This is a genomic window from Alteromonas sp. LOR (assembly GCF_000753865.1).
Lineage (GTDB): Bacteria > Pseudomonadota > Gammaproteobacteria > Enterobacterales > Alteromonadaceae > Alteromonas.
Genome location: NZ_JQFW01000022.1, coordinates 89,181 through 144,730, shown reverse-complemented (window position 1 = coordinate 144,730; position 55,550 = coordinate 89,181). Strand labels below are relative to the sequence as shown.

Genomic DNA, 55,550 nt, shown 5'->3' with positions numbered 1-55,550 from the left:
GTTAACTTAGTGGCTGATTGAGAAATGTCATATAACAAAAAAATTAAGCACGCCCGCTGTGCGGGCTGGGACGCAAACTCGCAGGGCGGCTTCGCCCTTATGCCCTACGTGCCTGCGCCCCTTATTTAAAAGTTGTGCATCAAAGTGAAATTATGAACCGTACCCCTATTCTTTCCGACCCATTTAATAGGCAATATATTTATAAGGGTGTAGTGTTTCATTGGTCACTGGCTACTGGTTTCGTTTATCTAATTTGCTTAGCTATCAGCAAAGCCAGCCCCATTAGCATTGTGTTGCTTATTCCATCTAGTGTCGTTCTTTTTTTATGCATCAATGGTATTACTAACGACTTTGAGTTTAAAACCCTTTACAAAAAGCTGGGCTGGTATAGGACATACACTATTGTTACTTTCTTATTAGGAGTGTTATTTGGTATTTCATGCGTTTTTGAGGCTAGCGCAGAATTCGCGGTCATTATCGCTTTTCCTGTTTTCGCCAATGGATTATTTTTGTGGCCGTTGGTAACAACTAATACATATGTAAAAAACTACACTAGGTTGTTTGGGGTTTTTGATGCATAACAACCCAATCAACACACTCACTTCGTTCGCTGGGACGCATACACGCGGGGCGGCTGCGCCATTATGCCCCACATGTCTGCGCCTGTTATTGGAAAGTTAGCTCTAGGCGGAATAATGAATTTTGATGATGTTATTAAAAATATGTTTGCTGAGAGACTTTTCGACCCTCTTGCATGGTTTGCACATTCTAGAGCTCTTGTAGGTAGCGCTCGAATTTCTAAAGAACAGGCCGATAAATTAATATCGCCACTTGAAAAAAGTGAATTGGAAAATGTTTGCTCATTGCTCTATGGGCTAGCACTAGAAAATTTATTTAAAGCTGTTTGGGTATACCAGAAATTCGGAAGTCTGTCATACGAAAGCCCTTTACCTAACCCAGAATTTCCGAATCAAATTAAAACCCATGACTTGTTAAAACTAGCTAAATTAGTTGACTCCGAACTTGCAACTAAATACGAAATGTCTTTGAAACTATTAACCGAAGCGACAACATGGGCAGGTCGTTACCCATGCTCGATAAAAGGAGACGAAGGCACGATTATAAGAATGCCGTCAATTCACAACCATGCAGAGGAAATGTATGCCAAACATCGAAAGATTTTTACAATTTCGAGCTAACAACACGCTTAAGCCGTTCGCTGCCGCTCACTGGAGAGCTCCCCCTATAAAGTAGACACCTAACCAAATATCAGGTAGGTGCAAAATGGCGAAAATAGTCAGTGCAGAACGAGTCGTTGAATATTCACTGGAATTTAAAATTCGAGTGGTTAAGTTAACGCTAGGATTGGACGTCAAAGCGAAGGATATTGCGGACATCCTAGGGCTACATCCGATAATGATTTATCGTTGGCGACAAGAGTACAAAGCAGGTAAATTTGAAGAAAAGCCGACGAGAAGAATTTCAATGACTAAAGAGACTTCTGATAACAACAAAGAGCTCAGTAAAGACAAAGAAATTGAGAAGCTCAAAAAAGCCCTAGCGGACGCTCAGAAGGAAAACAACTTCCTAAAAAAGTGGGAGGGGTATCTGAAGGAACAAAGTCAGAAAAATTCTCGTTCATAAACGAACGACGTGATGAATTTAGCATCAGATACCTTTGCACTCAATTGCAAGTCTCAACGAGCGGCTTTTATAAATGGTTTCATAAAGGGCTTAGCCGTCGCCAAGCGCTGAATACTGAGTTAACGAAAGAAATCCATCGTCTTTACATCCTTCATAAAGGAAATTACGGCAGTCCTCGCATTCATAAGCATCTGCAGGCACAAGGCTGGCAAGTTAACCGCAAAAGGATTGAGCGAATAATGCGCGAATAATGCGCGAACAAAAACTAGTCGGTAAAGCCGCTAAAATATATCGACGCCACCCTCTGCCAGAAAACACCTGCAACAAGGTAGGCAACCTTATCTTGAATCACGTAATCCCACGCCGCCCAAATCAACAATGGTGTGGCGATGTAAGCTATTTAAAACTCAATGGACAGTTTATATACCTGGCAGTTGTTCTCGATATGTACTCCCGAAAAGTCATCGGTTGGTCGCTCGATGGGCAAAGGAACTGAATATGCGTGTCACGACTATCAGAATCATCTAAAGAAGTGTGGGATAAAGCCAAGCATGAACCGGCAAGGAAAGATGACAGACAATATCTACGTTGAGACGTTCTTTAGGACATTTAAGACCGAAGCATACCACGGCGAGAGGTTTAAAGATGAAAGCCACTTACGGAAAACCACGCAATGGTATCTTGAGGAGTATTACAATAATCAGCGAATACACTCATCGTTGAACTTTAAAACACCACAGCAATATGAAAGTATGTAACTTAACAATTAAAACGAGTGTCCACTTTTGTGGGGGAACTCTCCTGGGACACAAACGCAATGCGAGCTTCGCTTATTTTCGCATTACGTTTGTGCCCCTTAGCTCAAAGTTATACGCCAGAGATTGATACCTGATGCTTTTATTACACGGAACAGCTGAGTTTACAGAAGAAAATGGACGTTTCGAAAAGGGAAAACGGTATGCATTTAATATGTTTTCCAGAGATGAGAATTTAAAAGAAATAATCGAGGATGTTGCGCTTTATCTTGGCGATTTGGGCTGGAATGAAATTGACGTTAAAAAAACTGGAAAAGTGGCTAGTGATGCAGAAATCACAAAACCTTTGCTTCAGCAAGCCTTTAACTATGCTAAAGAGAACAGATTTAGCGTTATTACTTACCAAGATCCGGTAGATGAAGAATTGAAGCTTTAGGTATGGCGTATAACAAAAAAATTAAGTTCGCCCGCTTCGCGGGCTGGGACGCATACACGCAGGGCGGCTTCGCCATTATGCCCTACGTGCCAGCGCCTCTTATTTAAAAGTTATAAACCCTAAGGGAATTATTCCGATTCATTTAAGAAGGACTGTATTTGAAAGTTAACGAAACCGTACGACATTACTTGGGTATGTTCTTAGGCTTTGGATTGTTTTTTCTGCTTGCGTTTGGAGGTTGGGAGCTTTCGGAGCATTCCGAGTGGTTTGGAAATCTATGGGCATCTGAACTTAATCGATGGTTACTTCTCCTTAGCGGAGTTGTTTTGATACCTATGTTACTCCTAAAGACCTATTCTTTTTTTTGGGGTAAAGGAAAGCTAATTAGAACGTTTAAACAGAAGGCAAGATCTAAAATATCCAACTGTAGAGATAATGATATTGTGCGTATTCAAGGGAATCTTGTTTCTTTGGCTCAGCCACTAATTGCCCCATTGACTCAACGAGAATGTTCAGCTTACACGTTCAAATTTTCAGAAAAGGTGCAAAGAGTTAATGCTAAGTCTAGGACAGAGGAAGCGTGGCAAACTTCAAAATATGTAGAAACTTCGAAACCCTTCTTAATAAAGTGTGAAGATGCTCTGGCTCTAATCCGCACAGATGAGGCTAAGGTAATTGTACACTTAGATAAAGTGCATGATGAGAGTACTTACATGAAAGATAGGGGTGGGTTTCTGACAACAGAGGAAAACGAAAACCGTGTGTTGGCGTTACAGTCTATAGGCACTGAGCCAAAGCGGTTTATTGGAGTCTATGCTGAAGATTTAAAATTTGAAGAAGGGGTTTTGCAACCCAACGAGCAAGTTACGGCTTTAGGCCAAGGAAGATGGATTAAAACTTGTGATGACCGTGAATTAAATCACTTGTACGACGAAGGCATTGAAAATGTTTTTGAATTGAAATCGAGTGAGGCCCAACAACTGATAGTTAGCGATGCTAAATATTTGTTAGATGATGTAAAAGCTCAGTATGATTTTCAAAAAAATAAATAGAGATCGGGTTTATAACAGACTACTCAAGGCTCTCGCTTCGCTCGCTGGGACGCTACCACATGGGCTGCGTCACTTCGCTCCTAATTTTAGCCGATGTGTTATCGCCCCTTAGTGGGATGTTAGATTTCTCGCTAAAAGGATGTTTAATTTTTATGGAGAAAAATAAGTACAGTAAAGTAGCAGTGGTTGCTCTAGTTATTTCGAGTATTTTAAGTGCGTCTTTACTGGGGACTACGGTTCTCATTTTTGCAGACCATGAAAACATCGAACCGCTTGTCTTATTAATGGCGTTCTTCATTCCGATTGGGGTATTAGTAAATTTATTTATCGCCTTTAAGATTTATAGAGGGAGTTTAAAGTCAATAAAGGTAGCATTTTGGATATATATTTTACAGATTGTTAGTTTTGAGACGTTGAATTTCTCGTTTTACTTAAGCCTAGGGTTTACGCTTCTCATATCTTGGTCGATTGGTAGCGTGACTATAACATTGAATTTGTTCGCAATATTTATGTCAGTTTTACTCTACAAGGTAATGAATAATGTTGACGAAATCTAACAAAAGTTTTGAAGACGGATGTGCCGGAAGAGCGCCGTCCCACTGCTTAAAACGGTGTTAGGCACTTAAAAGGAGTTTTTAAATTGGTCGACTATTCAAAATACTCAACAGATGATCTTTTGGACGTCCAAAAAAATATTGACCCAGAATCACAAAATTATCCGGCGTTCCTGAAAGAGTTAGACCTAAGGCAACAGGAAATAGCGCAGTTTAGTGCTAAAAATGAAGCCAAAGAATATGATCTAGATAAGCTAAAAGTAACAACGGTAGGTTACTTTCAAATTGGCGCGGCAATAGTATTGAGTCTTCTGATTATATATAGCGGAATTTTTGGACAAGGTGTCACTGTTCTTACTGTCTCAATTGCCATTCCTCTAATTGTGTTAAATGCGATTGCTGGTATAACGGCAATCAAACTTTTAACGAAATGGTATTGGCTTTCTATACTAAATCAGATTCTTCAAGTCGTTAGTTTAAATCTTGGTTCTTTCTATATAAATTATGCTGGGCTTGGTTATATCAACATCGTCCTAAGTTGGGGACAGGAATTTTCACTAGGATTCGATGCTCAGTTTTCTCCTGGTTTTAATTTTTACAAATTCACGGAAACGCTACCACTTCAGACTTTTGGCATAGATATTATGGCAATAATATTCATTTTGGCATTTATCAGACTAAAGGACGTTGAAGCACGTGCCTAACAAAACGCTCAAGTCGTGTGCCAAAGAGCGGGCACACTGGGACACAAACATGGCGCGCCTTCGGCTATTATGCCCCACATGTCTGCGCCCCTTATTGGAAAGTTATGTGTATTAGGAAAGTTGTGAGTATGACTCGATTTTGGGATATTCAATTAGTTTTAGATAGTACGTACACCGAAGAAGAACAAAAAACTGTAATTGTAAATTCTAGATCTATGGTTCATTTCATTGAAAGGCTCTTATATCCACTTAACTTTCGTAGTGAATTTTCAAGACTAGTTATAAATTGCTCTAAATCTCCAATAGAAACTGAGTATAGGCAGGCAAAAGACCCTGCAATTGCCTATGTTAATATCTCACTAGATTTAGGATGTTTCATTCACTCAGATGATGAAAAATATTTAGCTTTCGAGAATATTCTAAAACATGGTTTTGAGGTTGCTGAAAAATATACTGAGTTACCTAAAACAGAAGTGTTTTATGCCATAGAAAAGTTTAAATCCGTTGGTTTCAAAAGCGAATGGGTTCATATTGAAAAAACTTGGAAGCGAAAAGAAGTCACTTGCATAATTGAGTGTCATCATCAATTGAATACTTTTCAACTAACGCAAAAAATTTATAAATGTGGCACATTGGTTCAAGACTCAATCATTGCTGAATCTATGCCTAGGGAGTGGCTGTTTAATCAGCTACTGGGTAAAGTGGTGCTTAAAGAAGGAGTTAAACTTATTTATTCAGTTAAATCTAAGGTTTTATCTACTTTCGATCTTGATACCAATAAATTGGAAATATTTGGTTCAGTGTAAAATACACATAACAAGTCACTCAAAAGGACAATTAACAGTTGGTTTTTGCTCCTTCGTCACATATTTTAACCAACTTTTATTTGCCTCTTAGTAGGCGTTATAAGCACTTTAAAAATTTCAGCCAGAAACGGAGTTTTAGATTTTGAAAATTGTTTTTTTAGTACTTACAGCCTTCTTTTCAATCGGAATTAATGCGTCGAGTTTCGTAAGCATGAAAATTCCCCAATCAACAAATATGGTAGAGACACCAAATATAATTGTAGCGTTGCCGCCATCCTATAAGTCAGATACAACAAAAAAATATCCGGTTTTATTTGTTCTAGATGGTGAAACCAATGGTGAGCTGGTTAATGGAATGCTGCAAAGGCTACATTTATCTAAAGGCTCAAATGAACACATTATTGTCGGCGTTACTAGCAGTAACCGTTTGAGAGATTTTGCGCCCACAGTCAACAGAGGTCCAAGAGGGCCTGTTGGAGAAGGCGGTGGTGGTGATAAATTTTTGGATTTTTTAGAGACTGAGCTTATTCCAGAAATAAATAAAAGATACCGAACTAATGACCATAATGTGATTGCAGGGCATTCAATTGCGGGTCTTTTGGTTATTCATAGCTTCCAATCTCGTCCTAATTTATTTCAGGGGCATTTAGCATTCAGTCCTGCTGTGTGGTGGGGAGAGCGAGAAACATCTCAAGCTACAAAAAAATATGTCACCACAGCCAAACATATTCAAAATTATCTTTATATGGGTATAGGTAGTGAAAGTGGCGAGATGCGACAAGTTTATGACTCCCTAGCTCAAACAATTTTAAGAAATCGTAATATTGATTTTAATGTGCGATTTGATGAGTTTGAACATGAGGGTCATGACTTTACTATGGCGGCCGGACTCTATAATTCCCTTAAAGGATTATTTCAGCACCAACAAAAGCTCGGCATATAAAAAGCGGTTAAATCTAGACAAAATTGAGTTGGCTTTTCGCTGCTTCTTCGTTAATTTTAGCCAACCAAGTTTGACCAATTAGCTAAGGCCACTGTGTGGCCTGCAACAAACTCGCTGGCTGGGCGTGTGCCCCGTATTTATAGCCAGCAAATTTTTGCCGGTGCTTTGGGGTATTATATGCGCGGCTGTTTTCATTAGAGAGAAATAAATGGAAGAAATACAAGTTACATGGATATGGGCGATTAAAATTTGGTGGAGTTGGTGTTGGAGAGCGCTAGCTTGGACAATTCCTTCAGCTTTTCTGTTTGGTTTTTTGGGTGGCATAGTGATTGCAGTTATGGGCATTGATTCAAGTGGGATGCTCGCCTGGTCTCAATTAATTGGCATTTGCATAGGCACCTTCTTCGGCATATTTACACTCAAAACTGTTCTCAGTAAAAAGTTTAACGGGTACAGGTTGGCGATAATCAAAACAGCCACCGATAAAGAATAGTGCATCAGCAAGCCCAAAAGTGTTTATTGCACAAGCAGCTTTTTGTGTATTGGCACTGTTCATTATTCATTCTAGGGTCTTTGCTTTTAGTTTCTTTAGCAAGCCTATTGTTAAACGGGGTATTAAATAACGCGTGTTTAACAAGTCACTAAAAGCTTTGGCTTCTTTCGCTGAGGCGCATACATACGGGGCAGCTTGGCTACTATGCCCTACCCGTTATCGTCCTTTATTTGAAAGTTATTTACCAATATAGGCAGTAACCGATGAAACTGATTACCTATTTATTCTTAGGTACTGTTGCTTGTTATAGTTCGTTTGCAATATCTGACATGTATAAAGATGTTGCGAAAAACCACCAAGGTTTTGGGCTTAGCGAAGACAAAATAGGGAGTGCGAAGCTCCAGGGTGAATGTCTGGTACAGCTCAAAGAGCTTACATTTAAAAGAAAAGATAAATTTGACCCTATATCAGAGTGGATAAACTATAGATCTGTTTCTCTGCTTGAACAATACTCGCCATGTGAGGTACTCATAATGCTAGAAGTAGCTAATAAAAAGATTCGTGGAGCAAGCGAGTAAAATTTAAAGTTAAAATTTTTAAGGAAGAAAATATGAAGAAGTTTCTAGTAATTGTTTTCATAGGGTTATTAACTGGTTGCGCATCAATTAATTACTCGGATATTGAAAATAGCGAAGCGACAGTCAGCAACATAAAAGTTGTGGAACTTGGTGAGGTTGGAACTGATGAACATCAGCTTGATGTGAAATTCGATTACAGCATAACTAATTATCACGATACTTTTAAGCTATACACGTGCTCAGTTTTGTTTGCAAATTCTCAAGATGAATTGGTCACTACATCCAAAAAAAGAAATCCTTGCGATATAGACGCTAAAAATGGCTCGATATCAGTCAAGTGGGACACTCCTTTATCAACGAGTGCGGGCTATTCAAAACAAGCTCTGAGTAAGTTGGTTTTTCCTCTTAAATTTTATGTAGCGATACATCAAAAGAAATCCAAAAATACAAACCATATTATTGGTAAAAGCGACGCGCTTTTTTTAAGCCCAAAAAACATAACTACCCAATAGACTTACTCACCTCGTTCGATGGGTTGCATAAAGTGGGCTGTCTTGCATTACAGCCCTCTCCCCTGCGCCAGGGATCTAAGGGGAATATGCCGAGAGGGATTTTAAATGGAATTTGAAATTTGGTACGCCGCGATTGGAATCGCAATTATACTCAATACAGTTGTTTCTATATTTCTTGGCCGTCGTGATGATTTAGAAACCTTTCAGAAAAGTGCTCAGATATTTTTTGTTTGGTTAGTCCCGTTTTTCGGAGCTATTGGGTTATGGTTGTTAAACCGCAGTCAGGATGCGCCAGTAAGAGCACACAAAAGTTTTGGAGGCGGCCCGCAAGATAGCAGTGGCGGCGGTTCCTCGGGTGACTAGTTGTATATAGTAATCACACTAACGCTCGCTGCACTCGATATTATAAATTACGTATTTTGTCCGTTAGGCGCCTGTAATTTGCTGTTAAAGGAATTCAACATATGTTGAGCAATGAAGCATCCATTCAAAAAAGCTTGTTAGTCTTTAGTCATTTATTCGTAGGCGCTTTTCTTATCGGGCTAGGAATAGTTCGAGATAATCTCGGTGCACAAGGGATATGGTTTATCCTTTTAGCTCTTGCTTTACATTTTAAAATGAAAGTAGCTTGGGTTGGAATGCTCGCTACAGCTGTGTTCAGCGCTCTCATATGCCTAAATCTAATTATTTCATTGCTCCCTCCATCTTTAAATGCTGGTTTGCACTTTAGCGCTAACAACAGCCAACTTTTTCAAATAGGCTCGATAACACACTTATCATTGGCTATTCTATGGGCTGCGTATTTTGCACTGCAGTTTTACTTTTTAAACCAGCCAAGCACTAAGGCTTATTTTGTACGCACAAAGCAACAGATAAACACAGGAAGTTAATATGAGTGTAAAAGCTCGCAAAATTTTGGAAGCTTTGGAATCGTCCGGTAAAGAGGGTCGAGGAATAATTACACTCTCCTTAGAAACTGGCTATAGCCAATCAGATCTACGAAGCTTTTTTAAGAACAATAAACAGTTCTGCGTTCCATTAAACGGACAAACCAAATATAAATTATGTCAATTCACAGAAGAACGAGGTTCAGTTGATGAGATGGTGGCGGAGATTGAACGGAAGAAAGTGGAGGCGCGAGTATCTAGATCGTTTAGCTGCGGTTTGTTTGCTGGATTGTTTATAGCGAGTATTGATAGCTTTATTGGTCTGTTGTTCTGACTACAGCCCATAACGAGCGCATTGACTCGCAGAGCGGCTTAGCCATTATCACTCCTAATGAAAAGCCCGCTAGTTTTTACACCGTTGGAATCTTCTGGCAAATAAGGGCGAGTAGTCATTACATTCATTAAGCAAGCTGATATGGTGTTATTAGCGTGGCCATTTTTTGTATAAACAGGGAAATAATATGACTAATAAAAGTAAAGTTGTTCTTATTCCAGCAGTGGTGAGCGTTGCTTTCATGTTGTCTTTTTGGATTTCGAATGTGAGAGAATCTCAAAGCATATTAGGTGCTAGCTCAGACATAGCAAGTGGCCTAGCACTTGGTCTTGGTATAGGGTTAGCCATAGCGTTACTATCAACGCTTAAAAAACCAGCCTCTTCTAATTAGGTGCCACAGTTAGCCTAAAAAATTTTGATGGGTTTATCAGAAAAGGGATTTTCGACAATGCGTTTACTCGTTTTACTTTTTTTCATTCCATTTTTATCTTCTGCAGCAACAAACGAATCATTGCAATCTCAGCTTATTGAAATGGCAGAGTTGGATCAGTTGCTTCGCAACCAATTGGGAGAAGCCGGTTGGGATAAAGCCCCTAAAGAGCTTCGGGCTCAGTTATCAAAGGTAGATCAAGACAATACGGAGGCACTCAAAGCAATATTGAGCGACCGCCAGTGGTTTACAGAAAAAGAAGTCGGAAGAGACGGTATAAGCGCTGCATTTCTTATTATTCAGCACTCCCCTGATGAACAGTTTCAAGAAAGAATGCTTCCTATATTAAAAAATTCGTACTTAAATAACGAGGGCGTATCGGGGCAAGAAGTCGCGCTATTAACCGATCGAGTTTTAATCCACATGGACAAAGCGCAAATCTATGGCACGCAAGCAGAGATAAAAAACGGCGAAGTTACGTTTATGCCTATTTCTGACAACGATTTAGTGGATAAAAGAAGGGCCGAAATGGGTATGCGACCGTTGGAGTATTATAAAAAGCTCTTAGAAAAAATGTATGGCATAAAAGACCATCCAGAAATAGACTTGAACTAGAGCGCTATCAACATTTCCATGTACTCGTGGAAAGGCTAACCCGGCTTAACACTTTGTATGTGTTCGTTATACTAAACAGATGATTTTAAATAAGAAGGATTTTTGATTATGAAACTAGGAACAAAACTTGGTCTTTCATTCAGCGTTTTGGGTTGTGCGGTCGGCGCTTACCTTGGGCTCTCCCCTGTTTTTGCAGAGTTACAGTCTGGTGCCCTATCTGGTCAAGAAGCTGGGTTAATATTCAGTTTTGTGGGCGTCTTGATTGGCACTACATTAGCAACGGCGAGTATTCTAGCTTCGAAAAAGCAAGCCGTATAATACCTATCAATGTTTTTGTGGCTCTCGTTAGCACGTTCCCTCGAATAGGGTGCAGTAGTATGCCACCCTCTTTAGCCCTTATTCGAGCAAAGGGTTTTTGCGCCAATAAATGTGAAGTTCTATTTTTTTAAAGGGAAATTTGAACATGGATGCTACATTTGGAATGTTTCGCAGGACTTGTCTATATACTGCTAGTCGTGTTGTGGCTGCCTGTTCCCATCTTCATTTTTCTTATTTCTAAGCGTATAAAAGAAATGCGAGATATGGCCCGTGAATCGAACTTAGCGGTCAAAGAATTAAACGCAAATATAAAGTACCTTAAACGAACAGGTAATGAAGCGTAAATTCACTGTCGTGCCCTGCTTACCTGCTTTAGAAGTTTGAGAGGATTAAAGTACTTGATGAATATCTCATTTGTGCACACTGCAGATTTAAAGCGAGCTGCTAGTATCACTTTTGACAACATGCGAGTTTATTACCAGCAATTCGCCCCAGAGTGGGACGTGTCGAAAGTGTTTGAGGCGACATTAGAACTTGAAAACTATGACATCCTATTTCAGCAACAGGTTGTTGGCGTTATGCGATTGCAATTCAATGATGACTGTTGTGTTTTACGAGATTTACAGATTATTGAATCGGCAAAAAACAAAGGTATTGGCAGCGCATCGTTAAATGAGGCTAAAAGGCGCGCGCTAAATGCAAATTTAAAACACCCTCATACTTAGGGTGTTTAAAAGTAGCCCAGCGGTTGCTCTTTATAAAAGAAATGGTTTTGTTATACAAAGTGAAGATGAACGCTTTTTTAATATGGTCGCGAAAATATCTTAGCAACACGCTATAGTGGCTTGTAGGTTTACCCTCTCCCGTTAATTGGGAGATAAAAACACGGATTGCAAAATGGGGTTTAAAGTTAACTTTTTTGCTAGGCCCATTGACTCTAATTACCGGCTTGCTTGGGAGTCATTTTTAATCGAATTATCTTTGTTTGTAATCTGCACCATGATGGCCGTTTATGGTTGGAATAACGGTTCACTACTAATGTCAGTGCCAGCAGCGGTTGTGGCAGTATCATGTTTTGGGCTGGTGATTTATTCACTCTTCAATTTTTTTGCAATTAGCCAAGCAAGCAAATAATGTAGCGCCGTGCGCTCATAAAATGGAAACGCATTTAGCAGCATTATAAAAATGCCATGCACTTACAGGGAATTCATGATAAAAAATATTCTTTTACTACTCGTTTTTGTTCTAGCAGGCTGCACTTCCACAACGTTGCCACCCACAACTGCCACTTACCCCCTTACCGACTCAATGAAAATTATCGAAGCCGCTGCTAACGCTGCTCCCAGAGGTGTAGTTGGAGAGTATACGCTTCGAATTGTCGCAGCAGGCAGTCAAGGTTACTTTGTTTATCTTAATACAGAGGCCGATTATCGCGACCAGCGCGCCGTAACGGTAGCCCTGCCCCCACGAGTTATTGAGCAACTCACGGCTTATTATAAGATGCCTCCGCAAGAATTCTTTATCGGCAAAAAAATAGTGGTGAGAGGAAAAGCGAAGCGAGTAAAGATAGCGTTTTTGTCACAAGGTAAGCGCACAGATAAATACTATTACCAAACACATATAAGGGTAATGGATATAGCGCAGTTAAAAGTTGTTGATGAACCTGTTTAATAAAAGAAAAAATAATGGAAGTAGTATGTCTAATTTGAAAAAAACTGGAACCTGGTTACTGTTAGTTATTGCTGCGGTGGCATTTATTGCTGCCGTGTTTGTACTTGGTTCCACACTCGGTAGTCTATATGCCGCAGGCTCAATCGAACTATCATTTGCTCAGGTTGGTGTACTTTGCGGTGGGATTGTAGCCATATCAGTTTTAGTTCGCTGCATTAAACAGCTAAGAAATGATGCCGAATGTACGGAAATGTTAAGAAATGAAATGCCCTAGAACGCACACCACTTTAAAGAAAGTCAGTGTAGGCAAAGTCCCCGTTTATTACAGTGAAGCATGCGGCGGCGTGTTATTAGAAAATAATACCCTGAGTCACTTTGAAAACCCTCAAGATAGAAGAGCCAATGTTTTGGCTGAGCATTTAAGCCAATTTCATTGTGAGTTGGCGTCGAAGGACAAGCGCATACGATGCCCTAAGTGCCCTGATACAGTGATGCTGCAGCGATTTTATAGCCCTTTGCATGTAGTGGAAATTGACGAATGTCCAGGTTGCGGTGCTATTTGGTTAGATACCGGCGAACTCGGAAAAATTCAGTCGCTAATGCTGAATGAAAAGGAACGTGCCTTGCTACGCAACGAGCTGATGAAGAAGCATGAACGAATAGAAATAAAAGGCATGCCTCACCAACACGATAATTGGAGTCGCCGCAGCGATAAAGTAGATGCTTTTTTTGATTTAGCATCCTATATATCGAATAGTTGGTAGGCTTTAATGGGACGCGCGTGATTAAAGGACACTAAATGCTGACTAGTTTACTTAAACGCTTTACTTCACAAGCAACGCTTTATTAGAAACGACCCATATTTGCCTACGAGCTCCTACTCGACATTCATAGCCCAATAAATAATTTTTTCTGTGTAATAAATTCTTCAGCTTGAAGACTACTTAGTTTGAAAGACGAATATCACGGCTTATATCATCAACTTTGAGCTAATTTTAAGGACATAAAAAGAATGGAATATATCAACACAGTTTTGGAAAGCGGCAACTACGCATTTATAGGGTTTGTAATTCTTGGCGTAATTGTATTGTGGTTTCTCCCAGCTATGCTAGCCCTTATTTTTAATAGAAAACACTTTAAATATATAGTGCTAGCATGCATTCCTGCCGGCTTTTCTGTTATTGCATGGGTAGGTGTTTTAATTTGGGCAACTACAGGAAAAGTGTTTTCCAAACACGCCCATCAAATAAAAAATGAAGCTTAGGCAGTACTGAAAAAGAGGTGGTGATGTCGACACGTGCGAAACTAAAATGTTGCGGCAATTGAGCTCGGCTTTATTCTATGTATAAGGCCTATTTCATTTTATTTACATTCACCAAAATATAACTCAGTATATAAATTTACCTAATCGTCGTATTGGTTTAGATAGTGTCGTGGCAGCCACTTAGCTTCGCACTTTAGCCAGTGTAAAAAGCGAAGAGGCCCCGATTCACCTTAGTAACCAATTTGTTTTTCGCTACTAACAGGATGACCGTATGCTGAGTCAATTTTCTAAAAATATAGCTGATAGCGTACAGGCTGAGATAGCTATGGCCGCCACACAGGAAGCAAATGGCAATGTGTCCGCCTCTTTTCGTCATCTTGAAACTGCGCATGTATTAGGACAAGAATCTACATGGTGGCATGTGAAAGCTCATATTCTCATGTTTGGCTGGGCGTTTCGGCAGAAAGATGTAAAAGAGTGTTTAGGGCAAGTTTTTCGCATTCTCGGAGCTGCAACCAAAACAGCTATAGGTTTAGTGCCCGCAGGAAATACCGGTGGCTCGAACATTAGCCCATTTAAAACGCTACCAGTTAAAGCAGAGATTCAGCACGCTATTTTAAAAGCCAAGGGAAATGGCCAACCGTGATCACTTCATGATTTCTGTAGCTCCTCCTACCTTTCGTGTGCCTGACCACAATATCAACTAAACGAGTAATTCAATGGAAAACAATAGCGCGTTAGATCTAGTGTCACTTGCCAATGAACTTGAAGCATTTATTCAAGTTTGCGTACCGGATAGTAAAACAGTCAATAAATACGGCGGCACCCTATTTACCTTGAAGCCAGATGAAAAAGAAGGTCAGTTTTGCGGTGTTTTTATTTATTCGGCCCATGTACAGCTGTCATTCAGTAATGGCCCTCAACTGGTAGATGAACGCAATATGTTATGTGGCACTGGAAAATATAGGCGACATATTAATTTTAAACGTGTAGATGAAATTGACTACCCCTACATTGAATCGCTTTTATGCCAGGCATCCGCATTTTAAGGTCAATACCAAAGTCGTAAGTGTGCTGCCACTCAATGTTATGATACTGTTAACAGGATATTAAATATAACATTTTTGAGTGAGCACACATGACTGTAGATATACATTTGCCAAGCATTATGAAAGTGGGTGGAGGCGCTATTTCACAGCTTCAGGATATGCTTGCTACCTTGGGTGTAAAACGGCCGTGTATTATTGCCGACCCAATCATGGTGACCCTAGGCAAAGTGGAAAATATTACGTCATCGCTTTCAGCTTATGCCAACGACATCCAAGTTTTTAGTGATGTAATGCCCGAGCCCGACGATAGGTCTATCGATGGTGCGGTAGCCCTAGTTAAACAGCAGCAGTGTGATGGCTTAATTGCACTTGGTGGTGGTAGCGCAATTGATAGTGCTAAGGCCATTGCACTTTTGGCAACCCACGGCGGGCACATGAGAGACTACAAAGTACCCCGTGTAGTTTCAGAGCAAAGTATTCCAATTGTCGCCATTCCAACCACAGCAGGTACAGGGTCTGAGTGTACGCGAGTAACGGTGATCAGCGACTCACAATCTGCGGAAAAAATGCTGTGTATGGGCCCGGGGTTAATGCCTAAAGCGGCCATTCTTGACTATGAACTTACGCTGTCAGTACCTTATCGGGTAGCGGCAGATACGGGGTTAGATGCCCTTACTCACGCAATTGAAGCTTATGTGAGTAGAAAATCCAACCCGTTTAGCGATCAACAGGCCATTGCCGCTATGCGATTGATAGCCCCACATCTTATTGCAGCATGCAAAAATCCTGATGATATTAAAGCCAAAGAGGCCATGATGCTGGGCGCAAGCTTGGCTGGCTTAGCTTTCTCTAACGCGTCAGTTGCATTGGTACATGGTATGAGCAGGCCGCTTGGCGTGCATTTTCATGTACCCCACGGCATGAGTAACGCAATGCTTCTGCCTCTGGTTACAGCGTATTCGCTTTCGGGAAGTCCATCTAAGTATGCTGAGGTTGCCCACCACTTAGGTTTAACTGGCGAGCCAGGTAACACTGGTACTCACGAAGATGCACATGAAAAGCTCATCGACTTTTTGCACCATTTAAATCGTGAGCTTGACGTTCCTACCATGTCTTCATTTGGCATCGAAAAAGCGCCCTACGACAACATAATCGAATTGATGGCGTCACAAGCACTGGCTTCCGGCTCACCGGCTAATAATCCCAAAGTGCCTGAGCCTGAAGAATTAGAGCAGCTTTACCGCGATGCGTATGCCTAGCACGTGTCGATAGCAACAATAGTTGTAACAGCAGGCAGTGAGGTTAGTTTTTTGCTGCCCTAATTCCCTGCATAAGCAGTCTATCTAGTGCGTTGGCGAAATTTTGCTTATCGCGTTGAGAAAACGCTTTTGGCCCGCCCGTGTGCTCACCGCTAGAACGCATGGTATCCATGAAATCGCGCATTGTCAGCGCAGCCCGTATTGATGATTTATCAAATTCATCACCGCGGGTGTTCACTGCACTGGCGCCTTTAGCCAGTATGTCCGCTGCCAGTGGAATATCGTTGGTAATCGCTAAATCACCCGCTTCAATTTTTTCTACAATATAGTCATCTGCCGCATCAAAACCCGAGGGAACTACGGTGAGTGTGATGTGCTTGTCGGGTGGAACCGACATTGAGTGGTTGGCAACTAAAGATAAAGGCAGCCCAGTGCGTCGGGCTGCCTTAAATAAGATTTCTTTAATTGCACCGGGACACGCGTCTGCGTCTACCCATATATGCATTGTGTCACCTTTATACGCTTTTTAAGCGCTTATACGTAATTCATATCCTTACGCAAGCATACCACCATCAACTGTTACTGTCGTGCCTGTGGTGTAGGTAGACGCATCGGAAACAAGGTATAACACGGTGCCAGCCATTTCGTCAGGATCGGCGACTCTGCCAAGCGGGATCACTTTAAGCGCGTGCTTTAAAATTTGATCGTTAGACGTCAGCGCAGAAGCAAATTTGGTATCGGTTAACCCTGGTAATAATGCATTAACGCGAATATTTAAGTTGCCGCATTCTTTCGCGAATGATTTAGTCATACTTATTACTGCTGCTTTGGTAATAGAGTAAATACCTTGCATGTCACCTGGGGTTACACCATTTACCGAGGCCGTATTTAATATTACACCACCGCCCTGCTCTTTCATCATTTTGCCCGCTTCAATAGACATGAAGAAGTAGCCGCGAATGTTGACGTCTACGGTTTTGTTGTAAGCGCCAAGGTCGGTGTCTAGAATATGGCCGAAATACGGGTTTGCTGCCGCATTATTCACCAAAATATCGAGCTTTCCGAAGTCTTGCTTAATAGTGGCAAATGTTTCAGTAATTTGCTCCATTTCGCCCACATGACAGGCCAATGCTGTTGCTTTACCGCCAGCATCGCGAATAGATGAAGCTACCGCCTCGCAGCCGTCTATCTTGCGGCTTGAAACAATAACGTGAGCGCCATACTGAGCTAGCAAACGTGCAATAGACTCACCAATACCACGGCTTGCGCCTGTTACTAGTGCTACTTTTCCTGTTAAATCGAATAAATCTTTCATTGTTATAATCCTTATTCTGTGTTCTTTGCTGTATTTATTTCTGTGTTGCCTTTTAGGCTAACATACCGCCATCAAGTACTACTGATTGGCCTGTCATAAACGACGATTCATCGCTACATAACCATGCAATTGCATTGGCAATTTCTTCTGGTTTACCCAAGCGCTTCATTGGATTAGCGCCCACTAAGCCTTTTTGACCGCGTTCATCGAGTTTAGACAGTACGCCTTGAACCATAGGAGTATCGACAAAGCTTGGGCATACTGCATTAATGCGAATGTTAGCTCGGGCATACTCTACAGCTGCCGACTTGGTAAGGCCGATAACACCGTGCTTCGACGCGCTATAGGCACTGATCATAGGCGCAGAGCGAAGGCCAGCAACAGAGGCTATGTTAATAATATGGCCGCCGCCGGTTGCAGTCATATGCTTAAGGGCATTTTTCATGCAATACCAGACGCCGGCGAGGTTAACCTGAATGTTTTTCATAAACATGTCATCGTCTACCTCGGTGAGAGGCGCAGGGAAGTGATCGATACCGGCATTGTTAATCACCACGTCTACTTTTTCGTGCTGTGAATACGCCGTTTCAAACATGGCTTTAACTTGCTCGGGGTCGGTGACGTCTACCGCAACTGCGTAGGCTTTACCGCCAGCCTGGCATAGCGCTTCAGCAAGGGCTTTGGCATTGTCTAGATTTAAATCTGCTACCCCAACCAGTGCCCCTCGCTCACACAACACTTTTGCAGATGCCGCGCCAATTCCCGAGCCGCCGCCTGTAATAAGAATATGCTTACCTTGTACATTTGCCGCTACGTTCATTCACTGTGCTCCACTTTTAATACCAGCTTTCCAAAGTTCTCGCCCTTAAACAGCATCATTAGCGTTTCAGGAAAGTTTTCTAACCCTACTTCAATATGCTCTTTCGCTTTCAGCTTTCCTTCACCAATCCAGGTTGCCATGTCTTTTGCTGCTGTTGGGTATTCTTTTACGTTATCGAATACCACAATGCCTTCCATGCGCGCTCTGTTGACAAGAAGAGACAAGTAATTAGAAGGGCCTTTCACTGGCGTAGTATTGTTGTACTGACTAATAGCGCCGCAAATCACAATTCGGGCTCTAATATTGATGCGAGTAAGCACGACATCGAGTATGTCGCCACCCACGTTGTCAAAATAAACGTCAATGCCCTTAGGGCATGCTGCTTTTAATGCTTTTGGTAAATCATCATTTTTGTAATCAACAGCAGCGTCGAACCCTAGCTCATTGATTAGGTAATCGCATTTGTCTTTACCGCCTGCAATACCAACAACTCGACAACCTTTTATTTTGGCTATTTGACCAACCACAGTGCCCACGGCACCGGCAGCGCCTGAAACGACTACCGTTTCTCCTGCTTCAGGAAGCCCAGTTTTCAATAAACCAAAATAGGCTGTCATGCCCGGCATTCCCAGTACGCCAAGGTAGCGTTCCAGTGGCGCTAAATTAGGGTCTACCTTATGAACGCCCTCATCGCTTACTACCGCGTACTCTTGCACACCAAAGTGTCCGTATACATGATCGCCAACGGCAAACTGAGGGGACTGTGAATCTATGACTTCCCCCACAGTGCCCGCACGCATAACGTCGCCAAGCTGAACAGGTTCAATATAGCTTTTTCCATCGTTCATCCAACCACGCATTGCGGGGTCTAGCGAAATGTACTTAATTTTTACCGCTATCTGGCCTTTTTCTAAGGCAGGTAGAGTTACTGTTGCGAGTTGCCAATTCTCAAGTGTTGGCTCTCCAACTGGACGTTTTGCCAGTTGCCATTGCTTATATTCCATTCTCAATTCCTTGTTAGCTGCATTGCCTGCATTTGCGGCCCTTATCAAAAAGGGCCGACATAGCCACGCACTTAAAAATAGGCTGCTTTTACGCTATCGCACGTTGTGTCTTGAGACGATAATACTTCGATGTCTCTTTGCACTAGCGGTAATTCCCAACTTAAAAAGTATTCCGCAGCGGCAAGCTTGCCTTCATAAAAATCTACGTCTTGGCCTTTGGCACCTTGAGTTAACGCCTGCTCTGCCACATTGGCCTGGCGCAACCATATCCAGCTAACTACACAACTAGAAAACACATTAAGGAAACAGCTTGCGTTAGTGAGTAGTATCGACTGTTTGTCTGAACGTAAGTCGCCAGCCGCTTGTTGGATTAACTCGCCTAGCTTATCGAGATAAGGCTTAAGTTTTTTAGCAATGGCCTGAGCACGGGGTGTTTCCGCTCGCTTCATATCAGCAGTAACGCGAGCAAGAAGCACTTGAAGGCCTTTACCGTCGTGTTGCCATAGCTTTCTGCCAAGCAGGTCGAGAGCTTGAATGCCGTTGGTTCCCTCATGAATAGGGTTTAAACGGTTATCACGCCAGCACTGCTCTACTGGATATTCGCGGGTGTACCCTGCTCCACCTAATACTTGTATGGCCAAGTCATTGGCTTTCGGGCCGAATTCTGACGGCCAAGCTTTAAATACAGGAGTCAGCAAATCGAGTAGTTGAGAAAGCTCGGTACGCTTGGCTTCATCTTGTTCTGTTTCTAGCTCGTCTATCAGCATACTTCCGTATAAGCAAAGAGACATACCGCCTTCGCAATACGACTTTTGCGCTAGCAACATACGGCGAACATCACCATGATTAATGATTGGCGTTGGATCATCCTCAGGCGCCAAATTGGGAGCAGAACGGCCTTGGGTTCTGTCTTTTGCATAATCGAGAGAGTAACGATATCCGCGATAGCCAATCATGGCAGCACCATAACCAACCCCAATTCGCGCTTCGTTCATCATCATGAACATATAGCGCAAGCCTTGATGAGGTTCGCCAATTAGATAGCCGTGACAATCATCGTTATCACCAAAAGTAAGCGCCGTAGAGGTAGTGCCGCGATAACCCATTTTATGGATTAGGCCAGCGAGTGACACATCGTTTCGATCGCTTGGGTTGCCTTCTGCGTCTAATCGGAACTTAGGCACAGCAATAAGCGATATGCCTTTAACGCCAGCAGGGCCACCAGGAATTTTTGCCAGAACAAGGTGAACAATATTGTCTGAAAGTTCGTGCTCACCGCCTGAAATATAAATTTTACTGCCTTTTACCCGATAGCTACCGTCTTCTTGAGGCTTCGCTGTGGTGCGAATGTCTGCAAGTGCAGAGCCTGCATGTGGCTCTGTCAACGCCATCGTGCCGGTAAAATCACCGGTGAGCATTTTCAGTAAAAACGCATTTTTGATCTCGTCTGAGGCAAAGTGCTTAATTACGTTCGCAGCTGCCGCAGTTAAGAAGGGGTACGACGTGGTTGATGGGTTTGCCGCAAGGAAATACCCAGCACACGCATTCATTACGGTTACAGGTAGCTGCATACCGCCGTCTTCATAATCAAAATGTCCGGCAATAAAACCCGATTCTCTGTAGGTATCAAAGGCCACTTTGACATCGTCAATCATGGTTACTTTTTTACCGTCAAACGTAGGCTCGTTTTTATCTGCAATGGCATTGTGAGGAAGGAAAAGCTCTTCAGCCATTTTTTCTGCCATATCGACAACGGCATTAAATGTCTCTACGTTATGATCTTCAAATCGTGTTTTTGAGCAAAGCGCTTCTGTGTCTAGCACTTCATATAATTGGAATTGCATTTCTCTGCGGGGAATAATTTGATCGGCCATGTTCGTCTCCACGAATAATTGTTAACGCATTGTGTCATATTCGTTATCGTGCCATTATTGTCATTAATGACACAATAATGGTCAAAACAGCCATCAATCACTTAAACTAATTAAATATCATAAGTCGCATTATCTTCATGAATGAGTTGTATGAATAACGCCCCGTTTACCGTCACCGTTTTTGGTTTTAATCACGCCCTCGCCTCGGCGATTACCGGGGCACTTGATGTATTCGCCTTTGCGGGAATTAGTTGGCAGCGAATTCACAATCTACCCACCTCACAGAAGTTCAAAGTTCAGCTTGCTAGCGCTCATGGACTGCCTTTTCATTGTTCAAATCAGCTTACTCTCACTCCAAATATTGCCATTGAAGATGTAAGTCATACCGATATATTGCTTATCCCCACTATAGGCGGCGATATTGACGCTGTGCTCACTGAGAATCAGTCACAGCTGGTGCATATTAAACGCTTACACAAAGTAGGCGCTGATATAGCGGCAAACTGCACTGGCACCTTCTTATTAGCAGAGACTGGCTTGTTAGACGAGAAAGTAGCAACCACCCATTGGGGCTATGCCGATAAGTTTACACAGCGATATCACAACGTAGATTTACAACCTGAGAAAATGGTGACGGAGCAGGATAATATTTATTGTGCGGGTGGCGGTATGGCGTGGATAGATTTAGCTATTTTGCTTATAGAGCGTTACTGCGGCCATCAGATTGCCAGTGACACCGCAAAATCCCACGTGCTCGATTTCTCTAGAACCAATCAAACCGCTTATGCAAGCAGTCGGCAACGCCGTTTTCATTCTGATGAAGATATTATGGCGGTACAGTCATTTATAGAAGAGCATCTCGCCGACACTATTTCTGTGAGTGCGTTAGCAACTACCCATAACATGACCGAGCGCACATTAACTAGGCGTTTCAAGCTTGCCTGCGGCACAACGCCTGGGCAATATCTTCAATCGTTGAGAATAGAGCAGGCTCGAAAGCTATTAGAAACCACCGCAATTTCTTTAGAGAAGATTATTAATGCCGTGGGTTACGAAGATTTAAGCTCTTTTACCCGTTTATTTAAAAAAATAACGGGCCTTTCACCATCCCAGTACAGAGCGAAGTTCAAGCGTAATTAGCCGATATAATCATTTCGACTGATATTCAAATTAAGGGTAATTTCGCTAAAAACTGCAGCATTTTCTTATAAATTTAGGTAAACTCGCGCCCGTTGCGCAAATCCAAAAAATAACAAGCGCACGACACTACAAAGAAACTGACACAATCATCTTGGTGAAAACATGAGTTCATATAAAATCGCGACATTGGCGTTAGCTATCAGCGCCGCTTTTAGCACGTCGGCACTAGCTCAAGAAGCTACAACGACTGAAAAGAAAGAATCAGCCCTTGAAAAGATTACTGTAACCGCGCAAAAGCGAACGCAGTCTATTCAGGAAGTTCCTATTTCTGTTGCTACATTAAGCGGCGAGAAGTTCGAAAGCATTTTCTCAGGCGGTGAAGATATTCTTGCACTAGCTGTTCGCGTTCCGGGTCTTTACGCTGAATCATCAAATGGTCGCGTAGCACCACGTTTTTACATTCGTGGTTTAGGTAACACCGACTTCGACCTTGCCGCTTCACAACCTGTTTCTATTATCATGGACGAAGTGGTAATGGAAAACGTGGTTCTAAAAAGCTTCCCACTGTTTGACGTTCAACAAGTAGAAGTACTTCGCGGTCCACAAGGCACACTGTTCGGTCGTAATACCACTGCAGGTATTATCAAATTTGACACCGTTAAGCCTACTCAGGATCTTGAAGGTTATGCCAAAGCTGGCTTCGGCTCTTTTGGTACAATGAACTTTGAAGGCGCAATCAGCGGTGGTTTAACTGACGATCTTTCTGCTCGTTTATCTGTTTTATCGCAAGATCGCGATGACTACATTGATAACGCATTCACAGGCGAAGACGATGCAATTGGTGGCTATGACGAAAAAGCATACCGTTTACAACTTCTTTGGGAACCTTCTGCAGACTTCTCAGCACTACTAAACGTGCATGGTCGCGACCTTGAAGGTACAGCGTCTATTTTCCGTGCGAACGTTTTCGACAAAGGCAGCAACGACCTAAACGGTAACTACGACCGTGAAACTGTATTCTATGACGGTGACCTTGAAGGCGACGGTATCGACAACAACCCACAAGCATACGAAGGTTTTGGTACATCACTAAAACTTGAATATGACATGGACGACGTTACTTTCACGTCAATCTCAGCACTAGAAACGGCTGACGGTTCGAGCCTTGGTGATGTTGACGGCGGCTTTAACAACGCAGACGGCACATCTGGCCCAGGGTTTATTCCATTCTCTGCAGTGACTAAAGATGAGCTGAACGACCTTGAGCAATACACTCAAGAGTTCCGTATCTCTAGTAACACTACAGACGCTATGAACTGGCAACTAGGTGCATTCTATTACGATGCATCATTTAACGTTACCAGTATCGACGGCTTCTTCGGCGCAACCACAGTTTTCCACGAAAACCAAACTTGGGCGGTATTTGGTCAAAGCTCTTACCAAGTAAACGAAAAGCTAAACGTAACAGCCGGCGTACGTTACACGCACGACTCTAAGAGCCTTGTTGTAGGTGATCAAAACGTAAACGGCTTTGCGTTAGTGATTGGCGCTGCAAGCGTTCAAGACTATGACGACGTGAATGTAAGTGACGGTCAAGCGAGCTACGAATTAAGTGCAAACTACCGTATTACTGACGACATGTCTGTATTTGCACGTTATGCAAACGGTTTCAGAGCGCAAACTATTCAAGCTCGTGACGTAGCATTTGAAGCCTCACCTTCTGTAGCTGATTCAGAAACCATTAATTCATTTGAAATTGGTTTCAAATCTGACCTGCTTGATGACTCTGTACGCTTAAACGCTGCTGCTTTCTACTACACGGTTGACGATATGCAGTTCTCTGCAATCGGTGGTGGCAATAACTTCACTGCACTGGTAAACGCAGACCAGGGCGAAGCGTATGGTTTTGAGGTTGACGCGCAATGGTTAGCCACTGATGAGCTTAGCTTTACAGCAGGTTACAGCTACAACCACACAGAAATACAAGATGATTCTCTGACTATTTCGCCGTGTGGTACTAATGCAGATTCAGGGTTTACTGGTAATTGTACAGTAACCGACCCACGCCCTGACGGTTTTGTTGCGTCTATCGACGGCAACCCTTTCCCACAGGCACCTGAGTCAATCTTCAACTTTACAGCTCGCTACACCATTCCTATGGGCGACGACGGTGAGTTCTTCGTATTTACCGATTGGGCATTCCAAGGCGAAACCAACATCTTCTTATACGAATCCGTTGAGTTTACTACCGACAATAACTTTGAAGGTGGCTTGCGCGTAGGTTACGAAAACTTCGCTCATAACTACACAGTAGCCCTATTTGGTCGCAACATTACTGACGAAGATAACGTTAAAGGCGCTATCGACTTCAATAACCTGACCGGTATTGTTAACCAGCCTCGCATCTGGGGTGTAGAGTTTAAATACACATATTACTAAGCCATTTATTAACAAATAGCTTTTGTAATAAATAGCTTTTTATAATAAGTAGAAACGGTAGCCAATTGGCTACCGTTTTTTTATGCGGGTTACAAACACTGCGCGGTTCTATCTGCGTAAGTTCTCCAATTATGCCGCTAACTGAACGTCTTGCTTACCACGTCTTACTAACTGTTCTAACTTTCTGCATACTTTCACCCAACGCGCCACACGTTGATAGTAAACCTGTTCTATGAGGTTACCTTTTTCGTCAAATAAAAAACTAGCCAGCTTTCCTTTGTGTGAAGGCAAGTAGAAGTGGTGAACATTAAAACACTTCGATAACGGCGCATGCGCTACTTTTTGGTACATGCAAAAAGGTAAGTTGTTTGCTCTTTCGTCACCGCCAGTCAGTCGCACCCGACGTTGAAATTCATCTGCACCAGGACTCACTAAAATGCCATATTTAGTAATTAACGTATCTACTGACTTAATACCTGTTTGCATATCGTCTCTCCTGCCAAAGCTTAATCATTATCGGAACACGCTTTCTACATAGTTTTTCTACTTAGTCGCAGAAGTAAGAAAGGGTGAAACCATTTTGACTCGAATCATTTTAAACCACACTGTACATATACAGTATATGTATATTCGTACGAAATGCAAACAAAAAAAAGCCGCTCATATGAGCGGCTTTCAAATGTAGAGTAAAATTTGTGAATTTTAGTTGATCATTAAGGCATAAAAACCTAGTGCAAAGCAGCCTCTAGAAAGGCCCATTGGTCGGCATAGCCCTGAATACGCATCCATGTGGGTGTGCCAGCGCCATGACCTGCTCTGGTCTCAACTTTTAGCAGTACGGGGTTATCACATCCCTGATCAGCTTGAAGCTGAGCAGCAAATTTATAACTGTGCCAAGGTACAACCCTATCGTCGTGATCGCCTGTGGTTACCATAGTCGCGGGGTAACAGGTGCCCGCTTTTGTGTTATGTAACGGCGAATAAGCATAAAGCGCTTCAAACTGCTCTTTGTCTTCACTCAATCCATAGTCTGAAGACCATGCCCGGGCATTGGCGCTTGGCGTATGGTAGCGCAGCATGTCTAACACGCCCACTGCCGGTAAAGCCGCCGCAAATAGATCGGGTCGTTGAGTGATAACAGCTCCAACCAACAAGCCTCCGTTTGAACCGCCCTGCACCGCGAGTTTTTCACTTGATGTGTAGCCCTTATCAATCAGAAAATTTGCCCCTGATATAAAGTCATCAAACACATTCTGCTTGTTTAATTTAGTGCCAGCTTGGTGCCATTGCTCGCCGTATTCACCACCACCACGAATATTTGCGATAGCGAGCACGTTACCCTGCTCTACCCACACCATGCGAGAAATAGAGTAGCTAGGCAGTAAAGAAATATTAAAACCGCCATACCCGTACAATAATGTTTTGTTATTGCCGTCTAGTTCTATGCCTTTTTTATGCACAATAAACATAGGTACTTGGGTGCCATCTTTGCTGGTATAGAATACTTGCTTGGTCACGTAGTTGTCGTAATTGACGCCAGTATCAATGGTTTTAAAAACAGAGCTTGTTCCGGTGTCTAAATCGTATTTAAAAACCTGCCCAGGGTTTGTAAAACCGGTCAGCTTATAAAATGTCGAGTTTGCATTTTTACTGCCATTAAAGCCGGATACATTCCCAATATCTGAAAACGCCAACTCCTCTAGCTTATTGCCTTTGGTGTCAAACACAACGACGTTTGCTTTCACGTCTTTTAAATAACGCACGAACAGTTTACCGCCAAGCAGAGATACACCGCGAAGCGTTGCATCACGGCTTTGTATGATGGTGGTTCTATCACTGACGACTTTGCCCGTTGATGATGTATCGCTTGCCGGGCTATCGGTTAGAGAAACTTGAATTACCTTACCGGTAGGTGCGTTTTCAGTCGATGAGAAAAAGAGCATGTTGCCTTCTTCACCGATAAGCTCGTACCTGCCATCCCATTTATCAAAAATTGGCACCAGAGGCCTTTCTTCGGTAAGGGATTTCGCATAGACACCGTTTGACTGATAGCCTTCGAATACAGAAATAAGCAGCGTTTTGCCATCTTGAATTACCTCAGGATATGGGTTCCATGTTGGTTTATCATCAAACTTAAATACAAGCTTGTCTTCGCCTTGCTCGGTGCCTAATTGATGAAAGTAAATTGAAACGGTTTGGCTATCGTCATACTCACCGTTTTCATCTTGTGGATAGCGAGAGTAGTAAAAACCCGTTTCGTCAGGCAACCAGGCGATATTAGTGAACTTCACACCGCTTACGATATCGTTCATGTCTTGCTTTGTACTCACATCACGTACGTGCACTGTTTTCCAATCGCTGCCGCCGTCAGACAGTGTATAGGCAAGATAACCTGCTTGAGGGCTCACCTCAGTAGAGGCCATAGACACGGTGCCATCGTCACTTAGCGTGTTGGGGTCGATAAGTACGTCGAAGTTTCCTTCTCCTTTCCCTTCGCCTTCTGCATCGCTGGACACATACATGACATACTGATTCTGTAGCCCGTTGTTGTAAGTATAAAACACCTTCGAATTAACTATATAAGGTGTCGAGTACTTCTCGTAATCCCAAAGCGCAGTTAGGCGCTCTGTATAGCGTTCGTGAGATGGAAGCGCACTTAACAGCGGTTTAGCTAACGCATTTTGTGCATCAACCCACGCTTTCACCTCAGGTGTATCCTGCGCTTCTAACCATCGGTAAGGGTCGTTTACTTTCACCCCGTGATAATTATCTACTTGAGCAACCGTTTTTGTCGTTGGGTAAGCCCCCGATGTAACAGACAGCGCAGGCATTGAGGTAGAGGTGCCCGTTTCTTGCGTGCTGGCTTCTTGTGGGCTTAGGCTAGAGATGTCTGCACTTTCTTTTGAGGCCGAATCAGATTGGTACGCCGAATTACAGGCAACCACCGCACCGGCCGCTAGCACCACAGCAAATGAACGCATTGATTTAATTTTCAAATTACTCTCCTTTAAAAACACGGCTGTTATGAGATCAGCCTGCACTTTCAATTTCAGAATGACTGTTGGCCGCGTTTTTCCTACCCTTAAAAATCATTCTTATGTCGTTAAGAATTAAGTACAGCGCAGGAACAAGAAGCAGTGTAATCACAGTAGCAAACAAAATACCGAACGCCAGTGAAATGGCCATTGGTATTACAATTTGCGCCTGTAAGCTGCGTTCAAATACGATAGGCATCAAGCCCATAAAGGTAGTCAGTGAAGTCAAGATAATGGCCCTAAAGCGCTGCGTACCCGCACTTATGGCGGCATCCATTAACGACAGTCCCTCTTTACGTGCCCGGTTAACAAAATCAACCATAATGAGGCTATCGTTTACCACAACACCCGACAGCGCAATAATTCCGCAGATGGACAGCACACTTACCGCCATACCAAGCACCAAGTGACCAATAATGGCACCCACCACGCCAAACGGTATCACCGACATAATAATAAGCGGCTGACTGTAAGAGCGAAGCGGAATCGCCAACAGGGCATAAATGGCAAACAGAGCAAACAGCAGTCCTTGCATCAGGCTGAAAATAGCGTCGGCTTGTTCTTTCGAATTACCCTGTAGCTTAAATTCAACGTTGGGATAGCGAGCAAGTAAGTCTGGCATGATGTTATCTACAACATCATACGTCACCTCAGACGGGTCCATTAAGGCCTTATCCACTACACCTGTAATGGTAACCGAGCGTTTACCGTCAACGCGAATGATAGAGTCGAAGCCTTGACCTAAATTGAAGGTCGCAACTTGCTCAAAAGGGATCTCTTGGCCGTTTGGCGCTCTCACGCGCATATTTTCAAGGTGCTCAATAGAGCTGCGTTCAGATTTTGGATAGCGCACCATCACTTTAATTTCTTCATCGTCACGCTGAATACGCTGTACCTGCGCGCCGTAAAAACCAAAGCGAACTTGTTGCCCTAACTGCTGCAGCGTAATGCCAAGAGCATCCGCTTGTGGCTTAAGCGCCAGCTGAATTTCATCGCTACCACCAGAGAACGTATCGTTAATGTCGGTAACGCCTTCGTAGGTATCAAGAACTTCTTTTATTTCATCCGTAATGGCGCGAAGCGCATTAATATCGCTAGAACTAAATTCAAAGCTGAGGTCTGCACCACCGCCTGGCCCACCTGGCGAGCTAATGCTAAAGGTTTTCACACCGGGAATTTCTGGTACTTCTTCCCGCCAGCGATCTTGAATATCAAAGTCTGACAGTGTGCGAGTTTCCCCTTTGGTGAGCTCTGCAAAGATTTCACCACCCAAGTTGCCGTTGTCGAAGGTCATGGCGTGTTTAATAACGTTAGTGCCCGTTTCTTCTTCAATCTTTTTGTCCATTCTACTCATGGCATCTCGAAGGGTATCGAGCACGCGGTCGCGCTGAGCAATGGACGAGCCAGGCTCTAATTCAAAGCTTGCCGACATAAAGTCGCTTGGAATACTGGGGAAAAATACAAACCGCACAATCCCGCCGCCAAATAAACCAACCGTTAAAATAAGCATGGCTAGGAAAGTGGCTACGGTGGTATAGCGGTTTCTCACGGCCTTAGCCAAAAATGGGGCATAGGTATTGTGAATAAACTTCTTAATGCCTTCGCTGAAGAAGTCTCTAAAACGCTGAAATTTGTTTGCTTTTGCCGGGTCGTATGGCTTCAGCTTCATGTGCACTAAATGCGCAGGTAATATCAGCTTTGACTCTATTAGAGAGAAGACAAGACAAACAATAACCACCATTCCAATGGTTTTCCAAATAATGCCGAAGGGCCCAGATACCATTAGCATTGGCGAGAATGCGGCAATGGTTGTTAACACACCAAAGGTGGCGGGCATTGCTACCTTTTTAACCCCAGCGATAACATTTTCTGCACTGTGGCCTTTTGCGTCTATTTCGGAATACGCAGACTCCCCCATAATAATGGCGTCATCTACCACAATCCCCAGAACTAATATAAAAGCAAATAAGCTAAGCATATTAATAGACACGCCAATCATGTCTAAAGGCATCACTAACAAGGTACCTAAGAAGCAAACAGGCAGGCCAATAATGACCCAAAACGCCAGCTTAATTTTGAGAAACAAAGACAACACCAAGAAAACTAACAAGGCACCGAAAAACATGTTTTCTAGCATCATGTTGAGTCTGTCAGCGAGATAAAACGAGCTGTCTCCCCATGTGTCTGCTGTAATGTGCGCTGGGAACGTCTCTTTTTCTTTGTCGATGTATTGGTTAACTTGCTCGGATATTTCTAAGGCATTTTGATCGCCCACAGCGCGAACACGCAAACTTACCGCAGGCTTTCCATCAAATAAGGCGTACTGGTTATTCTCAATAAAGCCATCGTTAATGTAGGCCACATCGCCTAAGGTTACTCGCGTACCGTTGCTGTTTGACACTAAAATAATTTGTGAAAAATCCCAACCGGTATACGCTTGACCTTTTGTTCTTAATAAAATGTCGCCATTTTCAGTTCTAATCGAGCCGCCGGGTAAGTCGATACTTGACTGACTAAGACGCGCCACAACATCGGCAAAGGTGAGGTTATATTTTTGCAGGTCAGATTCAGAGAGCTCGATTGAAATTTCATAATCGCGAGCACCCACCACCTGAACACTCGATATGCCGGGCAGGTTTGCAATATCATCGCGAAGGTCTTTTGCAAACTCTTTTAACTCGCGCTCGCTAGCATCGCCATACACCGATACCCAGATAACGTCTTGCTGAATCTTTTGTCGATATATAACCGGCTTTTCTGTATCCGCAGGAAAGCTGGGGATTGCATCAACCTGTACCTTAATTTCATCGAGCAAAGACTTAACGTCGTAGCCCTCTTCAACTTGAATACTGACGGTTCCCATGCCCTCAACTGCTGTAGCGTTAAGCTGCTTAATTCCCTCAAGCTCTTTTACGGCCTCTTCTATTTTAAGCAGTACGCCCTCTTCCACTTCTTGTGGCGCTGCGCCCAAATAAGGAACTCGAACATTGACTACATCAATTTCGAAACTTGGAAACACTTGTTTTTGAATTGAAAATGCACCAAATAAGCCACCAACGACTAATAGCCACATCAATAAGTTAGCGGCTACATTGTTGCGTGCAAACCAAGCAATCAACCCGCTATGTGTATCTATACGACTCATTCGCTGCCACCTTCTAAGGTATCAGTACTAATTTTCTCTTTATCTGAATTTTTATCAGTGCCTTTATCTAGCTCAGCTTCTTCGGCTAACACTATTTCATCGCCTGGTAGTCGAACTTTCATTCCGTTATAAGGGTTAGGAACTGCACTTGTCACTATCAGAGTGCCTTCGTTTATACCGCCGCTAATAAACACGTCTTCAGCCGTGGTGCGTGTTACATCAACAGGAACAATTTCAAGTTCGCGATTTTCATTCACAGTCAGTACGGTATTATCTAAACGAAGAATATTGCGAGGAAGTACTATTAAGCTTTCGTCTCTGCCCGATGTAATCTCGGCCTCAACAAATTGTCCAAATCGAAGTGGAGAGTCTTGCTCGTCATTAATTTGATAAGGCAACGTCACTTCAACTACAGCAAAAACTACACGGCTTCCGGTATCCAAAATACCTTCAGAGCGAACTAGGCGCCCAGTCCAACTGCGTTTTGCACCGCCCACCGTGGCCCGCAAAGTAACCTCTGCACCGTCTGATGACTGGTCGGCAATGTTGATAAACCTTAGGTCGCCATCGGTAATAGGCAGTCTTACCTCAGCCGTATCAGTTGAATACACCATACCGATTGGCGTTCCCATTGCTACGAACTGACCTAAATCGATATTTCGCTCAACTACAATACCGTTGTAAGGCGCTTTTATTTTTGTGCGCTCCAAGTTACGTCTTGCACGCTCTAATTTTGCCTCGGAGGCTTTTACATTCGCTTGTTCTTTGGCGAGTTGCGGCTTGCGCAACCCCAACTCGGGAGGCGTTGAGTTGCGTACTGAACGCCATTCTTGTTCAGCAACTTTTCCTCTCGCAATTTCTTCTTGTAGCGCAGCCTGCGCTTGCGCAAGTTCAGCCTCAGCAAGCTTCATATCGGTCATGTAATCTTCTTGCTCTAGCACAGCAAGCACATCGCCTTTTTTAAACGTTCCCCCTACTACAAAATCGTCAGATAGAGAGACGACTTGTCCACTTACCTGAGCACTCAATGCAGTTTGATGTTTTGGGACAACATTACCCTGTGAACTGACGACAAAACTAATAGACTCGGGTGACACCTTTTGCGCGTCTACCAAAAAGGCCGGTATCTCAACGGGAACCTGTTCGGGTGGTTTTTTAGCGCTGATCATGATTGCTGCTGCAACGAATGCAACAACAATAATAATAAGTGGTATACCACTCTTCTTTAGACCGGAGTTCTTCATTTTCTATCCCTAGGAACGTGTTGCGAAGGCCTGTTAAATAAGACCTGATATTTTATTATTGTATGTAACCAGTGTACTGATTTTTCTTTTCTGTTGCTTTACATAGATTGTTAGATTTTATGTATTTTTTTTGAAAACCGCATCGCTACATAAAGCACGGGTAATATAAGGAATTATTGGACTAATAAAAAGTCTGATTGAAAAACTTTCGATAATCGGTGATTATTTATGCGCTCAAGTGAAAAAGAGCGTTAGAAAAGACACTTTTTTCTAAAAATAATATTTTCGCTACGTTGAAGAGAAACACATTATGAGTCTTAAGAAGCAATACCTTAAATCTAAACCAGTGTGCAAAGTGACATTTCGACTGAATGCGGAAGCAGCAGGAGAAGCGCAAAACGCAGAGCTTTGCGGCGACTTTACTGGCTGGGACGAAAAGCCCCTGTCGATGAAAAAGCTAAAAAGCGGTGACTTCACCCTAACAGTTAACCTAGAAAAAGATGCCGAATATCAATTCCGCTACCTTTTAGACGGTAAAACTTGGGAAAATGACTGGGAAGCCGATGCATATAGAACATCACCAGTTAGTTTTGAAGAGAACTCCGTAGTTCGCGTATAAGCCACTTGCAAGCCACACTAAAATAATTACAGATTCCCTACAGAAAGGGCTGCAGAAGCAGCCCTTTTTTATTGCGTGTTATCGCTCTTATTCAAACAGGTATTCAGTCAGCTGTTATACAAACATGCTGCTAATACTTGATTAAATAGCGCCTTCCAATTCTGGAAGTACTTCAAACAAGTCACCCACCAAGCCGTAATCTGCAACTTGGAAAATAGGCGCTTCTTCGTCTTTGTTGATAGCGACGATAACTTTAGAGTCTTTCATACCAGCAAGATGCTGAATAGCACCAGAAATGCCCACTGCAATATAAAGCTGAGGAGCAACAATCTTTCCTGTTTGACCCACTTGCATGTCGTTGGGCACAAAACCGGCATCAACGGCTGCACGAGATGCACCCATAGCTGCGCCTAATTTGTCAGCAATACCTTCAAGAAGCTTGAAGTTCTCGCCGTTTTGCATACCGCGACCGCCAGAAATAACCACATCGGCAGCAGTAAGCTCAGGACGCTCTGACTCTGTAAGCTCTTCAGATACAAAATCAGATTTTTCGTTTGCTTTTACTACGTCGATAGCAGCAACTTCAGCGCTGTTGCCTGTTTGAGCAGCATCGAAAGACGCAGCTCGCACAGTAATCACTTTCGTTGCGTCGCTTGATTGTACAGTCGCTATCGCATTACCCGCGTAGATAGGTCGAATAAACGTATCTTCGCTTTCCACGCCAATGATATCGGAAATTTGAGCTACATCGAGAAGTGCCGCAACGCGAGGCATGAAGTTCTTGCCCGTAGTTGTTGCTGCTGCAATGACGTGAGAATAATCGCCCGCTAGTTCAAGTACTAGGTCTGCAACATTCTCAGCTAGCTGATATTTATAAACTGCGTTGTCTGCAAGCAATACCTTAGTAACGCCGTCTACTTGCGCAGCTGCATCAGCAACCGCCTGACAGCCTTCACCAGCAACCAATACATGAATGTCGCCACCCATTTGCTTTGCAGCATGCACTAGTTTATTAGTTTCGGTTTTTAGGCTCGCATTGTCGTGTTCTGCGTATACAAGTACTGTCATGAGATCACCTTCGCTTCATTTTTAAGTTTATCTACTAACTCAGCAACGTCTGCTACCTTGATACCACCCTCGCGCTGTGGCGGTGGCGTTACTTTAAGCACTTTCACGTGAGACTCTAGCGCTACACCAAAATCTGCCGCTGCTTTAACATCTAAAGGCTTGCGTTTAGCCTTCATGATATTAGGAAGTGATGCATAACGAGGTTCGTTTAAACGAAGGTCTGTGGTTACTACCGCAGGAAGAGAAAGCGCAATAGTTTGAAGGCCGCCGTCTACTTCACGTGTAACGTGTACTTTTTCACCGTCGATGGCCACTTCAGAAGCGAACGTGCCTTGAGGCATTCCCGTTAATGCTGCTAGCATTTGACCCGTCTGATTATTATCAGAGTCGATGCTTTGCTTGCCAAGAATAACCAGCTGTGGCGCTTCTTCTTCAACAACTTTTGCTAAAAGCTTAGCAACTTGTAAAGAATCTAGGTTTTGATCGGTATCAATCTGAATGCCGCGATCAGCACCTAATGCCAATGCCGTGCGAATTTGCTCTTGGCAGCTTTTATCGCCAATTGAAACAACAACGATTTCAGTGGCAATGCCCTTTTCTTTTAATCTTACTGCTTCTTCAACAGCAATTTCACAAAACGGGTTGATGGCCATTTTTGCATTAGTAAGGTCGACGCCAGATTCATCGGCTTTCACTCTTACCTTAACGTTGTAGTCGATCGCGCGTTTGACCGGTACGAGTATTTTCATATTTACCTCAATTATAGAGTTCGTCGGTGTCTACTACGTTTCACTAATAATTAACTATTAAAAATTAAAAACGTATTACTTCACCACGCTTTTTGAAACTTTAATAAAGCACTTTACGTTAAAAAAAAACCGTGGAACGTCCGTTTTTACAAGGCTAGCTCGAAAAAGGCGTTAACACCACGTTTACCAGCGCATAAAATGCGTTGTCAGTTAACGTTAACGTAAACTGCTATGCAATGTACTTACTGTTGACGTAAACGTCAACCTGGATTACCTTGCAGGTCGACATTTAATTTACATGTTTTTGACACATTGCATTATTTGTTTCATCAATAGTGCATTATAAAAATACGAACATAAGGAGCCTCCCGTGGAACGAGAATCGATGGAGTTTGACGTAGTCATCGTCGGTGCCGGCCCAGCTGGACTATCAACTGCTTGTAAGCTCATGCAGCTTGCAAATGAAAATGACCAAGAATTAATGGTTTGCGTAGTCGAAAAAGGCTCCGAAGTAGGTGCACATATCCTTTCGGGTGCTGTTTTTGAGCCTCGAGCCATGAATGAACTCTTCCCCGATTGGAAAGAGAAAGGCGCGCCGCTTAACACGCCTGTTACTGAAGATCACATTTACCTGCTAAACGATGAGAATTCGGCCAAGAAGCTGCCAAACGGTATTACCCCAAAAACCATGCACAATGAAGGTAACTATATTGTCTCTATGGGTAATGTTTGCCGCTGGCTTGCAGAACAAGCTGAACAGTTGGGTGTTGAAGTATTCCCTGGCTTTTCTGCCGCAGAAACAATTTACAATGAAGACGGTAGCGTTGGCGGTGTAGTAACTGGCGACATGGGCGTTGGTGAAAATGGCGAGCATAAAGACGGCTACATGCCGGGTATGGAGCTTCGCGCAAAATACACGATATTTGCAGAGGGTTGTAGAGGCCATCTTGGTAAAGAACTTATTTCTCACTTCAACCTAGATAAAGACAGTTCGCCACAACATTATGCCATCGGCTTTAAAGAAATCTGGGATATCGACCCAGCCAAACACCAGCCAGGTTTAGTGGTGCACAGCGCGGGATGGCCATTAGATGAAGCCACTGGCGGCAGTTATATGTATCACGCCGAAGATAACCAAGTGTTTGTGGGCTTAATTGTTGACCTTAATTATGAGAACCCTTACTTAAGCCCGTTTGATGAGTTCCAACGTCTAAAACATCACTCGGTATTTAAGCAATACCTTGAAGGCGGTAAGCGGGTTTCTTACGGCGCTCGCGCCATTGCTAAGGGTGGATTTAACTCACTGCCTAAAATGACGTTCCCTGGCGGTCTATTAGTAGGTTGTAACGCTGGTACGCTGAACTTTGCGAAAATTAAGGGCAACCATACGGCCATGAAATCTGGCATGCTGGCTGCTGAGAGTATATTTGAAGCAATAAAAGAAAATAATGAAGCACCGGTTAAAGAATTAACCAGTTTCACAGACAAATTTAAATCGTCTTGGGTATACGATGAATTATTCCGTTCGCGTAACTTTGGCCCGGCAATTCATAAATTGGGTAATTTCTGGGGCGGTGCATTTAACACCTTAGAACAAAATTTCTTTAAAGGTAATTTACCCTTTACCATGAAAGACGAGCATAAGGATTATGCGCAGCTTAACGAAGCGGATAAATCACAAGAAATCAGTTATCCCAAACCAGACGGAGTCTTGAGCTTCGATAAACTATCTTCTGTGTTTTTATCCAATACAAACCATGAAGAAGATCAACCCTGTCATTTGCAATTGAAAGATCCTTCTATTCCAATTCAGATAAACTTACCGAAATTTGCAGAGCCTGCTCAACGTTACTGCCCTGCTGGTGTTTATGAAATTATTGAAGATGAAGGTGAAAAGCGTTTTCAGATTAATGCACAAAACTGCGTACACTGTAAAACCTGCGATATCAAAGACCCAAGCCAGAACATTAAATGGGTAGTGCCTGAAGGTACTGGCGGTCCTAATTATCCGAATATGTAAATGTTGAGTCGATTTGTGTAAAGGTTTGCTTTTTAGCGACTGAATTACGCTATATATCGTATTAAATTAAAAAGTGGGCTCTGCCCGCTTTTTTTTTGCCCGTTTATTAATTATTATCATTATGAATTTACACCCAACGTACTAAGGTTAATTAATGAGTGATTTTTTAGATATTTTAACCCATGGAAGACGTTTACAAGGTGCAGTAAAGGAATTAAGCATTGAAGAACTGGAAGATGTTCAAGAGAAATTAGCAAATATTGTTGATAAGCGAAAAGAAAAAGCGCTAGAGCAAGAAAAAGAAATACAGGAAAAACGGGAAAAACTGGCCGCCATTAAACAACAAATGGAAGAAGCAGGTTTAAATTTTGAAGACCTACAGGCTTTAAGTAGCGAAACAAGCAAGAAAACAGGTAAAAAACGCCCTGTTAAATATAAGCTTGTAGACGAAAAAGGCGTTGAGCATCCTTGGACCGGTATTGGCAGAATGCCACGGGTTTATAAAGACGCCCTTGATAGTGGTAAATCGTTGGATAGCTTTTCAACTAATTAAGGCACGCCTTAATACATACTGTTATTAATTACATTTATATAGGTCTGCATTGCAGGCCTCTTTTTTTCATCAATTTATTTGGCGACTACGTGGATATAAATTACAAAATATCTCAATGCGATAATTCATCGTCATGGCTTTTTTTAATTCATGGATTATTTGGAAGCGCTGATAATTTAGCAATAATTAAACGGCATTTTGAAAAACAATACAATATTGTAAGCATCGACCTTCCCGACCACGGTGAGTCGAAATGGACAAATGGATTTGACGTCACTAACGCAGCCAGCGCCATTAACGATATTGTCGAAGCACTTTCCCTTTCGAGTGTAGCGCTACTAGGTCATTCCTTAGGTGGCAAAGTCGCAATGCAGTTTGCACTTAACTACCCAGAGAAAGTGAGTCATCTTGTTGTGGCTGATATTGCGCCAGTTGCATACAATCACAGGCATTACAGCATATTTAATGGTTTAAATGCGGTTCCACTAGATGACATACAGGGCAGAAAAGACGCTGAATCGGCAATGTCTGAGTTTATTGAGGAACCTGGTGTACGACAGTTCTTACTTAAAAGCTTGTACAAAACGGACGAAGGTAAATGGTCTTGGCGATTTAATTTAGCAGGACTGATAGAGAGCTACCCTCACATAGTAGATTGGCAACAAACGTCTAAACAATTTAACGGGCCTACCCTATTTATAAAAGGGGGCAATTCCGATTATATAACCGCGGAGCATAAAGCCGCTATCGGTACCTATTTCCCGAATGCGAAGGCGCATATTATTGAAGGTGTCGGGCACTGGCTGCACGCGGAAAAGCCTGCGGTTTTTAATGCAATTGTAGAGAGAATGTTACAAAAAAATTGATTTTTTGTATTGATAAAACAATCTCTTATTAAATTTGCGATGACAGCGAATACTATTACATATTTTTGAATGTTTTGGTCTCTTACACATTCGCATATTGTGATATCATTCGCGCAGATTTTGTAGATTACTGATATTGAATTAACGAAACCATGCTTGCAGAAAACTATGAACTAATAGAGTCCATTATGCTATATGGCGGCCTTGCAATACTTTTTGCATTGATGGGCTTTGCTGTGCACGATGTATTGCGTAAGAACGATGTTCCTCTCATTGGTAAAGTAGTGACCTACGGCGTGCTTGGCTTAGGTGCGGTGGGGTTTCTAGCTAAGGGACTCATCGAATGGTTCTGGCTTAATTCAGGCGTTTAAACAGACAGAAATGATTAATAGAGGTTAGTTATGGCGAGCGTTGGCCTATTTTTCGGCAGTGACACGGGTAATACCGAACACGTAGCGAAGATGATTCAAAAAGAATTAGGTAAGCAACTCATTGACGTAAAAGACATTGCTAAGAGCAGCAAAGAAGATATTGCCGAGTTTGACCTTCTTATCTTTGGAATACCTACGTGGTATTACGGAGAAGCACAATGCGATTGGGACGATTTTTTCCCAGAGCTTGAGGGCATCGACTTTACCGATAAGCTAGTGGCAATTTTCGGCTGTGGCGATCAAGAAGACTACGCTGAGTATTTCCTAGATGCCATGGGTATGGTGCGCGATATCGTTGAAGCGAAAGGCGCAATTCTTGTTGGTCAGTGGTCTACCGATGGCTACGACTTTGAAGCGTCTAAAGGCATGGCTGATGACAATCACTTTGTCGGTCTTGGTATTGACGAAGACAGACAGCCAGAGCTTACTGACTCAAGAGTAAAAGCTTGGTGTAAGCAGATTCACGACGAGCTATGCCTCGCTGAACTGGCATAAGCAGCGCCCGTTTATTAAAGATAATAAAAAACCGCTCATGATGAGCGGTTTTTTTGTGTCTGATATTTTATTTCTGACATTATGCTTTCTTTTACAATTGAAAACGCTCAACCGCTTTTCGCAAGCTTTCAGTTTGCGCATCTAACTTCATGGTCGATTCGTTAGACTGCCTTGTGCTTTGAGCACTGGAGTCTGCCAAGCTAACAATGGTGTTTAAGCTTTGCGCTACGTCGGCCAACAACACGTCCTGCTGTTCGGTATCGGTGACAATGTGCTCGTTGATGTTGCTTAGCTGCTCGATAATTTCCCGAATACCTTTTACCTGCTCTGCAACCTGGTGGGTAATATCAACGCTGCCCTTTGCCTGCTCTTTCCCAGATTCAATGGCTTTAACCGCTTCAGCAGCATCTTTTTGTAAGTTGCCAATCATCTGCTCAATTTCTTCGGTTGAGTCATGAGTTCGATTTGCTAGGGTTCTTACTTCATCAGCAACAACGGCAAACCCACGTCCTTGCTCCCCTGCTCTGGCAGCCTCTATGGCCGCGTTAAGCGCCAATAGATTAGTTTGTTCTGCAATGGTTTTAATAACGTCAAGTATGCTACCAATGCTGCGAGAGTTATCATCTAACCGGGCGATAATCTCTGCAGATGTTTCAGCCTGTTTAGCTTGGCTATCTACTTGCTGTCTATTTCGCTCTACGAGGTGGCCAATGTCTTGACTCTGATTGGTAATATCCCGTAGCGCAGACATAGCCTGATTAATTTGTTTAAGGTTACTGCGGCTTTTTTCCTGTACATGTTGCGTATTGGTGGACGTAACCGTAACTTGCTCTCGTTGGTCATCCACATCAACGAGGCTCTTATCACCCAATTCGACGCTCTCTTTCGCTATTTCGATTAATCGCGTTTCTTGCTCTAAAATATTCCCAACCAGCTCTCTTAGGCTATCGGTCAGGCTATTCACTTTGGCAGACAGTGCTGAGAACTCATCATTCCCTTCTTCTGGTAGCTTCTGGCTTAAATCCCCCTTACTCAATAAACTCAAACCGCGGTTAATGCGACTAAGTGGTTTTGAGATGCTGCGGGTAACCACAACGGCCAGCACGATAGCGGTAATAAGGCCAAAGATAGCAACAATAGTATTTTTAACTAAGTTAGCTTGTACCGATTCTAATATTGCGTTTTGCCCACTTAACGCTTGAGCTTGAACCCGTTTAAATAACGCGTTGATATCGTCTAAGGCCGTATTGAGCGATGAGGTCGCATTGCTTCTCTCTTTCACCGTGTTTTCAATCATTTCTAGCTTTGCTGTTTGCAGCGCTGTTAGCTTATCAACAGCGACCAGTAAGGCATCGTACTGCTCATTAAACGCACTCACCGTGCCACCGTCGTCTATGCCGCTTGCTAACCTATTTATATAGTCTCTATCTACCTGAAGGTTACTGAGTTGATAACTTAAATCATCAATAATCCCTAGGCTTTCTTCTGAGCGATTAGACTCTGCTAATTCGATAAAAGAGTCATTGATTGTGAGAAGCTTGTTATCTATGGCAGTGCCAGCGCCAATTAATGTTTCTATAACTGGATCGTTAGAGTCGATGTAAGAAAGGTCAAGCATAAGTGCACTGGCCTCATCGGCCACCATTAGCACTTGTTCAAGTTGGCTTTGCAACTGCGCCTCTACTTCCATACGCGATTTTATGGCCGCATACATTTTATTACTGCTATCGACGTAGTGAAGACTATCTGCAATTGCTTTTTGGGCGTCGTCATTTGAGGGCATTAACGATTTGAGGTTATCGAGATCTTTTGTGAATTCAGAAGATAAAGAATCAAATAATGCTTTATTTTTTTCGAATGAAGCAGCGTTTTCCACATGGAAGCCGTTTGCTGTGATAACAGATAATGACAAAATTTCTGTTTTCACTCTTACCATGCTGGTTTGCTCAGGCATTTTTCGCTCAACAACATCTTCTGCAGATTTGCGGATATCGTTAAGGCCGAAGTAAGATAAAACACTGGTAAATAAAAGTAAGCATCCGAACAGACCAAAGCCTAACGTTATTTTATTTATTATTGTTAACTGCATAATAGAATCCAACAAGTACGCCCGACAAAAGCAAGGAGTGTCACAATAGTCTTTCAATTCTAGTTTAACAATATGTAAATTCAATGCACCAAAAGTTTATATCTATTTTACATATTCATGTTTCTTATCCTGCACTTAATGAACAATCGCTACCGTTTTACGCTTAATTGAACAAACTCTTATTTTTTGCTCATTATTTAGTCGATGAGTAAAATTCGTTCATAAGGTTAAAGAAACCTTAGTTTTACTTTAAAATCGCTACAAGTTACCTATAATACCTGCAAATGTTTTTCACACTTTCTCAGTAGGTTGTAATGGATCAAAATAAAGAATTGAAAAGAGCAGGGCTTAAAGTCACTCTGCCTCGCCTTAAAATTTTACAAATTCTGCAAGACCCAAATAATCAACACATAAGTGCGGAAGATGTGTACAAGATTCTTATCGAACAAGATGAAGAAATTGGTTTAGCTACGGTATATCGTGTTCTTAACCAATTTGACGACGCCGGCATTTTAAATCGTCATCACTTTGAAGGCGGCAAATCTGTTTTCGAAATAAGCCATAAAGACCATCACGATCATTTAGTATGCCTTAAGTGTGGAAAAGTGATTGAGTTTGAAGACGATATTATCGAGCAGCGACAAGAAATGGTGGCAAAGCAGCACAATATTAAGCTTACTCACCACAGCCTGTACCTTTACGGTGAATGTACCGACGGGAACTGCGACACACTCGACTAATTTAGGCGTGTTGACCTAAAGTTCAAATGAAAAACCTGCCTTTACTCACGTATCGGCAGGTTTTTTTTCGCTTTTCAAGCGTGGCTTATATGCGCATTAAGCGTCAAATTTATAAGCGTGATACGCCCTTATTGCCCGTTCCCACACTTCGCCTGCCTCGCCCTCACCGATGACATTCCCATCAATTTCAATAACCGGAGACACTTCCTTACTCGATGACGTAAGCCACACCTCATCTGCATCGAGAAGTGACTCTTTAGAAAACCACTCCTCTACAACGTTAAGGTTTGCACGCTTAAACGATTCTAGTGCAATGTGGCGGGTGATCCCTGGCAGCAATTCATTATTTAAGGGCGGCGTTTTAATCATGCCGTTTTTCACCATAAATACGTTGCACGAACTTGCCTCAGTTATCAGCCCTTTCTCGTTATATAAAATTGTTTCGTTAACACCAGCTTTTACGCCACTTTGAAAGTGCATGACGTTGCCAAGCAACGATGTGGACTTTATATGGCACCGTTGCCAACGCTTGTCTTCTTCTAGTGCCACTTTAAACACCTTGGCACTGCTTCTTGAATTTGACTGGGGGGCTGCCATTTCAAACGCGAAAGCAAAAACCGTTGGTGTAACGCCAGTTGGGTATGCATGATAACGCTTAGTGTCAGTACCTCGACTCACATGGAAATACACTCCCACGTTACCACTTTCTATATGCTGAGCATTTTCTGTTGCCAGCTGCAGCACAATGGATGTCCACATGGCATCGTCATAAGGATTATCAATTTCAATGGCCGATAGCCCCGAGGCCAACCGCGACAAATGGCCCTTAAGCCCTACCGGTTTTCCCGCATAGGTCGGTATCACTTCATAAATACCATCACCAAATAGGAAGCCCCTATCCATCGGTGAAATTTTTGCTTCACTAAGGGGAAGGTATTCACCGTTTAAAAAAGCGACTGTCATGCAATTTCTCCTCTCAATCGCTGCACGTGTTGCCGAGACAAAAGAATGTCGGCTCGGGCTTCTTCACTATTTTGAAAAATAAAGGAAACTGTCTCACCGGGAACCCGCTGAGCCAAGCGACTTACATCGAGTGGGTTTAAACATCCTAGCTTCGGATAGCCACCCAGAGTTTGTCTATCGCGCATCATGATAATAGGCTGTCCATCTGGAGGTACTTGAATTGCGCCTATATGAATAGCCTCTGAGCGCATAGACGACAAAGATGAAGCAATATCTGCTCCGTTCAAACGATAGCCCATTCTGTCGATTGACGAACTGACCGTATATTCTGAGCTTTCAAACATGCGCTTCGCTACCTGACTAAAATGCGCTTCTTGATAACCTTTAATGACACGTAACGGCGCCTCTATGTCATAGGCTACATGCTCTCCGCACTTTATTGACAAACTGTTCTGGATTGGCAGCTGACGAACAGATACCGCTTCATACGTTTGCTCATCGCAACGACTTATATCGATACAGTCACCGTCGCTAATTCCTCGACCGTCACCATGAAGGCCGCCAAGGGACTCTCGAACTACAGTACATGCACTGCCAACCTGATGGGGAATTTTCCATTCACCATAAATAGCAAGATACGCCTTACTTCCAACATATCCACTTTGAAAGCTTAAGCGGTCATTTTTATTGACCTTGATACTGGAATAAGACGGTTGGTCATGCCCATTTACCTGCACCGTTACCTGCCGCCCCGCAACAGCAACAATAGCAGGCTCATGAAAACAGACCGTCATTTTTCCCATCACTTCTAAACAGGGTGTATTGTCGGGGTTGTGAGCAAGAAAATTTGCCCAATGATACGCCATTTCGTCCATAGGGCCGGATTGGGAGAACCCTTGGCGCTGCTTACCTATTCTGCCTTCATCAACAATGAGGCTGAAAAGGCCTTTCGAAATTACTTCAACCTTCATGATAGGCGTTAAACTCACTTTCTGTTATCGACACAAATTTTACGGTATCGCCAGCACTTAGCAAAGGTTGATTGTCTTTATCCAACATGTTTTCAGGGCACAGGCCCATTAAATTCCAGCCGCCGGGAGATTCGCTAGGATAGACGGCGGTTTGTCTATCTGCGATGGCAACCGCTCCCTTCGGCACTTTCTTTCTGGGCGTGCCTAATCGTGGGCACTGTAGTTGTATCGGAATATCTCCCATGTAGCCAAAGCCAGGAGCAAACCCCACCGCGTAAACCTTATATTCAATGCTGGTATGGAGTGAAATTGCCTCTTCAATCGACAGGGATGTTTTTTGACTAATTTCAACAAGATCGTTAGCGTCTGGCGCACCATACCACACAGGCAATATATGGCATTTTCCTGGGGCTACTTCAGTTTCACCACCTGCCGAGCTAACAACTGCCGAGCTGCCAACTTCAGGGCCAATCATGGTGTTTCCACCGTTTTGCCAGCTGCGAAGCGTATTGTATACAAAGTGGCTATCGACTCGCTCAATATCGAATATTATTAATAAGCTATCGTAGGATGGCACACATTCTACAAGCCAAGGTCGTTCGCTATGACTGGCAGCCCTATCGAGTACACGCAACCATTGCTGACAGGCGGCATTTGCTTGTTCTAGGTTTGAACCTGAAAAATACAACATAATGGCATCTGCTCCCACGGGAACAAACTGCTTAATACTGCCAAAAGGTTGCATGAGCATCTCCTACCTTAAGACCACTTTCAAAATAACGTGTTTTTTGAAACAACATAGTTATAGGTAAGCTCTAATTTGGCGGGCTATCTCTACAGCGCCGGCTGTATCGCCGTGCACACACAAACTGTCTGCTTGAATAGATAACGTGGCGCCTGATGCAGTTGTTACTGTGCCCTGCTCTATAAGTTGCTTGGCTTGTACTAACGCCTCTTGCGAACTGAGTACAGCACCGTCTATTTGACGAGACTGTAGATAGCCTTCATCGGTATAGCGTCTGTCAGAAAAAGCTTCAAACAACAGCGATACGCCATGCTGTTTTGCTTCATCTATGATTTCTTGGTGTTCAGATGTGGCTTGTACCATCAACGGAAGTTTTCCTTGGCACATGGCGGCAACACTTTTCATCACGGTTTGCCTAATGTCCTTATTTTTCATCATGTCGTTATAAAGTGCACCGTGTGGCTTAACATAATCGACCTGCGTGCCCACTATGTCAGCCATCCCTACTAATGCACTTACCTGATATTGAATACAGGCACTAAGCTCATTGGCTTGCATTGCCATACTTCTGCGTCCAAACCCTTGCAAATCAGGGTAAGACGGATGAGCACCAACCGACACACCATGGGCTTTGGCAATATCCAGCGCGGCTTTCATTACCAATGGATCGCCAGCGTGAAAGCCACAGGCAATGTTTGCCTGGTCTATCTCAGACATAATGTCTTTTTCCACAGGCATAGACCAGGCCCCAAAACTTTCACCTAAATCGCAATTTAACTTCATAATGGTTTAGCTCTTAACTCCAATCCGATATTATGTTACCTGTTCTATTAAAAAAGTCAGTGTTAATGATAAATATTGGAAAAATTAATACATTGCGCGTGGTAGCAGAATACCCTTTTGGGTACGCCCTAGCCGCCCTAGACGCTAATGAAAACGAGTTTGAGAGTGGTACTGATAACGAAGGTGCTGCTGTTTTCGATTCAGAGGCCCACACCCTTGGCATCGATGAAACCGTTACTCTTCCTCTTGATGAGGTTGAAACACCCCTTGCAACAAATGCGGAGATAGATGTATTTGTTGCCACAAATCAGCGTGGAGAGCCCTACGCAACGGTGAAAAAGCCGCTGATTCAGGTGGGCGAAGTCAAAATTTTAAAAGCGGTATCTGCTACCAATTTTGGCGCTTTTTTCGACTGGGGATTAGATAACGATTTACTCGTTCCAGACGACTATCAAGCCGAGCCTGTTAGTGCGGGTATGAAATACGTTGTTTATACGTTCTTTGACAATAAAACCCAGCGCATTTTAGGTGCGACCAAGCTTCACTACTTTTTACAGGAAAGTAATGCCTATTTGAATGAAGGCGACGATGTTGAATGCCTAATTTATGCCAAAACAGATCTCGGTTTTAAAGTCGTGATAAACGAAAAGAATCTTGGTCTGATTTTTCACAGCGACGCGTTTAAACCATTGAAAGTAGGTCAAGCTACCTCGGGTGTAATAAAAACAATTCGCGAAGATGGTAAAATTGATGTTGTCCTTCAACGTATTGATAAAGATGCGCGAAGTGAGCTTCAGCAGGCTATTTTAGATGATTTAGATGCCCACGGCGGCATATCGACACTCACTGATAAGAGTGCACCTGAAGATATTTACACGCATTTTAATGTGAGTAAAGCGGCCTATAAAAAGGCGTTGGGTGCGCTGTATAAACAGAAAAAAATCACTATTAACGCTGATGCAATACGATTGAACACCAATACTTAATTTACACAACTCAGGATATATAATGAAAGCACGTGTTTCATGGGATAAAGACCTTACGTTTACTGGTACTACCGACAGTGGTTACAACACCGTGATGGATGGAAACGGCAACGCTGTTTCACCTATGGAATCGGTGCTTGTTGCTATTGGTGCCTGTTCAAGTGTGGACGTCGTCGATATTTTGAAAAAAGGGCGCTTTGACATTACAGCGTGTCATTGTGAACTTGAGGCAAACCGCGCTGAAGAGCCACCACGTGTGTTTGAAAAAGTACATGCTCACTACACGGTGTCAGGAACGGGAATTACCGATAAAGCGTTAGCCCGTGCTGTGCAGCTTTCAGCGGAAAAATACTGTTCGGTCATGTTAATGCTTAAGGGCAATGTTGACATTACCACCAGCTACACCTTGGTTGAATAGATAATCAGTGGAATAAGCGATGTCTAGGCAGGCTTTGGCCTTGTAGACTTTAGTTTAAATTACTGTTACTTAGCGATATTGGCTAACAGATAGTAAAAAAGGCTAACCAATTCGGTTGGCCTTTTTGTTTTTCACCACCAAAAAACCCTAACACACTGAAACTTAATGTTTTTAGTTTACTGGCACGTTATCTGCTCTTATTGGTCATTATGATATAACGACAATAAACGTTAGGGCATTGACCATGGAAACAGCACAAAACACCTCATATCAGAACTCAAACAACGCTTCACTTCGAATTTCGAACGCTCACTCTCCATTTTTACGCTATGCCGTTATTGGTAGCACAATTCTAGCGCTTAGCGCATTTACAACTGGCTGCACAGATGCTGATGCGATTGATGCAGCGAATGGCCCTGACAAAGTAGAAGAGACGGTATTCGCTATTCCCGTTGAAGCACTGCACTTAAAAACAGGCGACATTACCTCAACCTACAATACCACCGCTATTTTAGAGGCCCGTGAAGAAGCGTTTGTCTCTGCTCGCGCATCAGGAATTATTGAAGCCATATTCGTAGAAGAAGGCGACTACGTAGAAAAAGGACAAGCGTTGGCACAGCTAGATAAGCGTCGGTACGAACTCAATGTGTCAAAAGCACGCGCTGACCTACAAGGTATCGAAAACGAGCTTGAGCGCGTCAACAAGGTATACTCACAAAAACTCATTAGTCACGATACCTACGATAAGCTCAACGCTCAGTATGAATCAGTCAAGGCCTCGTTGCGCATTGCTGAATTGGATTTAAAAGAAACCACGATAGAAGCACCTATTAGTGGGTTTATTGCATCTCGCAATGCCAAAGTAGGTAACCTCACCGAATCTTTCCAACGTGAAAGAATGTTTCATATTGTGCAGCAAAAAGACCTTCAGGGCGTGGTATTCCTACCAGAAAACGAACTAACGAATGTGTCTGTAGGCCAGGTTGCTACCCTAAACGTTGCCGCGTTAAACAATCAAAAAATAACCGCACATGTTGAGCGAATTAGCCCCGTTATCGACGCCACTACCGGCACCTTTAAAGTAACCCTGCGAGTGCCCAATGGACAAAACACGTTAAAAGCCGGCATGTTCACCGATGTATCTCTTGAATATGCCACTCATGCCAATACCACTTTAGTACCCCGCCGTGCTCTGGTTACCATTGATAATACCCACAGCGTTTTTGTAGTCGACGGTGGCGTGGTTAAGAAAGTCAATGTATCTACCGGATTTGAAAATAACGATGTTATTGAAGTGACTCACGGGTTAACCGGTAACGAACAAGTCGTTACTGCGGGTCATCAAAACTTAAAAGACAATGCGCCTGTTGAAGTTGTAAACAGCTAAGCGAAGATAAATAAGGAATAGTATTATGCGTATTGTCGATATTGCTGTTAAGCGTCCCGTCGCCGTTTCTATGTTTACTTTCGCGGTGTTGTTATTTGGTATGGTGTCTCTTGGTAGGCTGTCGGTGAATTTATTGCCTGATTTGTCTTACCCCACTTTAACTATACGCACCGATTACGATGGCGCCGCTCCCGCAGAAATAGAACAACTGGTATCTAAGCCCATCGAAGAATCCATCGGCGTCGTTAAAGGCGTGCGTAAAGTTACCTCTACCTCACGTGCAGGCCAATCAGACGTAGTCTTATCCTTTGCTTGGGGTACGGACATGGACTTTGCCAGCTTAGAAGTAAGAGAAAAACTAGACGTACTTCGACTTCCTCTGGACATTGAAAAGCCTCGACTGCTGCGTTTTAACCCCAGCTTAGATCCCGTCATCAAGTTAGGCCTCACTACTGACACCGAAAACCTTTCCGAAAGCGGTATGAAGCGCTTGCGTTTATACGCCGAACAACAAGTAAAACGAGGCTTAGAGTCTGTTGAAGGTGTTGCGGCCGTGCGATTAGGCGGAGGGCTAGAAAATGAAATTCACATACTTATTGACCAGCGTAAAGCCAGTCAACTATCCATTCCTATTACAGATATTGTTGAGCGTATAAAAGCAGAAAATGTTAACGCCGCAGGCGGAAGAATAGACAATGCCGCCCAAGCCTTTTTAGTTCGAACACTAAACCAGTTTGAAACACTAGACGATATCGAAAACTTATTTATCGGCCGCTCAGGTAATCGAAACATCCAGTTAAAAGATGTTGCCGTTGTACAAAGTGCTTATAAAGACAGAAGTGTCATCACGCGCTTTAATGGCACTGAAGGTGTTGAAATAGCAATCTATAAAGAAGGTGACGCTAATGCGGTGGATGTGGCTACAAATGTGTCACGTCGACTGCAAGAAGTACAAAAAGCCCTCCCCTCAAATTATGCACTTGATCAAACTTATGATCAGAGCGTGTTTATAAAACAGGCCATCGACAACGTGAAGTCAGCAGCCATTGTGGGCGGCATTCTAGCCATGTTGGTGCTGTATTTGTTTCTAAAAGACTTCTGGGCAACGGTCATCATTACTGTGTCTATTCCTGTGTCTGTTATTGCCACGTTTAATTTAATGTATGCCAACAACATAAGCTTAAATATGATGAGCCTTGGCGGTATCGCCCTTGCTGTTGGACTATTGGTAGATAACAGCATTGTTGTGCTTGAAAATATTGACCGCCACCGCAAACACAAACGTGGCTTAACAAAGGCTCAACATGGCGAAGACGCTACGCAATTTGAGGCGGCCTCTAAGGGCACCAAAGAAGTATCAGGTGCGATAATCGCCTCTACATTAACCACCATGGCCGTCTTCGTTCCGCTTATATTTGTTGAAGGCATTGCTGGTCAGTTATTTCGAGACCAAGCACTAACGGTTTCCTTTGCCCTTGCTGCATCTCTCGTGGTGGCACTCACCATCATTCCGGCGATGGCGAGAAGAAAATCAACGCAACAATTATCTCACCAAGATACATTCGATAACCCGTCAGCCTCTGTAAAAACTGCCCCCACTAGTCTGTTAGGTAAAATAGCGTTTTACGCCACCTGGCCTGTTAGAGCACTGTTTAAATTTGTTTTTATTTTCTTACCTGCCGCTCTTGTGACCTTGATAATTGGTGCGTGGCACATCATCAGCAGATGTTTATCGGTAGTGTTCACACCCCTTGTTTGGCTGTTTTCCAAAGGGTTTGATGGCCTATCAAAAGCGTATGAAGTGTTACTGAAAGCAAGCCTTCGCGCTCGAACTGCAGTGCTAGGTATTGCAGTAGCCGTGTCTGCTGGAGGGGTTTTACTGTTACCTCAGTTGGGTATGGAACTCATTCCCACCATGTCACAAGGAGAGTTCTCAGTAGAAATCACCTTACCAGCAGGTTCTCCTTTGCAGAAAACCGATGCCGAACTCAACGCACTAGCGGCCGTTGTATTTAATGAGAAGAACAGTGTGGGTAGTGGTCCAGAAGACGAACAACAGAGCGGATCGCACACAAAAGTGCAGCGTACTTATGCTATGTCTGGAACGGGCAGCCTCATAAGTGCTGCGCCTAATCAAGGTGGCGATCATTGGGGTCGCTTAAATGTGGTTATGCACGCCAATGCCACCCAAGGTGACATGCAGCAGGTTCAGAATACCTTGCGTGATTATCTAAACAACAAACCAAACATCGAATCAGTGTTTTCTGAGCCTGAACTCTTTAGCTTTTCATCGCCAATTCAAGTGGAAATTACGGGTTACGATTTAAATCAGTTGCAAGAATATGGAGACGCTATTGCGCTTAAGCTGGCAAGCTTTGCGAATTTTACCGATGTAACCACCAGCATTCGCGATGGCAATCCAGAGCTTAAAATAGTCTTCGATCACGCTAAGCTTGCTCGGCTAAACTTAGATGCAGCCACTGTGTCGCAACTGATCGGAGCCAAAGTGGGCGGGCGCATTGCCACCCAATACAGTGTTGAAGATAGAAAGGTTGATGTACTGGTTCGCACTATTGAAAGTCAGCGCAACGATATAGCGGGCGTAAGAGCAATTGTTATTAACCCTCGTTCAACACAGCCTATTCCCTTAAGCGCAGTAGCCGATGTTTACATGAGCGTGGGTCCAAGTGAAATTACCCGTGTGGGGCAGCAGCGTGTCGCTATCGTTACGGCAAATTTAGCGAAAGGAAAGCTAGACGAAGCTGTTGAGGTTGCGAATACTGTTCTTGACGAAACACAACTTCCCCTCTCACTCAGCGCCACCATTGCAGGTCAAAGTGAAGATATGCAAAACAGCTTCCGCTCGCTGCAATTTGCTCTCGCCCTGGCAGTATTTATGGTGTACCTGGTTATGGCGTCGCAGTTTGAATCCTTGCTTCATCCCCTCCTTATTTTGTTTGCAGTGCCACTTGCAGGCGCAGGCTCAGTATATGGCTTATGGCTCACTAACACGCCGCTTAGTGTAGTGGTGTTTATCGGGCTAATTATGCTGTGCGGTATTGTTGTGAACAACGCCATTGTGCTTGTCGATAGAATAAATCAGCTGCGCAGAGACGGAATGGAAAAACACGCTGCCATTGTTGACGCTGCCCAAACCCGTTTACGACCCATTGTAATGACTACATTGACAACCGTTCTCGGTTTGCTCCCCATGGCATTAGGTTTTGGTGAGGGTGCGGAAATAAGAACACCTATGGCGGTAACGGTTATTTTTGGATTACTCTTTGCCAGCTTACTTACGCTCATTTTACTGCCGGTGCTGTATAGCTTATTCGACAATAAAAAAATACCTGTGGATACCAGTGCAGTGATGACACGCAACGAGCCTATTGCAAAAGGAGGCGCGCTATGAAGCCTTCACAAAAAAAGCCGCCCACTGGAGACGAGGTAGGTCGCGTAGACACTCTTGCTGATGTTGGTGCTGGTAAAGTAGCGGGTATAGGCGCGGCGTTAGCAAGATTTGCCCTTAACAAACCCGTCACCATAGGCATGCTATTTTTCTCCATGCTGCTGTTTGGATTAGTGTCTTCTAGACTGCTTCCGTTAGAGAAGTTTCCCGGTATTGATATACCCCAAATGGTTATCGAAATCCCCTACCCTGATGCTACCCCAATTGAGGTAGAAACCATGATAACGCGGCCTGTGGAAGCGGCCATTGCCACCATGTCAGGGATTAAGCGCCTGCAGGCCCGTTCTTATGATAATAAAGCAGAAATCGTTGTTGAGTTTGATTGGGAAGAAAATCTTAAAGCCAAAAGTATCGAGGCAAGGGAAAAGGTAGACGCGATAAGAAATGAGCTGCCTTCAGATATTGAACGCATAATGGTGTATAAATTTAACACCAATGACATGCCTATTTTTCAGCTGCGTGTGTCTAGCGATCGGGATCTTTCTAACGCTTACGATTTACTTGAGCGCAATCTAAAGCACCCGCTCGAGCGAGTACCCGGCGTGTCGAAAGTTGAGCTTTATGGCACCATGAAACGTCAAATCACTATTCGGCTGAACGCTAAAAAGCTTTCTACCTATCGCATAGACAGTAATGAGCTTGAACGAAAATTACAGGGGGCTAACTTTTCCCTAACTGCAGGCTACATGTATAACGATGGTCAAAAGGTGCTTGTTAACCCAACAGGTGAATTTGACGACATCAACGACTTTAAACAAATGTGGATCAAACCCAATATTCGTTTATCGGATGTGGCCGAAGTCAACTATGAATTGCCTTTGCGACACGAAGGACGCCATTTAGACAGAAGCTTTGCTGTAGGTTTCAATGTTTTTCGTGAATCTGGTAGTAACTTGGTCAACGTATCAGACGCCGTAATGGCCGTGATCAATGAAGCAAAAAACGACCCTGAGTTTTCGGGTATCAACCTTTTTGTAATGGACGACACCGCCAAAAGCGTTACGTCTTCTCTAAGCGACTTGTTAAGTGCGGGTTTGCTAGGTGCACTACTGTCAGTCATCGTTTTATACTTATTTTTGCGCCAGCTGGTCACCACACTTATTGTTGTGCTGTCGGTGCCATTTTCAATATGTATCGCCCTGGGCGTCATGTATTTACTGGGTTATACCCTAAATATACTGTCACTGATGGGACTGATGCTGGCCGTTGGTATGCTGGTAGATAATGCGGTGGTAGTGACTGAAAGTATTTTTCAAGAGCGCCAGAAAAACAATGATATTGGTTATGCCACACAAAGCGGAGTCAACAAGGTAAGCTTGGCCGTAATTGCGGGTACCGCAACCACCGCCATTGTATTTTTACCCAATATCATTGGCGTTAAAATTGACGTAACCATCTTCTTAGAGCATGTAGCAGTTGCCATTTGTATTTCGCTATTTGCCTCTCTTTTTATTGCGAAAACCCTCATTCCCTTACTGACCACTAAAGTGAAAATTCCGGTGGTCAAGCAGTCAGCGCCCCCGGCTTACATTTCTCGTTACGGGAAAATACTTCAGTGGGTACTTAACAATCAGGGTAAAACATCACTTATTGCTGTTGGTATTCTGGCATCCACTATTATTCCCATGCAGGCGGTGACGTCAGATGATGATGGTAATAACAACCAAGAACGCATTTGGCTGAATTACCACATTACCGAAAACTACACCCTATCGGAGGTAGAAAATACGGTTGAAAAAATGGAAGCCTATTTGTATGAAAATCAAGAACGCTTTCATATTAAACAGGTATACACCTATTTTACTCCAGGGTATGCCACAAGCGGCCTTACGCTTAATGACGACCTACCTGTGCCGGTTAGCCAGATCAAAGAGGATATCCGTGAGTCTATGCCCTCTTTCGTAAGAGCACGCCCCACATTTCAGTGGGAAAGTGGAAGTGGTGGCGGTATTCGAGTGACATTGCTTGGCGAGTCTTCAGAGCAATTAATGAAAATTTCAGACCAGCTGGTGCCGGTTCTTGCCAAAGTGGAAGGACTTAAAGATGTGAAGGCTGATACAGGCTCAACCCGTGACGAAGTTCAGATTCGAATTGACAGAGAAAAAGCCAATCGATTCGGTATTGCGGTTAATGATGTGGCCAAACTAGTTGCTACCGCCCTTCGCGGTAGTAATCTAAGGACGTTTCGCTACAGCGACGCTGGAGAGGTTAACGTACAGCTCAAGTATGGTAGCGATATTCAGTCCTCACTCAGTGCACTCAAAAATATTAATATCGGCTTTGCCCAAAACCAATCAATTACCCTTAATATGATTGCTGATTTTGAAATAAAGCCTCAGCTGTCGCAAATTAACCGTAGTTATCGCCAAACCGCGTTGGCTATTGGTGCCAACCTTGAGGGTGAAACCACCACCGAACAGGCTAGACAGCAAATAGAGGTAGCCCTCGAGAATATTACCCTGCCTACGGGCTATACTTGGACTTTGGACGGCAGTTTCTCTCGCCAAGATGAAGCTAATGCGGTTATGCAGATGAACATGCTATTGGCGCTTTGCATGATATACGTGGTGATGGCAGCGTTGTTCGAATCGCTGATCTTACCTACATCCGTCATAACATCATTATTGTTTTCCTTCACCGGCGTATTTTGGGCGTTTATGGTAACCGGAACATCAATGTCAGTAATGGGTATGATTGGTATGCTTATACTTATGGGCATTGTAGTAAATAATGGTATTGTGCTGGTAGATAGAATTAATCAGCTGGTCAATGAGGGACTCTCTTTGTATGACGCGGTTGTTGAAGGGTGCGTTACCCGAATAAGACCCATACTCATGACAGTGGCAACCACTGTGCTGGGGCTAATTCCGCTTGCCATAGGCACAACGCGGATAGGCGGCGATGGTCCACCTTATTCCCCAATGGCCATCGCCATTATTGGAGGTTTGCTATTTTCTACACTAACCAGCTTGTTCCTTGTGCCGTTAGCATATGTACTACTCCTCAAGTTGAGATTCCACACTCAGCGACTCTTTATCAACGGACGCAACAGAGTGTCGCGTTGGGTAAGGGTTTGAGCCAAGCATCATTAACCAGTTATGACTTCCTGGCTGGGTGTGTGATGTTCTTTTAAAGAACAGCACCACCCGCCTTCTCATATTAACCATAGTCAACGCTTACCCTAACTACGTGAAGTAAGGTATTCGTGAACCGTATCAGCGCCACGTTCAGCTGAAAACTGAATGAGGTTACTTCCATTACAGGTTAACCCTGTGTCTGAGGTAACTAATCGTAGTACCTGACGCTGGCTATCACCAATACGGCCTACATTGCGTGATATATTTGAACGGAAAGTTTTGATGTCGTCGTTGATAATGGCTTTGCAAAATCCTGCAAATTCAGTTTCACCAACAAAGCGTACTTCTTTTTCTGAAGTAGCAGCACTTGCACTGCATGCTATTGATAACGTTGCTGTAGCAATAATGGTCTTTAGCAATTTCATAATGTTTTCCTCGATGCATAAAAAGGTTTTTAGCACTCAGGTCATTCCTGAGCGCCTATTAGTTATGCATCAAGATTGAAACTTTTTCTGTTGTAATGTTGTGTAAGGTAGGTAAATTTGCAGTAAATTCAATTGTTAATACATAATTAATAGCTTAACCAATTGAAATATAGAGATTTAATTGAAATCAATATTCCAGATTGTTATTACAAATAGGAAATGAGAAACAAAAAACTCTAATACTAAAGTATAAAAAACGTTTTTTTGAACCTCCAATTCTGAAATTTTAACAAAAAAAATGGCATTTCAGATTATTTTTCACACTGAAATGCCATTTTATTTTGTAATAAAACTACATTTTACTCGTATTTTCTTT

The 55,550-nt window shown here is 43.1% G+C and carries 60 protein-coding genes (1 of these 60 only partly in view); 42 read left to right on the top strand and 18 right to left on the bottom strand.

The window, feature by feature from the left end; genetic code table 11:
- Positions 1–152 precede the first annotated feature (152 nt).
- The 28 genes from JV36_RS19705 (at position 153) to JV36_RS0109765 (ending at position 16,304) form a co-directional block, all read left to right on the top strand.
- Positions 153–581: a hypothetical protein gene (locus JV36_RS19705; protein ID WP_032095871.1), complete on the top strand. Its 429-nt coding sequence runs from the start codon at positions 153–155 to the stop codon at positions 579–581.
- A 114-nt stretch (positions 582–695) separates the two neighbouring features.
- Positions 696–1,199, top strand: coding sequence for a hypothetical protein (locus JV36_RS0109900; RefSeq protein WP_032095870.1), 504 nt, complete (start codon positions 696–698; stop codon positions 1,197–1,199).
- 85 nt (positions 1,200–1,284) lie between these two features.
- Entirely contained in the window at positions 1,285–1,644 is a 360-nt protein-coding gene (locus JV36_RS0109895; protein WP_052010145.1) for a transposase, read from the top strand.
- On the top strand, positions 1,596–1,895 hold the full coding sequence (locus JV36_RS20045) for an IS3 family transposase (RefSeq protein WP_081926591.1): 300 nt from the start codon (positions 1,596–1,598) through the stop codon (positions 1,893–1,895). The genes JV36_RS0109895 and JV36_RS20045 overlap by 49 nt, the downstream gene beginning before the upstream one ends.
- The gene (locus tag JV36_RS20040; RefSeq protein WP_032095869.1) at positions 1,895–2,140 is read left to right on the top strand and encodes a DDE-type integrase/transposase/recombinase; all 246 of its coding nucleotides are present in this window, start codon (positions 1,895–1,897) and stop codon (positions 2,138–2,140) included. The genes JV36_RS20045 and JV36_RS20040 overlap by 1 nt, the downstream gene beginning before the upstream one ends.
- Positions 2,055–2,402 carry an integrase core domain-containing protein gene (locus JV36_RS19875; RefSeq protein WP_081926590.1) on the top strand — a complete coding sequence of 116 codons (348 nt, stop codon included), beginning with the start codon at positions 2,055–2,057 and terminating at the stop codon, positions 2,400–2,402. Before JV36_RS20040 ends, JV36_RS19875 begins: the two co-directional genes overlap by 86 nt.
- Before the next feature lie 133 nt (positions 2,403–2,535).
- Positions 2,536–2,835 carry a hypothetical protein gene (locus JV36_RS0109885; RefSeq protein WP_032095867.1) on the top strand — a complete coding sequence of 100 codons (300 nt, stop codon included), beginning with the start codon at positions 2,536–2,538 and terminating at the stop codon, positions 2,833–2,835.
- Positions 2,836–2,993: 158 nt separating this feature from the next.
- Complete coding sequence (locus JV36_RS0109880; protein ID WP_152561530.1) at positions 2,994–3,887, top strand: hypothetical protein; 894 nt, start codon at positions 2,994–2,996, stop codon at positions 3,885–3,887.
- Positions 3,888–4,527: 640 nt separating this feature from the next.
- Complete coding sequence (locus tag JV36_RS0109870) at positions 4,528–5,145, top strand: hypothetical protein (protein WP_032095864.1); 618 nt, start codon at positions 4,528–4,530, stop codon at positions 5,143–5,145.
- Between the two features lie 128 nt (positions 5,146–5,273).
- Entirely contained in the window at positions 5,274–5,951 is a 678-nt protein-coding gene (locus tag JV36_RS0109865; RefSeq protein ID WP_032095863.1) for a hypothetical protein, read from the top strand.
- A 142-nt stretch (positions 5,952–6,093) separates the two neighbouring features.
- Positions 6,094–6,894: an alpha/beta hydrolase gene (locus JV36_RS0109860; protein WP_235207819.1), complete on the top strand. Its 801-nt coding sequence runs from the start codon at positions 6,094–6,096 to the stop codon at positions 6,892–6,894.
- Between the two features lie 208 nt (positions 6,895–7,102).
- Positions 7,103–7,387, top strand: coding sequence for a hypothetical protein (locus JV36_RS0109855; protein ID WP_032095862.1), 285 nt, complete (start codon positions 7,103–7,105; stop codon positions 7,385–7,387).
- 263 nt (positions 7,388–7,650) lie between these two features.
- Positions 7,651–7,965 carry a hypothetical protein gene (locus JV36_RS0109850; protein ID WP_032095861.1) on the top strand — a complete coding sequence of 105 codons (315 nt, stop codon included), beginning with the start codon at positions 7,651–7,653 and terminating at the stop codon, positions 7,963–7,965.
- Positions 7,966–7,997: 32 nt separating this feature from the next.
- Positions 7,998–8,477, top strand: coding sequence for a hypothetical protein (locus JV36_RS0109845; RefSeq protein WP_032095860.1), 480 nt, complete (start codon positions 7,998–8,000; stop codon positions 8,475–8,477).
- A gap of 105 nt (positions 8,478–8,582) precedes the next feature.
- Entirely contained in the window at positions 8,583–8,840 is a 258-nt protein-coding gene (locus JV36_RS0109840; protein ID WP_032095859.1) for a hypothetical protein, read from the top strand.
- A 101-nt stretch (positions 8,841–8,941) separates the two neighbouring features.
- Positions 8,942–9,367, top strand: coding sequence for a hypothetical protein (locus JV36_RS0109835; RefSeq protein WP_032095858.1), 426 nt, complete (start codon positions 8,942–8,944; stop codon positions 9,365–9,367).
- Position 9,368: 1 nt separating this feature from the next.
- Entirely contained in the window at positions 9,369–9,698 is a 330-nt protein-coding gene (locus JV36_RS0109830; protein ID WP_032095857.1) for a hypothetical protein, read from the top strand.
- A 187-nt stretch (positions 9,699–9,885) separates the two neighbouring features.
- Entirely contained in the window at positions 9,886–10,089 is a 204-nt protein-coding gene (locus JV36_RS0109825) for a hypothetical protein (RefSeq protein ID WP_032095856.1), read from the top strand.
- A gap of 57 nt (positions 10,090–10,146) precedes the next feature.
- A complete protein-coding gene (locus JV36_RS0109820) occupies positions 10,147–10,743 on the top strand; it encodes a DUF6624 domain-containing protein (protein ID WP_032095855.1) in 597 nt (198 codons plus the stop codon).
- Positions 10,744–10,851: 108 nt separating this feature from the next.
- Entirely contained in the window at positions 10,852–11,061 is a 210-nt protein-coding gene (locus JV36_RS0109815; RefSeq protein ID WP_032095854.1) for a hypothetical protein, read from the top strand.
- 401 nt (positions 11,062–11,462) lie between these two features.
- Positions 11,463–11,786, top strand: coding sequence for a GNAT family N-acetyltransferase (locus JV36_RS19090; RefSeq protein WP_326938230.1), 324 nt, complete (start codon positions 11,463–11,465; stop codon positions 11,784–11,786).
- Between the two features lie 484 nt (positions 11,787–12,270).
- Entirely contained in the window at positions 12,271–12,732 is a 462-nt protein-coding gene (locus JV36_RS0109795; protein WP_326938229.1) for a hypothetical protein, read from the top strand.
- 25 nt (positions 12,733–12,757) lie between these two features.
- Positions 12,758–13,006 (top strand): hypothetical protein, encoded by a 249-nt coding sequence (locus JV36_RS0109790; RefSeq protein WP_032095851.1) that lies wholly within the window; start codon positions 12,758–12,760, stop codon positions 13,004–13,006.
- Positions 12,993–13,496 carry a TFIIB-type zinc ribbon-containing protein gene (locus tag JV36_RS0109785; protein ID WP_032095850.1) on the top strand — a complete coding sequence of 168 codons (504 nt, stop codon included), beginning with the start codon at positions 12,993–12,995 and terminating at the stop codon, positions 13,494–13,496. Before JV36_RS0109790 ends, JV36_RS0109785 begins: the two co-directional genes overlap by 14 nt.
- Before the next feature lie 248 nt (positions 13,497–13,744).
- Positions 13,745–13,996: a superinfection immunity protein gene (locus JV36_RS0109780; protein ID WP_032095849.1), complete on the top strand. Its 252-nt coding sequence runs from the start codon at positions 13,745–13,747 to the stop codon at positions 13,994–13,996.
- A gap of 271 nt (positions 13,997–14,267) precedes the next feature.
- Complete coding sequence (locus tag JV36_RS0109775) at positions 14,268–14,642, top strand: DUF3703 domain-containing protein (RefSeq protein ID WP_032095848.1); 375 nt, start codon at positions 14,268–14,270, stop codon at positions 14,640–14,642.
- 73 nt (positions 14,643–14,715) lie between these two features.
- A complete protein-coding gene (locus JV36_RS0109770; RefSeq protein WP_052010144.1) occupies positions 14,716–15,045 on the top strand; it encodes a DUF1801 domain-containing protein in 330 nt (109 codons plus the stop codon).
- Between the two features lie 89 nt (positions 15,046–15,134).
- Positions 15,135–16,304 (top strand): iron-containing alcohol dehydrogenase, encoded by a 1,170-nt coding sequence (locus JV36_RS0109765; protein WP_032095847.1) that lies wholly within the window; start codon positions 15,135–15,137, stop codon positions 16,302–16,304.
- Positions 16,305–16,347: 43 nt separating this feature from the next.
- Here the strand turns inward: JV36_RS0109765 and JV36_RS0109760 are convergent, their stop codons facing one another.
- From JV36_RS0109760 to JV36_RS0109740, 5 genes are all read right to left on the bottom strand, one after another.
- A complete protein-coding gene (locus JV36_RS0109760; RefSeq protein WP_032095846.1) occupies positions 16,348–16,809 on the bottom strand; it encodes a YaiI/YqxD family protein in 462 nt (153 codons plus the stop codon).
- A gap of 48 nt (positions 16,810–16,857) precedes the next feature.
- Positions 16,858–17,619, bottom strand: a complete 762-nt coding sequence (locus tag JV36_RS0109755; RefSeq protein WP_032095845.1) for an SDR family oxidoreductase — start codon at positions 17,617–17,619, stop codon at positions 16,858–16,860.
- A 52-nt stretch (positions 17,620–17,671) separates the two neighbouring features.
- Positions 17,672–18,439, bottom strand: a complete 768-nt coding sequence (locus JV36_RS0109750) for an SDR family NAD(P)-dependent oxidoreductase (RefSeq protein ID WP_032095844.1) — start codon at positions 18,437–18,439, stop codon at positions 17,672–17,674.
- Positions 18,436–19,443, bottom strand: coding sequence for an NADP-dependent oxidoreductase (locus JV36_RS0109745; RefSeq protein ID WP_032095843.1), 1,008 nt, complete (start codon positions 19,441–19,443; stop codon positions 18,436–18,438). The genes JV36_RS0109750 and JV36_RS0109745 overlap by 4 nt, the downstream gene beginning before the upstream one ends.
- Positions 19,444–19,514: 71 nt before the next feature.
- Positions 19,515–21,317 carry an acyl-CoA dehydrogenase gene (locus JV36_RS0109740; RefSeq protein ID WP_032095842.1) on the bottom strand — a complete coding sequence of 601 codons (1,803 nt, stop codon included), beginning with the start codon at positions 21,315–21,317 and terminating at the stop codon, positions 19,515–19,517.
- Positions 21,318–21,467: 150 nt separating this feature from the next.
- Between JV36_RS0109740 and JV36_RS0109735 the strand changes: the two genes are divergently transcribed.
- Positions 21,468–22,457 carry a GlxA family transcriptional regulator gene (locus JV36_RS0109735; RefSeq protein ID WP_032095841.1) on the top strand — a complete coding sequence of 330 codons (990 nt, stop codon included), beginning with the start codon at positions 21,468–21,470 and terminating at the stop codon, positions 22,455–22,457.
- A gap of 162 nt (positions 22,458–22,619) precedes the next feature.
- Entirely contained in the window at positions 22,620–24,896 is a 2,277-nt protein-coding gene (locus JV36_RS0109730) for a TonB-dependent receptor (RefSeq protein WP_032095840.1), read from the top strand.
- Positions 24,897–25,025: 129 nt separating this feature from the next.
- Here JV36_RS0109730 and JV36_RS0109725 read toward each other — a convergent pair whose 3' ends face one another.
- The 4 genes from JV36_RS0109725 to JV36_RS0109710 form a co-directional block, all read right to left on the bottom strand.
- Entirely contained in the window at positions 25,026–25,382 is a 357-nt protein-coding gene (locus JV36_RS0109725; RefSeq protein ID WP_032095839.1) for a hypothetical protein, read from the bottom strand.
- Positions 25,383–25,624: 242 nt separating this feature from the next.
- On the bottom strand, positions 25,625–27,892 hold the full coding sequence (locus JV36_RS0109720; RefSeq protein WP_235207818.1) for a prolyl oligopeptidase family serine peptidase: 2,268 nt from the start codon (positions 27,890–27,892) through the stop codon (positions 25,625–25,627).
- Between the two features lie 34 nt (positions 27,893–27,926).
- The gene (locus JV36_RS0109715; RefSeq protein ID WP_032095838.1) at positions 27,927–31,076 is read right to left on the bottom strand and encodes an efflux RND transporter permease subunit; all 3,150 of its coding nucleotides are present in this window, start codon (positions 31,074–31,076) and stop codon (positions 27,927–27,929) included.
- Complete coding sequence (locus tag JV36_RS0109710) at positions 31,073–32,320, bottom strand: efflux RND transporter periplasmic adaptor subunit (protein ID WP_032095837.1); 1,248 nt, start codon at positions 32,318–32,320, stop codon at positions 31,073–31,075. The genes JV36_RS0109715 and JV36_RS0109710 overlap by 4 nt, the downstream gene beginning before the upstream one ends.
- 310 nt (positions 32,321–32,630) lie before the next feature.
- On the opposite strand from JV36_RS0109710, the gene JV36_RS0109705 reads away from it, so the two are divergent.
- Positions 32,631–32,939 carry an isoamylase early set domain-containing protein gene (locus JV36_RS0109705; protein WP_032095836.1) on the top strand — a complete coding sequence of 103 codons (309 nt, stop codon included), beginning with the start codon at positions 32,631–32,633 and terminating at the stop codon, positions 32,937–32,939.
- Between the two features lie 141 nt (positions 32,940–33,080).
- Here JV36_RS0109705 and JV36_RS0109700 read toward each other — a convergent pair whose 3' ends face one another.
- Positions 33,081–34,007, bottom strand: coding sequence for an electron transfer flavoprotein subunit alpha/FixB family protein (locus JV36_RS0109700; RefSeq protein WP_032095835.1), 927 nt, complete (start codon positions 34,005–34,007; stop codon positions 33,081–33,083).
- The gene (locus JV36_RS0109695; protein ID WP_032095834.1) at positions 34,004–34,756 is read right to left on the bottom strand and encodes an electron transfer flavoprotein subunit beta/FixA family protein; all 753 of its coding nucleotides are present in this window, start codon (positions 34,754–34,756) and stop codon (positions 34,004–34,006) included. Before JV36_RS0109695 ends, JV36_RS0109700 begins: the two co-directional genes overlap by 4 nt.
- 370 nt (positions 34,757–35,126) lie before the next feature.
- On the opposite strand from JV36_RS0109695, the gene JV36_RS0109690 reads away from it, so the two are divergent.
- The 5 genes from JV36_RS0109690 to fldA all read left to right on the top strand — a co-directional run bounded on the left by JV36_RS0109690 (position 35,127) and on the right by fldA (position 39,121).
- Positions 35,127–36,776 carry an electron transfer flavoprotein-ubiquinone oxidoreductase gene (locus JV36_RS0109690; protein ID WP_032095833.1) on the top strand — a complete coding sequence of 550 codons (1,650 nt, stop codon included), beginning with the start codon at positions 35,127–35,129 and terminating at the stop codon, positions 36,774–36,776.
- Between the two features lie 154 nt (positions 36,777–36,930).
- Positions 36,931–37,329 (top strand): H-NS histone family protein, encoded by a 399-nt coding sequence (locus JV36_RS0109685; RefSeq protein ID WP_032095832.1) that lies wholly within the window; start codon positions 36,931–36,933, stop codon positions 37,327–37,329.
- A gap of 89 nt (positions 37,330–37,418) precedes the next feature.
- On the top strand, positions 37,419–38,195 hold the full coding sequence (locus JV36_RS0109680; RefSeq protein WP_032095831.1) for an alpha/beta fold hydrolase: 777 nt from the start codon (positions 37,419–37,421) through the stop codon (positions 38,193–38,195).
- A 152-nt stretch (positions 38,196–38,347) separates the two neighbouring features.
- Entirely contained in the window at positions 38,348–38,566 is a 219-nt protein-coding gene (locus JV36_RS0109675; protein WP_032095830.1) for a DUF2788 domain-containing protein, read from the top strand.
- A gap of 30 nt (positions 38,567–38,596) precedes the next feature.
- On the top strand, positions 38,597–39,121 hold the full coding sequence (gene fldA, locus JV36_RS0109670) for a flavodoxin FldA (RefSeq protein WP_032095829.1): 525 nt from the start codon (positions 38,597–38,599) through the stop codon (positions 39,119–39,121).
- Positions 39,122–39,212: 91 nt separating this feature from the next.
- Here the strand turns inward: fldA and JV36_RS0109665 are convergent, their stop codons facing one another.
- Entirely contained in the window at positions 39,213–41,210 is a 1,998-nt protein-coding gene (locus tag JV36_RS0109665) for a methyl-accepting chemotaxis protein (protein WP_032095828.1), read from the bottom strand.
- Between the two features lie 314 nt (positions 41,211–41,524).
- On the opposite strand from JV36_RS0109665, the gene fur reads away from it, so the two are divergent.
- Positions 41,525–41,950, top strand: coding sequence for a ferric iron uptake transcriptional regulator (gene fur / locus JV36_RS0109660; protein WP_032095827.1), 426 nt, complete (start codon positions 41,525–41,527; stop codon positions 41,948–41,950).
- Between the two features lie 96 nt (positions 41,951–42,046).
- Here the strand turns inward: fur and JV36_RS0109655 are convergent, their stop codons facing one another.
- The 4 genes from JV36_RS0109655 to JV36_RS0109640 are packed head-to-tail and all read right to left on the bottom strand — an operon-like array spanning position 42,047 to position 45,412.
- Positions 42,047–42,913 (bottom strand): D-amino acid aminotransferase, encoded by an 867-nt coding sequence (locus JV36_RS0109655; RefSeq protein ID WP_032095826.1) that lies wholly within the window; start codon positions 42,911–42,913, stop codon positions 42,047–42,049.
- Positions 42,910–43,884 (bottom strand): biotin-dependent carboxyltransferase family protein, encoded by a 975-nt coding sequence (locus JV36_RS0109650; RefSeq protein ID WP_032095825.1) that lies wholly within the window; start codon positions 43,882–43,884, stop codon positions 42,910–42,912. Before JV36_RS0109650 ends, JV36_RS0109655 begins: the two co-directional genes overlap by 4 nt.
- Positions 43,874–44,629: a 5-oxoprolinase subunit B family protein gene (locus JV36_RS0109645; RefSeq protein WP_032095824.1), complete on the bottom strand. Its 756-nt coding sequence runs from the start codon at positions 44,627–44,629 to the stop codon at positions 43,874–43,876. Before JV36_RS0109645 ends, JV36_RS0109650 begins: the two co-directional genes overlap by 11 nt.
- Positions 44,630–44,686: 57 nt before the next feature.
- Positions 44,687–45,412 carry a 5-oxoprolinase subunit PxpA gene (locus JV36_RS0109640; RefSeq protein WP_032095823.1) on the bottom strand — a complete coding sequence of 242 codons (726 nt, stop codon included), beginning with the start codon at positions 45,410–45,412 and terminating at the stop codon, positions 44,687–44,689.
- Between the two features lie 65 nt (positions 45,413–45,477).
- Between JV36_RS0109640 and JV36_RS0109635 the strand changes: the two genes are divergently transcribed.
- The 5 genes from JV36_RS0109635 (at position 45,478) to JV36_RS0109615 (ending at position 54,749) form a co-directional block, all read left to right on the top strand.
- Positions 45,478–46,398, top strand: a complete 921-nt coding sequence (locus JV36_RS0109635; protein WP_032095822.1) for a hypothetical protein — start codon at positions 45,478–45,480, stop codon at positions 46,396–46,398.
- Positions 46,399–46,420: 22 nt separating this feature from the next.
- On the top strand, positions 46,421–46,816 hold the full coding sequence (locus JV36_RS0109630; protein ID WP_032095821.1) for an OsmC family protein: 396 nt from the start codon (positions 46,421–46,423) through the stop codon (positions 46,814–46,816).
- Between the two features lie 244 nt (positions 46,817–47,060).
- The gene (locus tag JV36_RS0109625) at positions 47,061–48,203 is read left to right on the top strand and encodes an efflux RND transporter periplasmic adaptor subunit (protein WP_032095820.1); all 1,143 of its coding nucleotides are present in this window, start codon (positions 47,061–47,063) and stop codon (positions 48,201–48,203) included.
- A 25-nt stretch (positions 48,204–48,228) separates the two neighbouring features.
- Complete coding sequence (locus JV36_RS0109620) at positions 48,229–51,615, top strand: efflux RND transporter permease subunit (RefSeq protein WP_032095819.1); 3,387 nt, start codon at positions 48,229–48,231, stop codon at positions 51,613–51,615.
- The gene (locus tag JV36_RS0109615) at positions 51,612–54,749 is read left to right on the top strand and encodes an efflux RND transporter permease subunit (RefSeq protein ID WP_081926589.1); all 3,138 of its coding nucleotides are present in this window, start codon (positions 51,612–51,614) and stop codon (positions 54,747–54,749) included. The genes JV36_RS0109620 and JV36_RS0109615 overlap by 4 nt, the downstream gene beginning before the upstream one ends.
- A gap of 104 nt (positions 54,750–54,853) precedes the next feature.
- Here JV36_RS0109615 and JV36_RS0109610 read toward each other — a convergent pair whose 3' ends face one another.
- Positions 54,854–55,174, bottom strand: coding sequence for a DUF3718 domain-containing protein (locus JV36_RS0109610; protein ID WP_032095818.1), 321 nt, complete (start codon positions 55,172–55,174; stop codon positions 54,854–54,856).
- A 359-nt stretch (positions 55,175–55,533) separates the two neighbouring features.
- On the bottom strand, positions 55,534–55,550 hold the final stretch of the coding sequence (locus tag JV36_RS0109605) for a DUF2189 domain-containing protein (RefSeq protein WP_032095883.1). Its footprint extends 778 nt past the window's final position; the window shows 17 of its 795 coding nt (coding positions 779–795); its start codon lies off the right edge, out of view; the stop codon is at positions 55,534–55,536.

Excerpts from the sequence above, each read along its gene's own strand:
- JV36_RS0109895 (WP_052010145.1), top strand. The coding sequence starts at position 1,285 with ATGGCGAAAATAGTCAGTGCAGAACGAGTCGTTGAATATTCACTGGAA.
- JV36_RS0109675 (WP_032095830.1), top strand. The coding sequence starts at position 38,348 with ATGCTTGCAGAAAACTATGAACTAATAGAGTCCATTATGCTATATGGC.
- JV36_RS0109735 (WP_032095841.1), top strand. The coding sequence starts at position 21,468 with ATGAATAACGCCCCGTTTACCGTCACCGTTTTTGGTTTTAATCACGCC.
- fldA (WP_032095829.1), top strand. The coding sequence starts at position 38,597 with ATGGCGAGCGTTGGCCTATTTTTCGGCAGTGACACGGGTAATACCGAA.
- JV36_RS0109715 (WP_032095838.1), bottom strand. The coding sequence starts at position 31,076 with ATGAGTCGTATAGATACACATAGCGGGTTGATTGCTTGGTTTGCACGC.
- JV36_RS0109725 (WP_032095839.1), bottom strand. The coding sequence starts at position 25,382 with ATGCAAACAGGTATTAAGTCAGTAGATACGTTAATTACTAAATATGGC.
- JV36_RS0109885 (WP_032095867.1), top strand. The coding sequence starts at position 2,536 with ATGCTTTTATTACACGGAACAGCTGAGTTTACAGAAGAAAATGGACGT.
- JV36_RS0109765 (WP_032095847.1), top strand. The coding sequence starts at position 15,135 with ATGACTGTAGATATACATTTGCCAAGCATTATGAAAGTGGGTGGAGGC.
- JV36_RS0109635 (WP_032095822.1), top strand. The coding sequence starts at position 45,478 with ATGATAAATATTGGAAAAATTAATACATTGCGCGTGGTAGCAGAATAC.
- JV36_RS0109630 (WP_032095821.1), top strand. The coding sequence starts at position 46,421 with ATGAAAGCACGTGTTTCATGGGATAAAGACCTTACGTTTACTGGTACT.
- JV36_RS0109840 (WP_032095859.1), top strand. The coding sequence starts at position 8,583 with ATGGAATTTGAAATTTGGTACGCCGCGATTGGAATCGCAATTATACTC.
- JV36_RS0109625 (WP_032095820.1), top strand. The coding sequence starts at position 47,061 with ATGGAAACAGCACAAAACACCTCATATCAGAACTCAAACAACGCTTCA.
- JV36_RS19875 (WP_081926590.1), top strand. The coding sequence starts at position 2,055 with ATGGACAGTTTATATACCTGGCAGTTGTTCTCGATATGTACTCCCGAA.
- JV36_RS0109610 (WP_032095818.1), bottom strand. The coding sequence starts at position 55,174 with ATGAAATTGCTAAAGACCATTATTGCTACAGCAACGTTATCAATAGCA.
- JV36_RS0109615 (WP_081926589.1), top strand. The coding sequence starts at position 51,612 with ATGAAGCCTTCACAAAAAAAGCCGCCCACTGGAGACGAGGTAGGTCGC.
- JV36_RS0109750 (WP_032095844.1), bottom strand. The coding sequence starts at position 18,439 with ATGAACGTAGCGGCAAATGTACAAGGTAAGCATATTCTTATTACAGGC.
- JV36_RS0109825 (WP_032095856.1), top strand. The coding sequence starts at position 9,886 with ATGACTAATAAAAGTAAAGTTGTTCTTATTCCAGCAGTGGTGAGCGTT.
- JV36_RS0109770 (WP_052010144.1), top strand. The coding sequence starts at position 14,716 with ATGGAAAACAATAGCGCGTTAGATCTAGTGTCACTTGCCAATGAACTT.
- JV36_RS0109650 (WP_032095825.1), bottom strand. The coding sequence starts at position 43,884 with ATGAAGGTTGAAGTAATTTCGAAAGGCCTTTTCAGCCTCATTGTTGAT.
- JV36_RS0109640 (WP_032095823.1), bottom strand. The coding sequence starts at position 45,412 with ATGAAGTTAAATTGCGATTTAGGTGAAAGTTTTGGGGCCTGGTCTATG.
- JV36_RS0109700 (WP_032095835.1), bottom strand. The coding sequence starts at position 34,007 with ATGACAGTACTTGTATACGCAGAACACGACAATGCGAGCCTAAAAACC.
- JV36_RS0109685 (WP_032095832.1), top strand. The coding sequence starts at position 36,931 with ATGAGTGATTTTTTAGATATTTTAACCCATGGAAGACGTTTACAAGGT.
- JV36_RS0109665 (WP_032095828.1), bottom strand. The coding sequence starts at position 41,210 with ATGCAGTTAACAATAATAAATAAAATAACGTTAGGCTTTGGTCTGTTC.
- JV36_RS0109745 (WP_032095843.1), bottom strand. The coding sequence starts at position 19,443 with ATGGAATATAAGCAATGGCAACTGGCAAAACGTCCAGTTGGAGAGCCA.
- JV36_RS0109785 (WP_032095850.1), top strand. The coding sequence starts at position 12,993 with ATGAAATGCCCTAGAACGCACACCACTTTAAAGAAAGTCAGTGTAGGC.
- JV36_RS0109900 (WP_032095870.1), top strand. The coding sequence starts at position 696 with ATGAATTTTGATGATGTTATTAAAAATATGTTTGCTGAGAGACTTTTC.
- JV36_RS0109835 (WP_032095858.1), top strand. The coding sequence starts at position 8,942 with ATGTTGAGCAATGAAGCATCCATTCAAAAAAGCTTGTTAGTCTTTAGT.
- JV36_RS0109830 (WP_032095857.1), top strand. The coding sequence starts at position 9,369 with ATGAGTGTAAAAGCTCGCAAAATTTTGGAAGCTTTGGAATCGTCCGGT.
- JV36_RS0109865 (WP_032095863.1), top strand. The coding sequence starts at position 5,274 with ATGACTCGATTTTGGGATATTCAATTAGTTTTAGATAGTACGTACACC.
- JV36_RS0109740 (WP_032095842.1), bottom strand. The coding sequence starts at position 21,317 with ATGGCCGATCAAATTATTCCCCGCAGAGAAATGCAATTCCAATTATAT.
- JV36_RS0109755 (WP_032095845.1), bottom strand. The coding sequence starts at position 17,619 with ATGAAAGATTTATTCGATTTAACAGGAAAAGTAGCACTAGTAACAGGC.
- JV36_RS0109760 (WP_032095846.1), bottom strand. The coding sequence starts at position 16,809 with ATGCATATATGGGTAGACGCAGACGCGTGTCCCGGTGCAATTAAAGAA.
- JV36_RS0109855 (WP_032095862.1), top strand. The coding sequence starts at position 7,103 with ATGGAAGAAATACAAGTTACATGGATATGGGCGATTAAAATTTGGTGG.
- JV36_RS0109795 (WP_326938229.1), top strand. The coding sequence starts at position 12,271 with ATGATAAAAAATATTCTTTTACTACTCGTTTTTGTTCTAGCAGGCTGC.
- JV36_RS0109775 (WP_032095848.1), top strand. The coding sequence starts at position 14,268 with ATGCTGAGTCAATTTTCTAAAAATATAGCTGATAGCGTACAGGCTGAG.
- JV36_RS20040 (WP_032095869.1), top strand. The coding sequence starts at position 1,895 with ATGCGCGAACAAAAACTAGTCGGTAAAGCCGCTAAAATATATCGACGC.
- JV36_RS0109790 (WP_032095851.1), top strand. The coding sequence starts at position 12,758 with ATGTCTAATTTGAAAAAAACTGGAACCTGGTTACTGTTAGTTATTGCT.
- JV36_RS0109645 (WP_032095824.1), bottom strand. The coding sequence starts at position 44,629 with ATGCAACCTTTTGGCAGTATTAAGCAGTTTGTTCCCGTGGGAGCAGAT.
- JV36_RS0109815 (WP_032095854.1), top strand. The coding sequence starts at position 10,852 with ATGAAACTAGGAACAAAACTTGGTCTTTCATTCAGCGTTTTGGGTTGT.
- JV36_RS0109780 (WP_032095849.1), top strand. The coding sequence starts at position 13,745 with ATGGAATATATCAACACAGTTTTGGAAAGCGGCAACTACGCATTTATA.
- JV36_RS0109730 (WP_032095840.1), top strand. The coding sequence starts at position 22,620 with ATGAGTTCATATAAAATCGCGACATTGGCGTTAGCTATCAGCGCCGCT.
- JV36_RS0109845 (WP_032095860.1), top strand. The coding sequence starts at position 7,998 with ATGAAGAAGTTTCTAGTAATTGTTTTCATAGGGTTATTAACTGGTTGC.
- JV36_RS0109620 (WP_032095819.1), top strand. The coding sequence starts at position 48,229 with ATGCGTATTGTCGATATTGCTGTTAAGCGTCCCGTCGCCGTTTCTATG.
- JV36_RS0109705 (WP_032095836.1), top strand. The coding sequence starts at position 32,631 with ATGAGTCTTAAGAAGCAATACCTTAAATCTAAACCAGTGTGCAAAGTG.
- JV36_RS0109820 (WP_032095855.1), top strand. The coding sequence starts at position 10,147 with ATGCGTTTACTCGTTTTACTTTTTTTCATTCCATTTTTATCTTCTGCA.
- fur (WP_032095827.1), top strand. The coding sequence starts at position 41,525 with ATGGATCAAAATAAAGAATTGAAAAGAGCAGGGCTTAAAGTCACTCTG.
- JV36_RS19090 (WP_326938230.1), top strand. The coding sequence starts at position 11,463 with ATGAATATCTCATTTGTGCACACTGCAGATTTAAAGCGAGCTGCTAGT.
- JV36_RS0109850 (WP_032095861.1), top strand. The coding sequence starts at position 7,651 with ATGAAACTGATTACCTATTTATTCTTAGGTACTGTTGCTTGTTATAGT.
- JV36_RS0109655 (WP_032095826.1), bottom strand. The coding sequence starts at position 42,913 with ATGACAGTCGCTTTTTTAAACGGTGAATACCTTCCCCTTAGTGAAGCA.
- JV36_RS0109695 (WP_032095834.1), bottom strand. The coding sequence starts at position 34,756 with ATGAAAATACTCGTACCGGTCAAACGCGCGATCGACTACAACGTTAAG.
- JV36_RS19705 (WP_032095871.1), top strand. The coding sequence starts at position 153 with ATGAACCGTACCCCTATTCTTTCCGACCCATTTAATAGGCAATATATT.
- JV36_RS0109710 (WP_032095837.1), bottom strand. The coding sequence starts at position 32,320 with ATGAAGAACTCCGGTCTAAAGAAGAGTGGTATACCACTTATTATTATT.